47 protein-coding genes and 1 tRNA gene (2 of these 48 cut by a window edge) are annotated in these 57,671 nt (G+C 38.6%); 24 read left to right on the forward strand and 24 right to left on the reverse strand.

The window, feature by feature from the left end:
- The 3 genes from BMY50_RS18370 to BMY50_RS18380 all read left to right on the forward strand — a co-directional run.
- A protein-coding gene (locus BMY50_RS18370) for a RagB/SusD family nutrient uptake outer membrane protein (RefSeq protein WP_093327242.1) crosses the window boundary here: on the forward strand, window positions 1-284 show its final stretch. 997 nt of this gene lie to the left of the window's left edge; the window shows 284 of its 1,281 coding nt (coding positions 998-1,281); its start codon lies off the left edge, out of view; its stop codon occupies window positions 282-284.
- A gap of 21 nt (window positions 285-305) precedes the next feature.
- A complete protein-coding gene (locus BMY50_RS18375) occupies window positions 306-1,217 on the forward strand; it encodes a phosphodiester glycosidase family protein (protein ID WP_093327244.1) in 912 nt (303 codons plus the stop codon).
- Window positions 1,218-1,382: 165 nt separating this feature from the next.
- Window positions 1,383-1,592, forward strand: coding sequence for a hypothetical protein (locus BMY50_RS18380; protein WP_093327246.1), 210 nt, complete (start codon window positions 1,383-1,385; stop codon window positions 1,590-1,592).
- Here BMY50_RS18380 and BMY50_RS18385 read toward each other — a convergent pair whose 3' ends face one another.
- Window positions 1,593-2,072 (reverse strand): hypothetical protein, encoded by a 480-nt coding sequence (locus BMY50_RS18385; protein ID WP_093327249.1) that lies wholly within the window; start codon window positions 2,070-2,072, stop codon window positions 1,593-1,595.
- Between the two features lie 171 nt (window positions 2,073-2,243).
- On the opposite strand from BMY50_RS18385, the gene BMY50_RS18390 reads away from it, so the two are divergent.
- A tRNA-Ala gene (locus BMY50_RS18390) sits at window positions 2,244-2,317 on the forward strand.
- Window positions 2,318-2,486: 169 nt separating this feature from the next.
- Here BMY50_RS18390 and BMY50_RS18395 read toward each other — a convergent pair.
- The 4 genes from BMY50_RS18395 to BMY50_RS18410 all read right to left on the reverse strand — a co-directional run bounded on the left by BMY50_RS18395 (window position 2,487) and on the right by BMY50_RS18410 (window position 7,523).
- Window positions 2,487-2,963, reverse strand: a complete 477-nt coding sequence (locus BMY50_RS18395) for a hypothetical protein (RefSeq protein WP_093327252.1) — start codon at window positions 2,961-2,963, stop codon at window positions 2,487-2,489.
- 251 nt (window positions 2,964-3,214) lie between these two features.
- Window positions 3,215-4,399 (reverse strand): ROK family protein, encoded by a 1,185-nt coding sequence (locus BMY50_RS18400; RefSeq protein ID WP_093327255.1) that lies wholly within the window; start codon window positions 4,397-4,399, stop codon window positions 3,215-3,217.
- 266 nt (window positions 4,400-4,665) lie between these two features.
- Window positions 4,666-6,186, reverse strand: coding sequence for a malate:quinone oxidoreductase (locus BMY50_RS18405; RefSeq protein WP_093327257.1), 1,521 nt, complete (start codon window positions 6,184-6,186; stop codon window positions 4,666-4,668).
- Window positions 6,187-6,350: 164 nt separating this feature from the next.
- Entirely contained in the window at window positions 6,351-7,523 is a 1,173-nt protein-coding gene (locus BMY50_RS18410) for an acyl-CoA dehydrogenase (RefSeq protein WP_093327260.1), read from the reverse strand.
- A 294-nt stretch (window positions 7,524-7,817) separates the two neighbouring features.
- On the opposite strand from BMY50_RS18410, the gene BMY50_RS18415 reads away from it, so the two are divergent.
- Window positions 7,818-8,732 (forward strand): DUF6263 family protein, encoded by a 915-nt coding sequence (locus tag BMY50_RS18415; protein WP_093327263.1) that lies wholly within the window; start codon window positions 7,818-7,820, stop codon window positions 8,730-8,732.
- Window positions 8,733-8,767: 35 nt separating this feature from the next.
- On the opposite strand, the gene BMY50_RS18420 is transcribed toward BMY50_RS18415, so the two are convergent.
- From BMY50_RS18420 to BMY50_RS18430, 3 genes are read right to left on the reverse strand one after another with little or no spacing between them, the layout of a single operon-like run.
- Window positions 8,768-9,295 (reverse strand): adenine phosphoribosyltransferase, encoded by a 528-nt coding sequence (locus BMY50_RS18420; protein WP_093327265.1) that lies wholly within the window; start codon window positions 9,293-9,295, stop codon window positions 8,768-8,770.
- Window positions 9,288-10,178, reverse strand: a complete 891-nt coding sequence (locus BMY50_RS18425; protein WP_093327269.1) for a ComEA family DNA-binding protein — start codon at window positions 10,176-10,178, stop codon at window positions 9,288-9,290. Before BMY50_RS18425 ends, BMY50_RS18420 begins: the two co-directional genes overlap by 8 nt.
- A 9-nt stretch (window positions 10,179-10,187) precedes the next feature.
- Window positions 10,188-11,603: an APC family permease gene (locus tag BMY50_RS18430; RefSeq protein ID WP_093327271.1), complete on the reverse strand. Its 1,416-nt coding sequence runs from the start codon at window positions 11,601-11,603 to the stop codon at window positions 10,188-10,190.
- Window positions 11,604-11,814: 211 nt separating this feature from the next.
- Between BMY50_RS18430 and BMY50_RS18435 the strand changes: the two genes are divergently transcribed.
- The 4 genes from BMY50_RS18435 (at window position 11,815) to BMY50_RS18450 (ending at window position 17,805) form a co-directional block, all read left to right on the forward strand.
- Window positions 11,815-14,052 carry a sodium-translocating pyrophosphatase gene (locus BMY50_RS18435; RefSeq protein WP_093327273.1) on the forward strand — a complete coding sequence of 746 codons (2,238 nt, stop codon included), beginning with the start codon at window positions 11,815-11,817 and terminating at the stop codon, window positions 14,050-14,052.
- Window positions 14,053-14,172: 120 nt separating this feature from the next.
- On the forward strand, window positions 14,173-15,660 hold the full coding sequence (locus BMY50_RS18440) for an amino acid permease (protein ID WP_093327276.1): 1,488 nt from the start codon (window positions 14,173-14,175) through the stop codon (window positions 15,658-15,660).
- Between the two features lie 84 nt (window positions 15,661-15,744).
- Entirely contained in the window at window positions 15,745-16,311 is a 567-nt protein-coding gene (locus BMY50_RS18445) for a MarC family protein (RefSeq protein WP_093327278.1), read from the forward strand.
- Window positions 16,312-16,548: 237 nt separating this feature from the next.
- Complete coding sequence (locus tag BMY50_RS18450) at window positions 16,549-17,805, forward strand: cation:proton antiporter (protein WP_093327281.1); 1,257 nt, start codon at window positions 16,549-16,551, stop codon at window positions 17,803-17,805.
- A gap of 7 nt (window positions 17,806-17,812) precedes the next feature.
- On the opposite strand, the gene BMY50_RS18455 is transcribed toward BMY50_RS18450, so the two are convergent.
- From BMY50_RS18455 to BMY50_RS18470, 4 genes are read right to left on the reverse strand one after another with little or no spacing between them, the layout of a single operon-like run.
- Window positions 17,813-18,979: an RsmB/NOP family class I SAM-dependent RNA methyltransferase gene (locus BMY50_RS18455; RefSeq protein ID WP_093327283.1), complete on the reverse strand. Its 1,167-nt coding sequence runs from the start codon at window positions 18,977-18,979 to the stop codon at window positions 17,813-17,815.
- 8 nt (window positions 18,980-18,987) lie between these two features.
- Window positions 18,988-20,238 (reverse strand): ABC transporter substrate-binding protein, encoded by a 1,251-nt coding sequence (locus BMY50_RS18460; RefSeq protein ID WP_139202289.1) that lies wholly within the window; start codon window positions 20,236-20,238, stop codon window positions 18,988-18,990.
- The gene (gene guaA, locus BMY50_RS18465) at window positions 20,195-21,745 is read right to left on the reverse strand and encodes a glutamine-hydrolyzing GMP synthase (RefSeq protein WP_093327290.1); all 1,551 of its coding nucleotides are present in this window, start codon (window positions 21,743-21,745) and stop codon (window positions 20,195-20,197) included. The genes BMY50_RS18460 and guaA overlap by 44 nt, the downstream gene beginning before the upstream one ends.
- Window positions 21,746-21,778: 33 nt before the next feature.
- Complete coding sequence (locus tag BMY50_RS18470) at window positions 21,779-22,732, reverse strand: acetyl-CoA carboxylase carboxyltransferase subunit alpha (protein ID WP_093327294.1); 954 nt, start codon at window positions 22,730-22,732, stop codon at window positions 21,779-21,781.
- Between the two features lie 366 nt (window positions 22,733-23,098).
- On the opposite strand from BMY50_RS18470, the gene BMY50_RS18475 reads away from it, so the two are divergent.
- From BMY50_RS18475 to BMY50_RS18495, 5 genes are all read left to right on the forward strand, one after another.
- Window positions 23,099-25,372, forward strand: coding sequence for an aconitate hydratase (locus tag BMY50_RS18475; RefSeq protein ID WP_093327297.1), 2,274 nt, complete (start codon window positions 23,099-23,101; stop codon window positions 25,370-25,372).
- Window positions 25,373-25,868: 496 nt separating this feature from the next.
- Window positions 25,869-26,090 (forward strand): hypothetical protein, encoded by a 222-nt coding sequence (locus BMY50_RS18480; protein WP_139202290.1) that lies wholly within the window; start codon window positions 25,869-25,871, stop codon window positions 26,088-26,090.
- Between the two features lie 210 nt (window positions 26,091-26,300).
- The gene (locus tag BMY50_RS18485; protein ID WP_093327301.1) at window positions 26,301-26,627 is read left to right on the forward strand and encodes a DUF3276 family protein; all 327 of its coding nucleotides are present in this window, start codon (window positions 26,301-26,303) and stop codon (window positions 26,625-26,627) included.
- A 758-nt stretch (window positions 26,628-27,385) separates the two neighbouring features.
- Window positions 27,386-28,234 carry a KPN_02809 family neutral zinc metallopeptidase gene (ypfJ, locus tag BMY50_RS18490; RefSeq protein ID WP_093327304.1) on the forward strand — a complete coding sequence of 283 codons (849 nt, stop codon included), beginning with the start codon at window positions 27,386-27,388 and terminating at the stop codon, window positions 28,232-28,234.
- 79 nt (window positions 28,235-28,313) lie between these two features.
- On the forward strand, window positions 28,314-28,742 hold the full coding sequence (locus tag BMY50_RS18495; RefSeq protein ID WP_093327578.1) for a DUF983 domain-containing protein: 429 nt from the start codon (window positions 28,314-28,316) through the stop codon (window positions 28,740-28,742).
- Here the strand turns inward: BMY50_RS18495 and BMY50_RS27970 are convergent, their stop codons facing one another.
- Window positions 28,743-28,901, reverse strand: a complete 159-nt coding sequence (locus tag BMY50_RS27970; RefSeq protein ID WP_139202291.1) for a lmo0937 family membrane protein — start codon at window positions 28,899-28,901, stop codon at window positions 28,743-28,745. It abuts the gene before it with no gap.
- 195 nt (window positions 28,902-29,096) lie between these two features.
- On the opposite strand from BMY50_RS27970, the gene pyrR reads away from it, so the two are divergent.
- From pyrR to BMY50_RS18540, 9 genes are all read left to right on the forward strand, one after another.
- Window positions 29,097-29,648: a bifunctional pyr operon transcriptional regulator/uracil phosphoribosyltransferase PyrR gene (gene pyrR / locus BMY50_RS18500; RefSeq protein WP_093327307.1), complete on the forward strand. Its 552-nt coding sequence runs from the start codon at window positions 29,097-29,099 to the stop codon at window positions 29,646-29,648.
- A gap of 21 nt (window positions 29,649-29,669) precedes the next feature.
- The gene (locus BMY50_RS18505) at window positions 29,670-30,608 is read left to right on the forward strand and encodes an aspartate carbamoyltransferase catalytic subunit (RefSeq protein WP_093327310.1); all 939 of its coding nucleotides are present in this window, start codon (window positions 29,670-29,672) and stop codon (window positions 30,606-30,608) included.
- 159 nt (window positions 30,609-30,767) lie between these two features.
- Window positions 30,768-33,992, forward strand: coding sequence for a tetratricopeptide repeat protein (locus BMY50_RS18510; RefSeq protein WP_238383816.1), 3,225 nt, complete (start codon window positions 30,768-30,770; stop codon window positions 33,990-33,992).
- A gap of 78 nt (window positions 33,993-34,070) precedes the next feature.
- The gene (locus tag BMY50_RS18515) at window positions 34,071-35,789 is read left to right on the forward strand and encodes a TonB-dependent receptor (protein WP_238383817.1); all 1,719 of its coding nucleotides are present in this window, start codon (window positions 34,071-34,073) and stop codon (window positions 35,787-35,789) included.
- A gap of 46 nt (window positions 35,790-35,835) precedes the next feature.
- On the forward strand, window positions 35,836-36,831 hold the full coding sequence (locus BMY50_RS18520) for an HU domain-containing protein (protein WP_093327315.1): 996 nt from the start codon (window positions 35,836-35,838) through the stop codon (window positions 36,829-36,831).
- A gap of 77 nt (window positions 36,832-36,908) precedes the next feature.
- The gene (locus BMY50_RS18525; protein WP_093327317.1) at window positions 36,909-37,610 is read left to right on the forward strand and encodes a MotA/TolQ/ExbB proton channel family protein; all 702 of its coding nucleotides are present in this window, start codon (window positions 36,909-36,911) and stop codon (window positions 37,608-37,610) included.
- A gap of 31 nt (window positions 37,611-37,641) precedes the next feature.
- Window positions 37,642-38,052 (forward strand): ExbD/TolR family protein, encoded by a 411-nt coding sequence (locus BMY50_RS18530; RefSeq protein ID WP_093327319.1) that lies wholly within the window; start codon window positions 37,642-37,644, stop codon window positions 38,050-38,052.
- 26 nt (window positions 38,053-38,078) lie between these two features.
- The gene (locus BMY50_RS18535; protein WP_093327322.1) at window positions 38,079-38,897 is read left to right on the forward strand and encodes an energy transducer TonB family protein; all 819 of its coding nucleotides are present in this window, start codon (window positions 38,079-38,081) and stop codon (window positions 38,895-38,897) included.
- Between the two features lie 20 nt (window positions 38,898-38,917).
- Complete coding sequence (locus tag BMY50_RS18540; protein ID WP_093327325.1) at window positions 38,918-40,225, forward strand: bifunctional folylpolyglutamate synthase/dihydrofolate synthase; 1,308 nt, start codon at window positions 38,918-38,920, stop codon at window positions 40,223-40,225.
- 24 nt (window positions 40,226-40,249) lie between these two features.
- On the opposite strand, the gene BMY50_RS18545 is transcribed toward BMY50_RS18540, so the two are convergent.
- The 7 genes from BMY50_RS18545 to BMY50_RS18575 all read right to left on the reverse strand — a co-directional run bounded on the left by BMY50_RS18545 (window position 40,250) and on the right by BMY50_RS18575 (window position 50,386).
- Complete coding sequence (locus BMY50_RS18545) at window positions 40,250-42,535, reverse strand: GH92 family glycosyl hydrolase (protein ID WP_093327328.1); 2,286 nt, start codon at window positions 42,533-42,535, stop codon at window positions 40,250-40,252.
- Window positions 42,536-42,658: 123 nt separating this feature from the next.
- On the reverse strand, window positions 42,659-45,391 hold the full coding sequence (locus tag BMY50_RS18550; protein WP_093327331.1) for a TonB-dependent receptor: 2,733 nt from the start codon (window positions 45,389-45,391) through the stop codon (window positions 42,659-42,661).
- A 220-nt stretch (window positions 45,392-45,611) separates the two neighbouring features.
- Window positions 45,612-46,139 (reverse strand): ferritin, encoded by a 528-nt coding sequence (locus BMY50_RS18555; protein ID WP_093327581.1) that lies wholly within the window; start codon window positions 46,137-46,139, stop codon window positions 45,612-45,614.
- A 235-nt stretch (window positions 46,140-46,374) separates the two neighbouring features.
- Window positions 46,375-46,746 carry a hypothetical protein gene (locus BMY50_RS18560; protein ID WP_093327334.1) on the reverse strand — a complete coding sequence of 124 codons (372 nt, stop codon included), beginning with the start codon at window positions 46,744-46,746 and terminating at the stop codon, window positions 46,375-46,377.
- Between the two features lie 105 nt (window positions 46,747-46,851).
- Entirely contained in the window at window positions 46,852-48,690 is a 1,839-nt protein-coding gene (locus BMY50_RS18565) for a UbiD family decarboxylase (RefSeq protein WP_093327337.1), read from the reverse strand.
- A 63-nt stretch (window positions 48,691-48,753) separates the two neighbouring features.
- Complete coding sequence (locus tag BMY50_RS18570) at window positions 48,754-49,812, reverse strand: class I fructose-bisphosphate aldolase (protein WP_093327340.1); 1,059 nt, start codon at window positions 49,810-49,812, stop codon at window positions 48,754-48,756.
- Between the two features lie 115 nt (window positions 49,813-49,927).
- Entirely contained in the window at window positions 49,928-50,386 is a 459-nt protein-coding gene (locus BMY50_RS18575; protein WP_093327583.1) for a deoxycytidylate deaminase, read from the reverse strand.
- A 209-nt stretch (window positions 50,387-50,595) separates the two neighbouring features.
- On the opposite strand from BMY50_RS18575, the gene BMY50_RS18580 reads away from it, so the two are divergent.
- Window positions 50,596-51,225 carry a LysE family translocator gene (locus BMY50_RS18580; protein WP_093327342.1) on the forward strand — a complete coding sequence of 210 codons (630 nt, stop codon included), beginning with the start codon at window positions 50,596-50,598 and terminating at the stop codon, window positions 51,223-51,225.
- 615 nt (window positions 51,226-51,840) lie between these two features.
- Here the strand turns inward: BMY50_RS18580 and BMY50_RS18585 are convergent.
- The 4 genes from BMY50_RS18585 to BMY50_RS18600 all read right to left on the reverse strand — a co-directional run.
- The gene (locus BMY50_RS18585; protein ID WP_093327345.1) at window positions 51,841-53,751 is read right to left on the reverse strand and encodes an amidophosphoribosyltransferase; all 1,911 of its coding nucleotides are present in this window, start codon (window positions 53,749-53,751) and stop codon (window positions 51,841-51,843) included.
- Window positions 53,752-53,900: 149 nt separating this feature from the next.
- Entirely contained in the window at window positions 53,901-55,217 is a 1,317-nt protein-coding gene (locus BMY50_RS18590; protein WP_093327348.1) for an ammonium transporter, read from the reverse strand.
- Window positions 55,218-55,517: 300 nt separating this feature from the next.
- The gene (locus tag BMY50_RS18595; protein WP_093327351.1) at window positions 55,518-57,017 is read right to left on the reverse strand and encodes an NADH-quinone oxidoreductase subunit N; all 1,500 of its coding nucleotides are present in this window, start codon (window positions 57,015-57,017) and stop codon (window positions 55,518-55,520) included.
- 22 nt (window positions 57,018-57,039) lie between these two features.
- Window positions 57,040-57,671, reverse strand: the 3' portion of a protein-coding gene (locus BMY50_RS18600) for a complex I subunit 4 family protein (RefSeq protein ID WP_093327353.1). It continues 973 nt past the right edge of the window; the window shows 632 of its 1,605 coding nt (coding positions 974-1,605); its start codon lies beyond the right edge, outside the window — the gene reads right to left on this strand; it ends in the stop codon at window positions 57,040-57,042.

The following is a 57,671-nucleotide window of genomic DNA, read 5'->3' on the forward strand; positions in this document are numbered from 1 at the left end:
TCGCAGCCGAGGGGAAAGGTTTGGCGGGGCTTGCGCGATTGAACGAATTAAGAGCTGCAAGGAATCTCCCGGCAATTAACCCTTCGGGTGAAGCCGAATATCAGGCAGCTGTAGCGCTCGAACGACGTCGTGAGCTGCTGGCCGAGGGTTTTCGTTGGTTCGATTTAGTGCGTACAGGCAAAGCTGTAGAAGAACTCGGTATAGAGGAATATCGGACGAAGTTTCCGATACCTGACTACGAGCGGGAAGTTAATTCAAACCTCACACAAAATGAAGGTTACTAATCTATTATTAGCGTAAAAAACATGAAAAAAATAAAACAGTATCTTTTTTGGTTCATCCTAGGACTTACAGCACTCGTTGGCTGCGAAAAAGATTATACCGGAACTATAAAAATCTTAGACGATACCCGTAGCGAACTGACCGTTCGTTTGCAGCAGAATAGCGCATTGATCCATCATGTGTATACGGATACCACCCTTGAGCTACATCCGGGTGTAACAGAGACGGATATTCACTACCAAGATGCAAATGGCCATACGATGCGAATATTTATATTAGAGGCCGATATGAACCAACCTGATGTCAAGTTACGTCCCTTAACACCCAATGATGCCACAGCCTATGCCCGTCAATCAATTCCAGATATGGTAGAATACATCGCTCCGAGCACTAAAGTGCTTTTTGGCTGCAATGCCGACTTTTTCAATGCCACTACTGGTGAGCCGCGCGGCATTGTATACCTTTCAGGGCAAGCCGTTCGTACCACCATTCCCGCAGGCTGGACATTTTTCGGCCTGAGCAAGACCGGTCAATTGATGATCGGAGACGATTCGGACTATCAAGCACAAAAAGCCGATATTTTCCACGCCCTTGGTGGGCATCAGACCTTGGTAAAAGATGGTGAGCCGGTTAGCCATACAGACACTTCGGTAGAACCACGTACCGCAGTAGGGTTTACAAACGACAATAAGTTGTACTTCGTCGTCGTAGACGGGCGGAAGTATGACTACTCTTACGGTATTAACTTCACCGATCTGGGCCAGCTAATGCATGCCTTGGGCGTAAAGGAATCGGTTAACCTGGATGGAGGTGGTTCATCAACTTTTCTCATCAATAATTCTGTAGATATGACATATGAGGTAAGAAACCGTCCTTCAGATGGCACGCCACGAGCCGTGGCTAATGGATGGGCCATTACCGTTAGTGAAAATTAACTTATAAACCTCTAAAAAGCTTCCTCGTGCGAAGCTTTTTTAGAGGTTTGTAAATTTACGAAATCTATGACTAATAAAACTTCCTAATGATAACACTTTTTTATCTTTCAGTTGTTGATAGCGTAACGAAGTTGAACAACCGGAAATAATTAAACTATTAAAATTATGCTAGAAAGATTTGCAAAATGGGCTGACGAAATTGATCAGGAATGGGCTAGCTATTCAACCTCATATGATAAAGAAGTATTTATCGTATATGATCACTTAAAAAATGAAGTTGCCCGAATCGACTACAATAATGGACGGTACGATATATCTGGCGATGATTTACCCGCGGTTAAAAAATTAACAGATCTAACACAACATAGACATTGACTATCGCCTACTGATTTTAATCTTAAGCGTAAATGGCCCATTATAAGGGTTACCGGCCATCTGATTTTCACTCACGACAATTCTATACACGCCTGGTTCTTTCAGATTGTATTCCATCTCTTGACCGAAAGGTCCGTCTGCAGAATTATCGGGCATAAAGATCTGCGCAATTCTTACATTTCCATTAGGTTCGGCTGCCTTAACAGTAGCAGACAGCTTTCCTAGTATCTTCGTTTCAAAAGAAAACACTATCCGTTTTCCTTGCGCCATCAAAGCCTCTTGCTGTGCACTCCCGTCTATCAAATTAAGCGATATAGAATCTTTATTCGACTGCTCTACGTTTCTTAAAGAATCTGTAGACGAAATTTTTGAAGTATCTGTTATCGTTTCCTTCTTGTTTTTATTATCTGGTTGGTTACAAGCCGTTGTTAACACAACAAGACATAGCGGCAGCATAAAAAAATAGTTGGTAATCTTCATACAGCGTGTGCATTGATACACTCTTTTAACAAATAAACTTGTTATATGTTTTTTACCTATTAAAAGCGTGTGTATTTTCTTGCATATCATTTAATCTTAAACAGCGTTTCAATTTCAAACAAATAATTTGTAGATATTAGCCTAATTATTATCTTTGCCAACACAAATTAAGGGGGTTTAGCTCAGCTGGCTAGAGCGCTTGCCTGGCAGGCAAGAGGTCACCGGTTCGACTCCGGTAATCTCCACTGATTTCATCCCGCAATGCGGGATTTTTTTTTGCCCTGATCGAAAGTAAGCCATTAGCTGCTATTTTTTAAAAAAATCTAAAAGGGAAACAAAAAAATCCCCGCAGTTTTTGAGCGAGGATTTTTCGTTAAGGCTTTTTTAACGGCCTTCTTTTTTTAAGCTTTTCTATTAGTTAAAAGTATACTTAAATCCAATACTGAATCGAGAAGCTTCGAAATTGGACTCATCTGTTAAATTCCACCAAGGTTTCCAATCAAAATGAAAGGCCAGTGGTGCGGAAGGTACCTTATACTCCAAACCTAAAGCCGGCCGAATGGCAAAATAGGTTTTGTTGCCAAACGGTCCGTGATCAACAAAATTAAGCTGTGGCCCTACGCCAATGTACCAATTAAGTCCTCTAGCGCCACGAATTGCTTGGTTATACGAATAATCAGCTCCTAGTAAAACGTTATTATCCGCAAATAAGACTTGCACGTTACCCGCGTCATTTGCACTGAAAAAGTGTTTTAACTGCGGCCCCACTAACGTTCTTCCGTCGCCCAAATCAATACCTAAGCCCAACGCTGTGCGATATTGAGCTTTTGATTCTTGCGCTAAGAATACCAATAAAAAAACTGCCAATAAAGGTAAAAATCCTTTTCTCATAATATAATAATATTAAATTTCACAAAAAGCATCCTAAAGCAGATGCAATAATTGTACTTTTGTAGCAAATTTCTTGCCAAATACACATCACAATACCATTTAACGTATTAGGTCTAATTTCGGAGAAGCATACTGTTTTTCAAAATAGTGAATGGCAACCATTTATGGTAAAATGTAAGAAAAGGAAATTTCACAGTACGCACGTTGACGTATTCAAATAAGAACATGTCAGCATCGGCGTTATTTGTATGTTAAAACTCACAGTGCTCTACCACCAAAGCAGCCGCTCCTAGCAATTGTACTTCCTTTGATAAGTCTGAAACGGCAATCGTAGTTTGTTCTGATAGTCTAGGTATGCAAAATTCGTTAATAGCCTGATGTATGGGCGCAAGCCATATTTTACCAGCTGAAGCACCGCGACCACTTAACACAATCCTCTCTGGGTTCAAGATATGAATAAGCGTTGCCAAACCTTTTCCTATCATCAGCCCCCCTTCTGCCAATAAAGATACCGCTAAAGGATCACCATTCTTTGCTGCCGCTAGCAATTGCTCGCCAGCTAATATATTTTTATCTTTAAAAAGATGCTCTAAGCTTGATTTTGCTCCATTATTGATCTCCCGTTCTGCTTTATCTACCAGCACTGATAAGGATGAATCTACCTCTAAACAGCCCCTCTTACCACAAGAGCATAAATTGTTGGTGTTAGCTAAAGGGATATGACTAAACTCTCCAGCATAACCGTTATGTCCTTTAAATAAGTTACCATTTACGATCATCCCTAACCCAATGCCCCATCCGATATTCACGATCATTACATCTTTATACCCCTTAGCGGTTCCAAACTTCAATTCGGCCATTGCAACCGCCCTAGAATCATTATCAACAAAAACGGGTATATTTAGCTCCTTAGTTAAGTATTTCGGCAAATTTTCGATATCTGGAAAATAGGTGTGATTAACGCCTTTTTTCATATTATATACGCCTGGCATGGCCACACCAATACCGAGTATTTCATCCGTCTCAATATTACTTTTATCAAGTGTTTCTTTAATTAAGCGTATTAGCTCTTTTAACGCATCACTATTATTAGGATTCAAATTAAGACGAAACGACTCAATAGGCCTAACAGCCTGATTACCCAGATCATAAATAGCTAAACGAGACTCTAATTGATCCACTGCCACGGCCACCAAATAACATTTCTTTTCTCTATTAATATGATAGGTAGCTGGCCTTCTCCCTCCTGTTGACGGTGCAAAACCATGCTCTAAAATATACTTTTCTTCTAGGAGCGCTGTTACTGCTGAGGTAACAATAGGAAGGCTTTTATGTGTAAAGGCACATAAGTCAGCAAGGGATAAAGCTCCGCTATAGTATAAATGTCTTAATATAGTTTTTCTAAGATGTTGCTGTTTCAGTATTTTCGCTGTCAAAACTGGTTAGTTTAAAAATAAGTAACTAAATTAAACAATAAAGAGGAAAGCTCCTAATTACCTTTTTATGCTTAAACAAAAATTATATAAATATTCGCTCAATTGCATTGCCAAAAATAAAAACGACCTTTAACATGGCCCCAATGAATTCACAAGTAGTAGGTTGTTCGATATTGGACAGTGATTGTTCGATATTGGACAATAAAAAATGGGAAAGACCTGTAGTCCTCCCCATTTTCCTTAAATTTATATAATAATAATTAAACTTACGCTGTTTCTTCTACTAATTGGTCTAACTTCAGTATTTCACTACTTTGGCTGCGGGTTTTATAAGCCAACTCAGCATTGCTTGCTAGCGATTGACCATATGAAGGTATCATTTCTTTAAATTTGCTTTCCCATTGCTCCGTTTTTACGCGGTCAGGAAAACATTTCTGTAATAACTTAATCATGATGGAAACGGAAGTGGAAGCGCCTGGTGAGGCTCCTAATAATGCCGACAAAGATCCATCCCCGCTGCTCACTACCTCTGTTCCGAATTCCAACACACCTCCATGTACCGGATCTTTCTTTATCACCTGTACCCTTTGTCCAGCAATTTCCAATTCCCAATCTTCTTTGCGAGCAGATGGAACGTACTCCCTCAGCGCACCTATGCGATCATCAGGCGATTGCCTAACTTGGTCAATTAAATATTTAGTAAGCTTCAGGTTATCTAAGCCTGCCGCTAACATTGGGCGTATATTATTAATTTTAATAGACGAAGGTAAGTCAAACCAAGACCCATTTTTGAGAAACTTAGTGGAGAAGCCTGCGTATGGCCCGAATAACAGCGCTTTCTTACCATCAATAATGCGTGTATCCAAATGTGGAACAGACATCGGCGGAGAACCTACTGCCGCTTTCCCATAAACCTTCGCTTCGTGCTGCGCTATTACTTTTGGATTTGTACAACGCAACCATTGTCCGCTAACCGGAAAGCCTCCGAATCCTTTTCCCTCTTTAATATCAGATTTTTCCAACAGGTGTAACGCTCCTCCTCCTGCTCCGATAAATACAAATTTAGCTAAAATAGTGCGTTTACGTTTAGTCGTGCTATTTTTAACCTCGATTTTCCACCTTCCGTCAGGCATTCGCTCTAAGTCCTTCACTTCGTGTGCCAATCTTAATTTAAAATTAGCCTGTTTCCGTAAATAGTCAAATAAATAACGTGTTAAAGCACCAAAATTAACATCCGTTCCAATATCCATCTTTGTAGCGGCAACAGGCTGGTTCGCTGCTCTCCCTTCCATTATTAATGGAATCCATTTTTCAATGATATTTTTGTCTTCCGAATACTCCATCCCCTTAAAAAGATGGTGGTTGATCATTGCATCATACCTTTTTCGAAGGTAATCTACATTATCATTCCCCCATACGAAGCTCATATGCGGAATACTCTTTATAAACTGTGTAGGATCTTTTAATACTCCCTTTTCAACAAGATGAGCCCAAAATTCTTTGGAAACTTCAAATTGTTCAGCGATATTAATTGCTTTTTTTATTTCTACAGATCCGTCGGGTAATTGAGGGGTATAATTTAATTCACATAAGGCTGAGTGCCCCGTTCCTGCATTATTCCATGCATCTGAACTCTCTGCTGCTACTTCATCTAAACGTTCAAAAACTTCTATACTAGCCTCTGGTAGAATTTGATTAAGCATGATGCCCAAGGTGGCGCTCATTATACCCGCACCTATCAATACAGCATCCTTTTCTTGAATGGTGTTTTTATTACTTTTCGTCATTTCAATCTATGAGAATGCAAAAATAACACCAACAAATCATATTTTCTTAAAAAATTGACAAAAGAAACGAATATTTACATATAAAACACAATATTTATGCGGCTAAAAATGTAAATTTATTATAAATGGCCATTTTATTATCTTTTTTTACCACCCCTTCATCATCAGCTTGTTTTGCCTTCTTTCAAGACCTCCCTTGAAATAACCATTTTCTGTATTTCAGATGTTCCTTCTCCAATTGTACAAAGCTTAGCGTCTCGATAAAATTTCTCTACCGGAAAATCTTTTGTGTAACCATATCCACCGAAAATTTGAACGGCATCAGTTGCTACTCGAACGGCTACCTCAGATGCAAAATATTTAGCCATTGCTGAAGCTTTTGTTACCGGAAGGCCCTTGTTTTTCAAATCGGCAGCTTTTCTAATTAATAACTCCGCCGCCTCAACTTCTGTTGCCATGTCTGCAATCTTGAAGGAAATTCCTTGAAAATTAGCGATCGGCTGGCCAAACTGCTCACGTTCTTTGCTATATCTAATAGCGGCATCTAAAGCACCTTTGGCAATTCCTAGCGCAAGCGCTGCAATAGAAATACGTCCTCCGTCCAACACCTTCATTGCTTGCTTAAAACCTTCTCCTTCTACACCCAGTAAATTCTCTTTCGGCACTTTTACATTCTCAAAAATCAGCTCTGTGGTTTCTGAAGCACGCATTCCTAATTTATTCTCTTTTTTGCCGTGACTAAATCCTGGCGTACCTTTTTCAATTACGAAAGCAGAAATGCCACCCGACTCGCCTTTCTTTCCTGTTCGGGCCATTATCACCGCAATATTTCCGCTTTTCCCATGGGTGATCCAATTTTTTGTCCCATTGATTACATAACAGTCTCCTTCGAGCACAGCAGTCGTTTGCATACGCAAGGCATCAGATCCTGTATTCGCTTCCGTAAGTCCCCATGCCCCGATCCATTCCCCACTAGCTAATTTCGGTAGCCATTTATTTTTTTGGTCATCGTTACCGAAGGCTAAGATATGACCCGTACAAAGCGAATTGTGAGCGGCTAACGATAAGCCAATTCCGCCACAAACGCGAGCAACTTCCACTATTACATCGACATATTCTTGGTAACCCAGACCAGCCCCTCCGAAATTTTCCGGCACTAAAATGCCTAAAAGCCCCAGCTCTCCCATCCGTTTAAAAAGATCTATGGGAAATAACTGCTCTTCATCCCATTCATTTACATGGGGAAGTATATTTTTTGCTGCAAAATCCCTAACCATCTCCTTGATTAGGGCTTCATGTTCTTCATCTAAATGAGATGTTTCTCTATCTGAAATCATATCTATTCATAATATGGCCTTATGCAATTATAACCAAATTTTATGTTAAAAAAGAAGTAAAAAACAATATTTATATATAACAAAACAGTTTTTGGTATAAAACATTTACCTATTGATTTTAAACCGATCACTAAAACAGATTATTCGCTATTTTCCTTGTAACATTTTTTACGGGTTGCCGTCAGAACTAAATACAAAACACGCTTATATGAAACCATCATGATTTATTCAAACCACACAGGGGAATGAATAAATCTGATAGCTTCATCACCGCTAAAAAACAAATTTAAAAAGATGAAAAAGATCACCACATTATTGGTTTTTATATTCCTTTACTCTTATGCCTCCTCCTTCGGAAAAGAAAAGCCTAGCGATAATTTTGCTCAGCAATCGGTCCTTTTAAAAATGAACCTAAAAAAAGGGTTAAAATATATTTTCACCACAAATACATCTCAGCTTATTGCTCAGGAAGTAATGGGAAATAAAATGGACATTAAACAACACACAGATATTGACTATATATATGAAGTAATAGAGAGTAATGCGCAGGGCATGCTTATAAAAACCACTTATCAAAATATATTAATCGATACACAAACACCTCAAGGCAACATTTCTTACGACTCTAAAAAGAAGGATAATGCAGACAGTCCATTGAAAAACATAGGCAATATGGTTGGCAAGAGTTTCACGATGCATGCAAGCGCCGAAGGAGAAGTAACACAGATAAAAGGCATGCAAGAAATTGTAAACTCGATTGGGGGAGACGCCACCACCAAGCAATTACTTAAACAACAGTTTAGTGATTCTGCTTTCATTAACATGATGAATATGGCTTTAAATATTTATCCAAATAAGGAGATGAAAATAGGTGAGAGTTGGCAAAAAATTTCGACCGCGGAAATGGCGGGAATGATGAAAATGAACACACAGAACACCTATACCTTAAAAAGCTTGGAGAAAGACAATGCCATTATAGCTGTACAGTCTAATATAGATCTATTGCCATTACCTAATAAAGGCGTACTTGGAAATATTGAATTTAATTTAAAAGGTACACAAAGTGGTACTATCAAATCGCACCTTCAATCAGGTATGATTACAAGCAGTGTAATCCATCAGGAAATAAAAGGGAATGTAAGTGCCCAAGGGATAAAAATCCCTATGACCATTACATCTGACATTACATTAACCGGACGGGAAATGTAATGCGTTCTGAACCGAAAATAATAATCGAATTCAGGTTAATAATGTACAAGAGAGATAAGTTTCTTACTAAAAGGCATTAACCGCTCACGTCCTTTTAGAAAATCCAAACTTATTACGAAGCTAAATCCCGCGACTTGTCCACCGAGTTGCTCAATAAGCTTACTAGCAGCAACCAATGTGCCACCTGTGGCTAATAGATCATCATGTAAGAGTACTTTTGCACCGGGTGCGAATGCATCCGTATGTATTTCAATAGTTGCCGTTCCATATTCCAAATCGTATGATTGTTTGGTCGTTTTGGAAGGAAGCTTCCCTTCTTTTCGTATCGGTATAAATGGTATTCCCAAACGGTTTGCCAGCATCAGACCAAATAAAAAGCCCCTGCTTTCTATACCGGCTATCATATCGAAATCAAGCCCTTCCAGACGCTCAATAAATGATTCAACCACGGCGTCACAAAGTTTAGCATCTTTTAATATGGGTGTTATATCCTTAAACACGATGCCTGGTCTAGGAAAATCAGCAATATCTCTTACTGCAGCCTTCAATAACGTATCAATCATTATTAAAATTTAAATATGGCTCAATTTTACGCAAATAATCTTTATCAAATAACACAATATTCGTTAAATCTTCTATGTTGTTAAATGCCCCATGTTGCATTCGGTATTGCACAATAACTTTTGCATAATTTGCATTGATATAGGGATGTTTTCTAAGATCCTGATAATTAGCTTTATTAATCGGTATCTGCCGAACGTGTTTTCGATCTACCAGCAGAAACGGTTTGATCGTTTCAAATCTTAAAGAGTCCATTCCATATACCTCCTGCAACTGCTCCAATAGATAATACCCCCCCAACAGATTACGATATTTAAGAATACGTTTTGCATATACGGCCCCTATACCTGGAAGCTGCATTAAATCTAGGGTATCTACTAAGTTGATATCTAGAACCGTTGGTTTTTTTATGCTATTTAATGAATGCGCACGCCCGTATTTCGGTAAATTCGTACTGTCTTTCAATGTAATCGCTGTATGCTTAATTGCTGTTGTTTTTATATGAATATAGGGTTCTAATTTTTGATAGTCTGCTTCTGATAATGTGTAAATCTTTTTTAAATCACCCTTCTTATGGAACACCCCACCTTTAGTCTTGTAATTTGTAATTGTCTTTATCTGACTGGGTGATAAACCGAGCTTTCTCCATTCTTCCGCATCAATCCTATTTGGATCAAAATTGAAATAGGAAACCGCCTCTTTAGTGATTTCACCCTGCTGAAGATCGCTTTTTTGTATGATCTCTTCATAGTACTCAGATTCCGGAGCAGCGGTAAGGTCATATAAAACGGGGATGCACCACATACCAAGTGTAATAACCAATAATACCATTATACCATTAAGTTCCCGCTTACTTAAGTTAAAGTATTTCTGGATAAAATACATCGTAGTAAATTATTGCTCTTTGTTTCCAATTAAATAATAAATAGGTATTCCCACTAATACTATTATAAGGCCAGGCCATGTAAAAGTTGGTTGGTAAATCAACAAGCCTATACAAATAGAAATTGCAGCAATTATATATACTGCTGGCAAAAAAGGGTATCCAAAAGCTTTATAAGAGCGTTCTATATCTGGTCGCTTTTTACGTAAAATAAAAACACCCAGAATGGTCAACGCATAAAAAATCAACACTACAAAAACGACATAATTTAACAGATCACCATATTTCCCCGTAAGACAAAGGGCCGATGCCCAAAAACATTGCACCCACAAACCCCAACCGGGTACTTCGTATTTATTCAAAATGGCTGCTTGTTTGAGAAAGACACCGTCATTCGCCATCGTGTAATAAACTCTCGCCCCCGAAAGAATCAATCCATTATTACAGCCAAAGGTTGATATCATAATCATAACAGCAATAATGACAGTTCCAATCTCTCCAAAAATCGCATGAGAGGCGACGACGGCCACCCGATCGGCAGGTGCAAAAGCAATTTCCTGCATCGTTGTTGTAGCCAAGTACATAATATTTGTAGAAACGTAAATAACAGTTACAATCAGTGTTCCCAAAAACAAACTTAAACCGATATTTCGTTTTGGATTTCTAATTTCACCCGCAATAAATGTAACGTTATTCCAGGCATCACTGGAAAAGAGGGAGCCAACCATGGCCGATACAATCCCTGCAAATAGTGCCGCACCGCTTATTTCTAAAAAGGCATTTTCTTGCGCATCCCAAGTTTTTGGAATCCATCCTTCAGACCAATTGGCATGCCATATCTCTGTATTAAACGCACTTATCAATCCCAGAACAATTAGTCCTGCTAAGGATAATATTTTTACGATGGTAAATACCGTTTGTAATATCTTGCCATTTTTTACGCCACGTGTATTAAGCCAAGTTAATACAACTATAACAGCAATGGCCAAAAGCTGTGCTGCATTTAATTGGAAATAGGTAGTTTCCCAAATAATATTTTCATCGCTAACAACTGGAAATAAATAAGCTGCAAACTTGGCGAATGCGACCCCTACCGCAGCAATGGTACCCGTCTGTACAACCGCAAATAATGCCCAGCCATATAAAAAGGCAACTAACTTATTGTATGCTTCTCTCAAATAAACATATTGCCCGCCAGCCTTGGGGTACATAGCAGAAAGCTCCCCATAGCTAAGTGCCGCGGTAAGTGTTATAAGACCTGTTAATACCCAAATAACAATTAACCAACCCGCACTTCCAACCTGGCGTACTATATCTGCACTCACAATGAAAATTCCTGAACCAATCATAGAACCTACCACTAGCATGGTGGCATCTAATAAGGTTAATTCTTTTTTCATTTGGTCTTCTGGCTGCGTGTTTTCCATATAAAGGCGTGCTAATGTTTACCACGAATGTATATAAAATATTTAATGTAACCATAAAAGTATCTGCGCCTTAAACCTAGGCCCTTTTTTACACGACTAATATTGTATGTATCCAATTTTAAAAAAATAAATTTGATTATATCAAGAACCCTCGCTATTTTCGGTGCAAACCATTTATAGACAAGTAATAAACTATTAACTCATTTAAATTATGAATTATTTACAAAGTAATTTAGTATACTTCATACCGGTGCTGGGCCTTATTGGCATATTAATCATGATTATCAAATCTCGCTGGGTCGCGAAACAGGATGCCGGAGATGCGAATATGCAAGAATTAGCCGGGCATATTGCAAGTGGAGCGATGGCATTTTTGAAAGCGGAGTGGAAAATACTATCTTATTTTGTTGTAATTGCAGCCATTATACTGGCCTGGTCGGGCACACTCAGCCCCTACTCCAGCTGGGTCATTGCTATTTCTTTTATAATAGGTGCTGTCACCTCGGCTTTTGCAGGGTATATTGGAATGAACATTGCTACCAAAGCAAATGTACGTACCACACAAGCAGCACGTACCAGCCTTGCTAAAGCATTAAAAGTCTCATTTACCGGCGGAACCGTTATGGGGCTCGGAGTGGCCGGTTTAGCTGTTTTAGGTTTAGGTTCTCTTTTTATTGTTTTTTATAATATATATGTAGTTAACATAAACGGACAGATAAACGGTTTGGAAATGGAAAGAGCGCTGGAAATATTAGCAGGCTTTTCCCTGGGTGCTGAATCTATCGCTTTGTTTGCACGCGTAGGTGGTGGTATTTACACAAAAGCAGCTGATGTGGGAGCTGATTTAGTTGGAAAAGTTGAAGCAGGAATTCCTGAAGACGATGTAAGAAATCCTGCCACTATTGCTGATAATGTGGGCGACAATGTGGGTGACGTTGCAGGGATGGGAGCAGATTTATTTGGTTCATACGTAGCTACCATATTAGCAACCATGGTGCTGGGCAGAGAAATTGTCTCAGCAGATAACTTTGGCGGAATAGCACCGATTCTCTTACCTATGCTTATTGCCGGACTTGGGCTCATTTTTTCAATCATCGGCGCTTCACTTGTAAAGATCAGCAATGAAAAGGGAAATGTGCAAAATGCACTTAATGTTGGCAATTGGACTGCCATTATTTTAACGGCTGTTGCATCTTTCTTTGCTGTCCGCTGGCTGCTTCCCGAAACAATGGAAATAAGAGGCGTTCAATTCACCAAAACGGATACCTATTTATCAATTATTGTCGGGTTAATTGTAGGTGCGCTCATGAGTATCATTACCGAATATTACACCTCCATGTCGAAAAAACCTGTTCGTTCTATAGTAGAACAATCGATAACCGGCCATGCCACAAATATTATAGCAGGCTTAGCTGTTGGTATGCAATCTACCGTACTTCCAATATTGGTGCTTGCTGCCGGTATTTATGGTTCTTATCATTTTGCCGGACTATATGGTGTAGCGATAGCAGCGGCAGGTATGATGGCAACCACGGCCATGCAATTAGCCATTGACGCTTTTGGCCCAATTGCTGATAATGCGGGAGGAATTGCCGAAATGAGTCAGCTACCTGCCGAAGTTAGGGAAAGAACCGATAACTTGGATGCAGTAGGAAATACAACTGCCGCTACAGGGAAAGGATTTGCCATCGCATCAGCTGCTTTGACCTCTCTTGCTCTTTTTGCTGCTTTTGTTGGTATTGCGGGCATTGATCGGATTGATATTTACAAAGCCGATGTGCTCGCTGGATTATTTATTGGCGGCATGATCCCTTTTATATTTTCGGCACTTTGTATTGCTGCCGTGGGTAGAGCGGCGATGGATATGGTGCAGGAAGTTAGGCGACAATTCCGTGAAATACCCGGTATAATGGAGTATAAAGCGAAACCAGAATATAGTCGATGCGTTGAAATTTCCACTAAAGCCTCCATAAGGGAAATGATGTTACCGGGAGCTATTGCACTCGTGGTACCAATAATTGTTGGATTTTTATTTGGTCCGGAAGTGCTTGGGGGGTTGTTAGCTGGCGTAACCGTTTCCGGTGTACTCATGGGAATGTTTCAGTCGAATGCCGGTGGCGCTTGGGACAATGCCAAAAAATCTTTCGAAAAGGGAGCCCCTATCAACGGTGAAATTTACTATAAAAAATCCGAACCACATAAAGCTTCTGTTACTGGCGATACAGTTGGCGACCCCTTTAAAGATACATCAGGCCCATCTATGAATATCCTAATTAAATTGATGTCAATTGTATCCTTAATCATTGCCCCACATATTAACATTAATCAACACAAGACGGTTTTGAGTCAAAACAGCCAAATAATTCACACACAGACAGCAAAAAACATAGAAAAAACGATTTTAGACAAAAAAGAGATACGTTTTCAACAAAAGAAGCTGCTAAAATAATAGTAGCTTCTTTATTTTTAAATAAAAATTGTAGGTTTGAGTCCTGTAAATATCCATATTTTAAAAACATAGGCAAAATTCAACTATAATCACAAACCACAATAACAAAAACAACATTCGATGTTCTATAAGAAATCCATTCCTTCCCTTATTAAAGAAGCTCATGAAAGTGGCGAAGGTACGTTAAAGCGTACATTAACAAGTTATCATCTAGTTGCCTTAGGTGTTGGTGCTATTATTGGCGCAGGTTTATTTTCACTTACCGGGATTGCAGCGGCAGATAATGCGGGGCCTGCAGTAATTCTTTCATTCATTATAGCAGCCATTGGCTGTGGTTTCGCCGGTTTGTGCTATGCAGAATTTGCTTCCATGATTCCAGTAGCAGGGAGTGCTTATACCTACTCCTATGCCACAATGGGTGAATTTATTGCCTGGATTATTGGCTGGGATCTTGTACTGGAATATGCCTTGGCCGCAGCTACGGTTTCTGTAAGTTGGTCACAATATTTTTCTCAGTTTTTACTAGAGATAGGCATTGACCTTCCTGCCAATCTTCTTCATGGCCCTTGGGAAGGTGGTGTGATTAATATACCCGCCATTATGATCGTTTGCTTATTATCTCTTTTGTTAATAAGAGGAACGCAAGAATCGTCTTTCGTTAATAATGTATTAGTCATTGTTAAGATTGCCGTGGTTCTTATTTTTATAGCATTAGGCTGGGGCTTTATAAATCCAGCGAATCATACCCCTTTTATACCACCGAATGCGGGTGAAGTAGCCTTAAAAGCTGGTAAAATTGGCTTCTTTGATTTTTTTAATAGTCCCGATTTTGGACATTTTGGAATTAGTGGAGTTTTGAGGGGTGCGGGTGTAGTTTTCTTTGCCTTTATTGGTTTCGATGCCGTTAGCACGGCAGCTCAAGAAGCGAAGAACCCTCAAAAGGGAATGCCAATAGGCATCATCGGGTCGCTGCTAGTCTGTACTTTATTATATGTTGCCTTTTCATATGTCATGACAGGTCTCGAAAATTATACTGCTTTTGAAGGCGACGCCAAACCTGTTGCTACAGCTTTTGCTAAAACAGGTTATACTTTTCTCAACTTGGCCATGATGATTGCTATATTAGCGGGTTATACCTCTGTTATCCTAGTGATGCTTTTAGGACAGAGCAGAGTATTTTATAGTATGAGTAAAGACGGATTGCTACCAAAATTCTTTTCGGATCTTTCTAAAAATCAAACACCTTGGAAATCGAACATTTTGTTCATGGTCTTTGTGAGTATTTTTGCTGGGTTTGTTCCCGTATCAGATCTAGGTCACATGGTAAGCATTGGCACCTTATTTGCATTCACCTTAGTTTGTATCGGTGTAATTATACTAAGAAAGAAACAACCGGGTCTTGACCGTCCCTTTAAGACTCCTTTAGTTCCTTTAGTTCCTATTTTAGGAATTGTTATATGCGTTGCCTTGATGGCTGGATTGCCAATTGAAAGTTGGGAAAGACTTGCCATATGGATGGCTATTGGCGTTGCTATTTATTTCGGTTATAGTAGACACCATAGCTTAGCTAAGCTTAAAGCAGAACAAGGCTCGGCAGCTGCTGAGTAAGATTGTTGTAAGCAAGGATGATGAAGCCCTTTTTGTAAGAGAAACAATAGGGATATTATCTATTTTCTATTAAACATATTGATCATGTTTTTCAATTTTAAAGAAATTGCATCGATTACCATGATTCTGTTTGCCATAATAGATATACTAGGTTCTATCCCTATTATTATTGATTTACGTCAAAAGGCGGGCAAAATTGAATCCGGAAAAGCAAGTATTGTTGCCATGATATTAATGATTGCTTTCCTCTTCGTAGGAGAAAGCATGTTGAAATTAATAGGCATAGATGTAGCTTCGTTTGCAATAGCGGGTTCTCTTGTTATCTTTTTTATTGCTATGGAAATGGTTTTGGGCATGGCTTTCTTCAAGGAAGATTCTTTCGAAACGGCATCGATCGTCCCCCTAGCCTTCCCGCTGATTGCAGGAGCGGGAACAATGACAACTATCCTTTCTTTAAAATCAGAATACGAGACACAAAACATAATTGTTGGTATATTAATCAACATTGGAATCATCTACATCGTACTCAAAAACACCTATCGATTAGAGAAATTATTAGGCCGTACGGGTCTGGCTGTACTGCGTAAGGCATTTGGCGTTATCTTACTCGCTATTGCCATTAAACTCTTCAGAAGTAATACAGGATTATAACTGAGTAAATGGGGAATTGTTAATTAGTTTAATAGTTAGGTCATTCGATAAGAAATAGATCATGAGCTATTAGTCAGCCACACACAAATTTAAGCTCTACAACCTCACTATCAGCAAGTTTTTATGTTTACATATAAAACCGCTGCCTGATAACTCATTATTGTCCACTATCAAATTAAAAGTTAGACTTGCCAAACAAAAGAAAAATTCATATATTAGGGGAAAACCGAATTTTATATGGAATTATATTACTCTTTTTCAGTACTTATTGTTTTATCAGCTATTTTTTCTTACATAAACGAACGTTTTTTAAAATTGCCGTCAACCATAGGTGTAATGGTGATTGCCTTACTCGTTTCGTTGGGACTAATCCTTACCGATAAAATTTTCCCACATACCTTTCAAGAATTTTCAACCTTTATTTCATCAGTAGATTTTACTGAAGTTTTAATGGGAGCCATGTTAAACTTTCTATTATTTGCTGGAGCGATTCATATACGGTTAAGCGACCTTAAAGAACAAAAGGCTCCTGTCATGATATTCTCAACCGTAAGTGTCATTATCTCAACTTTTGCGGTAGGTTTTATGCTTTTCTATATACTCCAATGGCTGCATATGGGGATTCCGCTAATTCAATGCTTATTATTTGGCGCTTTAATCTCCCCTACAGACCCAATAGCCGTGTTAGGTATACTTAAGCAAGCTGGGGTACCAAAATCGTTAGAAACGAAGGTAGCGGGCGAATCTTTATTTAATGATGGCATTGCAGTAGTTGTATTTATTATTATGCTTAAACTCGCGCAGGGAGAGGATGTAGATTTGTCCTTTAGTAGCATTTCCATGCTGCTTGCGAAAGAGGCTTTAGGGGGTGTCGCGTTGGGCCTTTTACTTGGCTATATTGCTTCGAAGACAATTGGAAAAATTGATAATTATAAATTAGAAGTCCTTATAACCTTAGCTGTTGTAATGGGTGGACACCTGGTAGCAAGCGCCATGCACATGTCGGGTCCTCTAGCTATGGTTGCTGCCGGTTTGGTAGTTGGTAACTATGGACGACAATTCTCCCTAAGTGAAGTATCAAAAGACTATTTGGATAAGTTCTGGGAACTTATAGATGAAATCCTGAACGCAATTCTGTTTCTAATCATTGGCTTTGAGTTAATTATTATTACCAATATAGCTGATTATTGGCTTATTGGTATTATCTGTATTGCCATGGTGCTATTTGCGCGGTTAATCTCCATATGGCTACCGGTCAAAATCATCCCAATGAAAACTAAATTTAATAAGGCAACTATTACGATTTTAGTTTGGGGTGGATTGCGAGGAGGGGTATCTGTTGCATTAGCGCTCTCTATAGATAACGATCTAAACAAAGATTTGCTATTGTCTATCACTTATTATGTAGTGCTCTTTTCTATATTAGTGCAGGGATTAACAATAGGTAAACTTACAAGCAAAGCGCGGCAAATAGCAGGTACTGAAACAATTTAAAAATTATCTATAGATCTTTAATTAACCGGGCAACAAACATTGTATCTGCCCGGTTTTCATATCCTTTCAATAACTCGGTCTCTTCTACTCTTAGTCCCTTTTGCTCGAAAAATTTCAGCTGATTTTCATTTTCATCGGCATACACAGAACAGGTGATATAGATCAGTGGAGCCTTTGGTTTTAAGTGCTTAACCGCCTGCAAAACAATTGTTCTTTGTAAGGTAACAAAATAGTCCAGCCGTTCCTTATTAAAGGAAGCCATCATTTCAGGTGTTCTTCCCCATGTTCCTGAACCTGTGCAGGGTGCATCTACAATAATGCCATCAAATTGCTCATTCCCTAAAACGGGGGAACTGTCTTTTGTAAGGTCAATAATTTTTCTCCTATAGTTCTTTATTTTCGCCTGGTCGAATCTTTCATCTAAATTTCTGAGAATGCTCGGTCGCACATCACTCACCAACAGCTTTATATCAGGATAATGATGTAATAGCAAAAGTGATTTTCCACCAGATGCAGCACAAGCATCCCACCATTGTTCGCCACTCTTAGCTTTAAAATAGCGCGCTGTGCGCTGCGAGGATAGATCTTGCACCTGATATTTACCCTCCAGCTCTCGATATTGATTTAGCTTGGTGCCATTCGGCAGGGCAAGACAATTCTCACCAACTTCTTCATAAATAACTTCCCTATGAATTAAACGATCTACCACAAAGGTTTTTTCGCCGGGGTGAATACGGATAAAAAGAAGTGGTTGCATGAATAAGCTATCAACAAAGCGTTCTTTATCAATCGATGTGGATAGCAATGATATCAATGGAAAAATATCAGCCTGATGAAATCCAAACAAATCCGATAGTAATACCTTTTTTTCTTGAATTGTTTGGTGAATGGATTCATTTAATATCGGATCTAAATGAGCCACCAAATCACTCTCTTTGTTACACAGATATTCGGCAAATAGCAATCTTTCTGTAACAGTATGCTCAGCAAATGATTTTCCTAAACGAAAGTAATTGTAAATCCACCTAGAGGCAATGCGTCTATCGGTAGACCCCATTTGCTTATTTTCTTTAAAAAAAGTCGTCAAAAACCTCGCTAAAGGTTCTTTCTTATCATAAGCGGTCAGTAACTTCTCGAAGGTGCGTAATTGCTGAGGTATGCGCATGTTACTCATGTAGAAGGCTACAATGGCTTGTATGTAGTACCATTAAAACGTAACAATCTGACAAAATTATTAACATACCCCGCACTAGCGCTATGCTTAAAGTCAAATCCCAATGATAGGCCTTTATGCTTTTCTTTGGCAACTCGGTTCACATAATCTTCAGGATATTGAGCAAGCAATCTGCCAAAAAAAACACCTGTATCAAATCCCTTAAAGGCAAACTCCGATGGTATTACCCTGTATAAGTCAAAATAACTTACCCTAAATTTACGCGTTCCGTCATTGGCTTCATCAACAAAATAAGAAGAGCTGATACACGTATTAAGCGTTTTAAGATATTCAGCATTAAAATCAAGTTTACTCCAATTTGGGTGTCCAATGAGTGATAGGTCATAGGCCTGCTCCGTCTTTAATCGATATAGATCAGCTATGAGTGGAGATACAAAATATTGATTGCCCGAGCCATTTATAACTAAATTTTTGCCGGTAACAGCTAAGTTGACTTCTATTTCACTAAGTTCCGCTACTTCTGTATAGTGTACATCCAAAGCATCCAAAGCAATTTTTAAAGGATCGATAAATTTTCTGCTATCTTCATCGTTCGTATTAACGATAATCACCTTACCATCTGTTCCAAATTTATCTGCAATATATTTACTAATTACTTGCGCATGTATTTCAATGGGTGGCGTAACAGTTACTAAATTCTCTACCTGATATCTGGACGGATTACTAGCAGCCAGCGGGGATATTTGTAATTTACCTTTTAAGTTGGCAGCGCTGCTAAATGCATTAATTTCAGTTGGAAAGATAGGGCCTATTACCAATTGCGCTTCTACGATGTCCTTACCTACTGCCAGCTTCTGAACTTCTCCGGTATTGTCTCTAGTATCCAGCACATGCAGCTTGAAATTATCCCCTTCTTTTGCCAGCATATCCAATCCGAGTTTAAATCCCTGATAAAAATCAAGTGCTAAACTAGATCGATCTACGTCCCGTTTATTAGGAAGAGAATCAATTACTTTATCAAGTTGAAAAGGTAAAAGCAGGGCAATATTGTTAAAGCTGATTTCCTTTTTCGCACCGGTCTTCACCTCTTCCTTTTTTTCGGCCTCTTCCGTTTTCTTTGATGGACTTTTTGTCCCTTTTCCCCCACCCGGGCGAAGCACTTTAGGGGCACATGCTCCAAAAAGCATCCCCATAAGTAGTATAACGGCTAATATTTTACTCCCATTCAATGGTAGCCGGTGGTTTTGAACTAATATCATAAACAACTCGGTTTATCCCCTTAACGTGATTAATAATTTCATTTGATATTTTTGCCAATAATTCATATGGTAAATGAATCCAATCTGCTGTCATGCCATCTAATGAACCAACAGCCCTTAATGCAATAACATATTCGTAAGTTCGTTCATCTCCCATCACTCCAACAGATTGAACAGGTAAAAATATTGCTCCCGCTTGCCATACTTTATTATACCAACCGGATTCTCGAAGGTTACGGATATAAATATCATCCGCTTGTTGCAAAATACTTACTTTCTCTGCCGTTACATCTCCTAGAATCCTAATACCCAAGCCTGGTCCTGGAAACGGATGTCGGCCCAATATTAACGGATCGATACCCAATGCAGCCCCTACCCTACGCACTTCATCCTTAAATAATGTATTTAAAGGTTCCACTACCTTTAGTTTCATAAAGTCGGGTAATCCACCAACGTTATGGTGAGACTTGATCGTAGCCGACGGACCCTTAACCGAAATTGATTCAATGACATCCGGATAGATCGTACCCTGCCCTAACCATTTTACTTCTATCCCTTCAGGCAGTTCTTTTTGAACTTCATGCGCAGCTTCATCAAACACTTCAATAAAAGCGCCACCTATAATCTTTCTTTTACGTTCTGGATCGGCGATTCCTGCTAACTGACCATAAAATCTTTCTCTAGCATCGATTCCTTTAATATTCAAGCCCATGTGCTTATAAGAATCCAACACCTGCTCAAACTCATTTTTTCTTAGCAAGCCATTGTCAACAAAAATACAATGAAGATTTTTCCCAATAGCCTGGTGTAGTAGTATGGCAGCAACCGATGAATCAACGCCTCCCGACAAAGCGAGTATTACGTGATCATTTTGAAGCTTCGTACGTAGCTCATTAATAGTTGTTTCGATAAAGGTATCAGGCGTCCAATCTTGTGAACACCCACAAATATTCAGCACAAAATTTTCTATTAACGCTTTCCCATCAAGGCTATGCGTTACCTCGGGATGGAATTGGATACCATACGTTTGGGATCCCTTTATATGATAAGCTGCTACTTGAACTTTATCTGTACTTGCTATAATTTCGAATCCTTCAGGAACATGCTTTATTGTATCTCCATGCGACATCCACACTTGAGAATCAAGTGGTATTCCTTTCAGTAAAGCACTTTCTTGATTAACAAATAATAGATTTGCTCTTCCGTACTCTCGAATTTCAGAAGGTGTTACTTCTCCGCCAGAATGTTGTGCTATATATTGCGCACCGTAACAAACGCCTAAGAGAGGCAATTTTCCATGAAATTGTTGAAAATCTATTTGAGGGGCATCTGCTTGACGTACAGATGATGGACTACCAGAAAGAATAAACCCTTTAACATACTCGTCAATCTCAGGAAGGTGATTAAAAGGGTGTATCTCACAGTAAACATTTAACTCTCTGACACGGCGCGCAATCAATTGTGTATATTGTGATCCGAAATCAAGAATAATAATCTTCTCTTGCATGGGCCAAAGTTAGGTATTTGATTTGAAAAAAACCTACTCTATCACTACTCCCATTGCACAGAATTTTTCAATTCGATCGTTCACTAACTTATCTACTTGCTTTTTATTGAGATCTGTAATATCTTTCAAGATTTGTTCTTTGATAGTTTCAGCTATCTTTGATGGATCACGGTGAGCTCCTCCAAGAGGTTCAGGTATAATTCCATCAATTAAACCATTGCTATACATATTTTCTGCCGTCAGCTTCAAACATTCTGCAGCCTTCTCCTTATAATCCCAGCTACGCCACAAGATAGAGGAACAAGATTCAGGAGAGATTACGGAGTACCAAGAATGCTCTAACATATATACTTTGTCACCGATTCCAATACCAATGGCACCACCAGATGCACCTTCTCCTATGATAATGCAAATGATCGGAACTTTAAGAACAGACATTTCCAACAGATTACGGGCAATTGCTTCCGCCTGCCCTCTTTCTTCCGCCTCAATTCCTGGAAAGGCGCCCATTGTATCTACAAAGGTCACTACAGGTTTACCGAATTTTTCGGCAATTCTCATCAAGCGCAATGCCTTTCTATAACCTTCTGGATTAGCCATTCCAAAATTACGAAACTGCCTTTCCTTGGTATTTTTCCCTTTCTGATGACCGATAACCATCACAGAATACCCACTTATAGTGGCCAAACCACCAACAATGGCTTTATCATCTCCAACATTCCGATCGCCATGAAGCTCTACAAAGTCTTCACAGATCATGCTAATATAATCTAAGGTCTGCGGACGATCAGGATGACGGGCCATCTGCACTTTCTGCCAACCATTTAGATTACTATAAATTTCTTTCCTCGCTTCGTCCAGCTTCCCCTGCAATTCGGCAAGAGTGGCAGACATATCTACCTTTGTCTTCTCCGCCACTTGGTTCACCTTCTCCATTTGCAATACTAAATCAGCAATTGGCTTTTCAAAATCAAATGTTGTTTCCATAAAGAAAATTTGGGGTCGCTAAGGTACGTATTTTTTTTATAGAGTAAAAACTATCCACTTCATCGCAGCGTCCCATTTTCATAGCCTGTCGCAAACCATTGGCATCTAGTTCAGATCGTTAAGTATAATTTAAAATCATTTGATGAAAAACGTCGATCATTCAGCTAACGGTCTATAAAAGAAACAGTTTAGAATATTTCCAAATAACAGCTTACCCAACAAAGATATGCAAATCCTTTCTTTTTTTCGTAAATTCGTCACGCTTTAATAGCTGATAAATGAGTGCAGCAAAATAAGAAAAGCTAGGTTTGTTGCTCCAGAACAGCCCTATAAAGCATATATCATCCATATTTAAAATATATAAAAATGGCATTTGACATAGAAATGATTAAAGCGGTTTACAGTCGTTATGAAAGTCGGATTAGTGCGGCTCGCAAGGTTGTCGGTAAACCTCTTACGTTAACAGAAAAAATCTTATATGCCCATTTATGGGACGGAGAAGCTGGAGAAGCTTATGGTAGAGGAAAATCATATGTCGATTTTGCACCTGATCGCGTGGCCATGCAAGATGCAACTGCCCAGATGGCTCTTCTTCAATTTATGCAGGCAGGCCGTCCTCAAGTCGCTGTACCCTCAACGGTACATTGTGACCACCTGATACAAGCAAAGGTAGGAGCCGAAGCTGATTTAGCGATTGCTAACGACCAAAACAAGGAAGTTTATGATTTTCTTGCTTCGGTATCAAATAAATATGGTATTGGTTTTTGGAAACCAGGTGCAGGTATTATTCACCAAGTGGTTTTGGAGAATTATGCATTCCCTGGAGGTATGATGATCGGTACAGATTCACACACCCCGAATGCCGGTGGTTTAGGTATGATAGCGATTGGAGTCGGCGGAGCGGATGCCTGCGATGTAATGGCAGGCCTACCTTGGGAGCTGAAATTCCCTAAACTTATTGGTGTTAAATTAACTGGTAAATTAAGTGGATGGACGGCAGCAAAAGATGTTATCTTAAAAGTTGCAGGTATCTTAACCGTTAAGGGGGGTACAGGTGCCATTGTAGAATATTTTGGTGAAGGTGCCCGTTCGCTATCTGCAACTGGAAAGGGAACGATCTGCAACATGGGAGCAGAAATTGGCGCCACCACATCAATCTTTGGCTATGATGAAAAATCTGAAGCTTATTTACGTGGAACCGAGCGTGCCGACATTGCAGATTTAGCCAACACCATTAAAGAACATTTAACCGGTGATGAAGCTGTTTATGCTAATCCGGAACAATATTTCGATCAAGTTATCGAAATCAATCTTTCAGAACTTGAACCACATATCAATGGCCCTTTTACGCCAGATTTAGCATGGCCAATATCTAAATTTGCTACTGCCGTGAAAGAAAACGGTTGGCCTGAAAAATTAGAAGTGGGATTAATTGGATCTTGCACCAACTCTTCTTATGAAGATATCAGTCGTGCAGCTTCTTTGGCGGAACAGGCTGTGGAAAAACATTTAATTGCAAAATCCGAATATACGGTAACCCCAGGATCTGAACAAGTACGCTATACCGTAGAGCGTGATGGTTTCTTAGATATTTTTGGCAAGATAGGGGGCGTAGTGTTAGCCAATGCTTGTGGTCCTTGTATAGGCCAATGGGCTCGTCATGGTGCGGAGAAAAAGGAAAAAAATTCGATCATTACTTCTTTCAACCGTAACTTCGCAAAACGGGCCGACGGCAACCCAAATACACATTCATTTGTAGCTTCGCCTGAAATTGTGACCGCATTAGCCATTTCCGGATCACTCTTGTTTAACCCATTAATAGACACGCTTACTAACGAAAAAGGCGAACAGGTGAGGCTAGATGAACCACAAGGTTTAGAACTACCTATTAAAGATTTTGCTGTGGAGGATGCTGGTTATCAAGCGCCCGCAGAAGATGGCAGTAAGGTACAGGTGCTAGTAAGTCCAAGCTCCGATCGTTTACAATTACTAGAACCCTTTAAACCATGGGAGGGAACTGATCTTCTCGGTTTGAAACTATTAATTAAAGCAAAAGGTAAATGTACCACCGATCATATCTCGATGGCAGGACCTTGGTTGAAGTATCGTGGACATTTGGATAATATTTCAAATAATATGCTAATTGGTGCTATCAACTTTGCAAACGACTCGGCGGATACCGTTAAAAATCAATTAACAGGTGAATATGGTCCGGTTCCTGCTACCCAAAGAGCATACAAGGCAGCTGGCATCGATACAGTAGTGATTGGCGATGAAAACTACGGCGAAGGTTCATCAAGAGAACATGCAGCTATGGAGCCCCGTCATTTAGGTGTCCGTGTTATCCTAGTTAAGTCTTTCGCACGAATTCACGAAACGAACCTTAAAAAACAAGGTATGTTGGCCCTTACCTTCCAAAATCCTGCGGATTACGACCTCGTACAAGAAGATGACGTCATTGACATCACCGGCCTCACTTCATTTGCTCCAGAAAAGCAGTTGACGGTTGTATTGCATCATGCTGATGGATCTGAAAACAGCTTTCAGGTAAATCATACTTATAATGCACAGCAGATCGAATGGTTTAAAGCTGGTGGAGCACTAAACATTATACGCAAAAATCAAGCTAAAAATACTTAAAATACAAAGAGGCACTTCACAAGAGTGCCTCTTCTTTCTTTACTTTTGAATCTAATTCAATAGCGGGTATCACTCTGAGATACCAGATTTTCAACAAAACAAAGGAGTGTAGATGACAATTAGTTGTATTCCCTTGGTATGGTCTTCAAGGAATAGCCATTCGCCAGCAAAAAACTGACCTCCAAATCTTCGGGGTAGTAAAAGCTAAGTAACTGTAGATACTTTGAAAGAAGATTTTCATTGTCGTGTCAGTTCTAATAGGCAATGAAGCTTGCTTCGCAGGTTGAAGCCAGGAGCTTTTGGTTACTTTTTGCGAAAACCTCGAGCCTATTGGCGAGAAGCTTGAATGCCTTAAAAAAACAAACAGATGATGAAAAAAAGTAACACGTCATTGATAGCCATTCTAGGCAAACCCGATAATATTAACTAAAACTTCATGCTACCTTAACATGTAAATCATAAGTGATTTCAAACTTTGATAAAAACACATATGGCCATGGAAAGCTTGAATATAGAAATTACCGAAAATCAATATCTAATTAGATTAAAAAAATCTGATTTCGATTTAAATTATTTATATGGCCTTTTGAGAAGTCTTGGAGCGGATACTCCTATTTCTAAAACAGATTTTTTCAAACAAGAGGATGATGACATGATAAAGAGTTGGAAAAACAGTGTGGAACTTGGCGAAAGATTTGATCATCTCTTAGATAAATAATCGTTTGAACATCTTATTTTTTTAAAAAAAAATAGTTTATTCTATTTTTTCCAAAATCATCGAAAATAAGCCTCAAAGTCATCTTTTTCACAACAAACACCTCAACCAGAATCATTTTTCTTTAACTATTATTCAAATCCATTTGCATTATTAAAAAATATTGGTTTATATTTATGCCGAATCAGGGAACTTAAACTTAAAGTTTTGACAATGGGAGATTTTGACAACAAAGAACGGGAAGAAGTTTTTTCAAAAAAGGTAAGAGCAGGAAAGCGCACCTATTTTTTTGATGTAAAAGCCACGAGATCTAATGATTACTATGTAACCATTACGGAAAGTAAGAAAAGATTAGAAGATGGTGTTTTTGTGAAGCATAAGATTTTCTTATATAAAGAAGATTTTGAAAAGTTTGCAGAAGGTCTTAATGATACTGTAGAGTATATTAAGGCACATCAAGAAGTAGTAGAAAAGCGTTATGAATTTAGTGAGAATGGAGTAACCGCTGATTCTAAAAAAGATGATGATTATTCATTCTAACAGACTGCTTAATTGAAATTCAATTAAGAGCCTCAACCATTTGAGGCTTTTTTTATTTTAGCTCATCACTAAATTATGCACAGATCGCTTTTGCATAGTTTAAGAGAAAAGAGATATCAGTCGTAAAAGTTAAAGGAACGTTTAATTATTCACCATGTTGTTCCCTTTAAAAGTGTTCATGAGCTCGCAAAGCTCGGTTTAAGCGCTGATCGCGCATATTCTTCTACTTTGTCCGCAACAAAGTAGAGCAAAATGCCTGGCTGGCTTGTTCCGTTGCAATTCGTGGCTTTCATGCCGGCCGCAAAAGAAGCACCCTCCCGATAAGGCTGGGCTTCGTTCGTCTTTTGCTCTTTTCTCGCTTGCTTCGCCTGAAAAGCACATTATTAGGCATGACAGCTTCCGATTGCTGCCTACACAAACCCATGCCATTTTCGTCCTTCGGGACGTTTATGCCTGCTCGGCAATAGCTCTCCGTTCTACTTTAAATCCGCCTTAGTCAGCTGCGACTTGCAGGTGGATGCACTGCCATTGTAGCAGCTGTCTACAGCGGGAGTCTTTGCTACTTTCTTCGGAAGAAAGTAGATGAAAGTAAACATTCTTTTTGCCCGGTAAAGGAAATAAATAAAACCAGCTATGCAACGGAATCTCCCCAAAATTTGCTTAAAAAAAGAAAGCTACATGTACTTTTACATGCTGCTATTTCTTTGTTGCATTTGAAGAGCAATTTATTTAAGTTTGTTTTAAAAAAAACTAAAATTATGCGCTGGAAAGGCAGAAGAGAAAGTGACAACTTTGAGGACCGCAGGGGCATGTCCGGAAAAGGGCTGGCAGTAGGCGGTGGTATTGGAGCAATAGTAATTGCTTTAATTGTAAGCTTTCTAGGCGGGGACCCTCAAGAGGTTCTTCAACAACTGCAAAATCAAGCGCCTCAGCAACAAGAACAACCCATTGAAATTAGCGAAGAGGAAAAGGAATTAACTTCTTTTGTGAGAGTAGTGCTCGCAAGTACTGAAGACATTTGGAGTCAACTATACAAACAAAACGGTGAGGTCTATCAAAAACCCTCTTTAGTAGTATATAGAGATCAGACATCAACTGAATGCGGGGCAGGCATGACCGCTATGGGCCCCTTTTATTGCCCCGCAGATCAGAAGCTTTTTATAGATCTTAGTTTTAATGACGAACTGAAAAACAGATTTGGAGCCCCAGGAGAATTTGCTATGGCATACGTTGTAGCACATGAAGTTGGCCATCATATTCAACATCTAAATGGTACGATGGCCAAGGTACAACAAATGCGTGGCCAGCTGAGTGAGAAAGAATACAATAAGCTCTCTGTAAAGCTTGAATTGCAAGCAGATTTTCTTGCTGGAGTTTGGGCTCATCATGCTAACGAAGTGGAAAAACTTTTAGAGGAAGGGGATATTGAAGCGGGGTTAAAAGCTGCTAACGCTATCGGTGACGATAAACTACAAATGCAGGCACAAGGGCATATCGTACCAGACGCTTTCACTCATGGAACCTCCGAACAGCGGGTATATTGGTTTAAAAAGGGTTATTCAACTGGTGACCTTAGCCAGGGCGATACTTTTAACAATGATAGATAATGGTATGTAGCTGTTACTAATGCTCATCAAGATGTTTTTCATTCAACAGAAATTCCTCCTATCATCCTATATTAAATACATGAAACAAAACACACATCCTCATAAATCCATCCCTACACTACCCGCTATGCTAAAAGGTAAATGTGCTCGATGTAGAAAAGGGAATATGTTTAAAGGTCCTTTTTCCAATGTCATGTATGAACAATGTGATCACTGTGGCCTCACATTTGAACGCAATCCAGGATACTTTTACACCGCCATGTACGTTACCTATGTTTTTAATGTAGCAGAAATAATTACACTAGGCGTTGCAACGTCTGTTTTATCGGGAGGTTCAGACAATCCTTGGCTATATGTTGGTATCATTATACCAAGCATCTTACTTCTCGCCCCGCTCAATTACCGATACTCTAGGATTATACAAATGTATTGGTTAGACCCTAATTTAAAATATAAGCCCGAATTGTCGACCCGCGAACGGGACACGCCCCCTGCAAAAAATGACTAATTATACATTTCTTGAATTTCTCTTGGCCATGCCCAACACAAGCGCAACAATACCCAGCACCAGCAAAATATAAATTAAATTGCCAACCGCATATACAAAGGTTCCTAGCGCCCAACCGACTAAAAGAATAACTGCTATTATATAAAATAATGTTCTCATAACGCTGTCTATTTAATGTATTATGAGAACCATCAAATAAATATTTTGTTTGAATACATGCCCTGCAATATTCTGATAAATTGCATATCAGAGCAAATTTATCTAAGTTTGCAGATGGAATAAAAATGTTCCTTAACCTTGAAGCATTTATATAATAGAAGACAAGATTTTAACGGTTCAAGCAAATAAACCCCAATGCAGCAGTCAATCTTATTAAGTGGCCAAAAATTTCAAATAACCATACAACGCTTATGTCGGCAGTTGATTGAAAACCATCATGATTTCGAAAATTCGGTAATCATTGGTATTCAACCAAGGGGCATCTACCTAGCCAAACGTATTAAGGAAGAACTTCAAAATATAATAGGTATTGATAACATCTTGTTTGGCGAATTGGACATTACATTTTATAGAGATGACTTCCGTCGCAAAGAAAGCGGCCCACTAGTTCCTAATAGCACATCTATCGAGTTTGTAATTGAAAACAAAAAAGTTATTTTAATTGATGATGTGCTGTGGACAGGAAGAACCATACGCTCCGCCCTTGATGCTATTCAAGCATTTGGTCGGCCGGAGAAAGTAGAGTTATTAGTATTGGTAGATCGTCGTTTCTCCCGCCATTTACCGATAGAGCCTGATTATATCGGCATACAAGTTGATTCCATCAACTCTCAAAGGGTTACTGTTAATTGGCAAGAAACCGACCAACAAGATCAAATAATTTTGTTAACTGAAGATAACAATTAAAACATTTTGATTGCATAAATAATGGCAGACACAGCACAGCAGCTAAGCACCAAACATCTTTTAGGCATTAAGGATCTCTCCACTGACGACATCCATCTCTTACTGGATACCGCACATACTTTTAAGGACGTTATCAATAGGCCAATAAAAAAAGTACCCTCCTTGAGAGATATCACCATTGCCAATGTATTTTTTGAAAATTCAACACGTACACGGCTTTCTTTTGAACTTGCTGAGAAGCGCCTATCTGCAGATGTGGTTAATTTTGCAGCTTCCTCCTCCTCTGTTAGTAAAGGTGAAACACTTATTGATACTGTCAATAATATCTTGGCGATGAAAGTGGACATGATTGTTATGCGACATCCATATCCTGGAGCTGGTGTATTTTTAAGTAAACATGTGAATGCCCAAATCATCAATGCAGGTGACGGTGCTCATGAACATCCAACACAGGCTTTACTAGACGCTTTTTCCATCAGAGAAAAGTATGGGCAGGTGGAAGGGAAAAAGATTGCCATTATTGGCGATATATTACATTCCAGAGTGGCACTTTCCAATATATTATGCTTACAAAAACTTGGTGCCGAAGTAATGGTATGTGGACCAACTACTTTAATTCCTAAATACATTACCTCGTTAGGTGTTAAAGTCGAACATGATTTATTAAAGGCCCTCAATTGGTGCGATGTGGCTAATATGTTGCGTATACAACTTGAACGCCAAGATATCAGTTATTTTCCTTCATTGCGAGAGTATTCAATGCTGTATGGCTTGAATAAAAAGATCTTGGACTCCCTCGATAAAGAAATTACGATCATGCATCCAGGCCCTATAAACCGAGGTGTAGAAATTACCAGTGATGTTGCAGATAGCAAACATTCCATTATATTAGATCAAGTGCAAAATGGGGTTGCAGTTCGCATGGCGGTTCTTTATTTGTTGGCTGGAAAACGTATTTAGTACGTGCGTATGAAGGATTTATTGAACCAATAAAATATATTAAACACATTATTTAACAATAATTGCCGTTATATAAACAGGTTATTAACAATTGTTAGCTAATAGTACACAAAACTTTACATCATCCCATTAATTTAGCATAAAAAGGATTTGAACAATATGTTTAAAAAATTCACCCGTATCAGTTTATTACTTAGCCTTTTATCAAGCACAGCCATTGCGCAACAAAGCGCTTGGCAATCGTTGAACCAAGCCTATAAAACAGGAATGGAATTATATGAAAAAGGTAAATATGCCTCAGCATATAATCAACTAGGCAAAGTAGAAGAGATCAGAACAACTACCACTATACAAGAAGATGAAAGTGATCAAGTTTCTCTTTTAAAAGAGAATGCACGATTCTACCAAGCAGTATGCGCATTAGAGCTCGGCAACCATGATGCTGAAGGTCTTTTTCTTAAATTCATCAAAGACCACCCTACTAGCTCTAATACGAAAGCAGCTTATTTTCAGGTGGGCAGATCTTATTTTGCTCAAAAAAATTATGAGAAGGCGATTGAGTGGTTCAAAAAATTAGATGGAGGAAATTTAAGTGGGGCAGAAAATACTGAATACCGATTTAAACTTGCTTATTCGCAATTTATGACGGAAGATTATAAAGCTGCCAAGCCCCTATTTGAGCGTTTGAAAGATGAAAATGGACAATACCAAGAAGCCTCCGTTTATTATTATGCCTATTTAGCCTATCTCGATGGGGAATACAAAACAGCATTACGTGAATTTGAAAGACTAAAAGGTTCCAAAACTTATGAAAACAGTTACCCATATTACATTTCGGCACTTTACTTCTTAGATAAACGCTACGATGATGTTTTGGCATATATACTTCCAATACTGAACAAAACAAAACAGGAAAACGAAACGGAAATATTTAGAATCGTTGGAGCCACTTATTTTGCAAAGAACGATCTGGTAAAGTCCAAAGAGTATTATGATAAATTCCAGGCACAGGACCAAGGAAAGACACAGAATAATCAGGATGACTATCAAATAGGCTATATTGCCTATAAGAATGGCAATTATGAAAAAGCAGTAAAAGAACTCGAAAAATTGACAGAACCCGATGCCTATTTTCAAAGCGGGATGATTATTTTGGGAGATTCTTTCGTAAAACTGGGGAATAAGGAAAGTGCTAGAAATGCATTTTTTAGAGCTTCTAAATTAGATTTCGACCCTTCGATGAAAGAACAGGGCCTACTCAATTATGCAAAACTTTCCTACGAATTGGAATTTCATCAGGTGGCTTTAGAAGCTACCCAGGAATATTTGAAAACGTATCCACGTTCGAAAAATCTTGACGAAGCGAAGACCTTACTTGCAGAAGTATTACTGAGTACCAAGAATTATAGAGCAGCAGTTGATATTTTGGAATCTATACCAAAACGCAATAGAGATGCGGATGCAGCATATCAAAAAGTTACCTACTATAGAGGACTCGAATATTACAATGAAAGAGCTTTTGAAAATGCCATCTCAATTTTTATGCGCTCTGAGAGCAACCCTATCGAACCTGAATTACTTGCCTTAGCTACCTACTGGAAGGCAGAGGCTATGTATGAAGTGAGAAAATATGGTGAAGCTACTACTAACTTTAGCCGATTCCTACAGTCGCCTGCTGCAAAAAACACAGATGTGTACAATTATGCGAATTATGCGCTAGCATATGCCGCCTTCCGAAATGATAATTTCCGAGTTTCTGCCAATTATTTTGCCAAATTTCTTAATAGTGGTGACCCTATTGAACTGAATACCAGAAATGATGCTATTGCCCGATTAGGAGATTCTTATTTTATGCTGAAAGATTACGGTAGAGCAATGGATCAGTATAATCACTTGATGAGCTCAAAAGCAAAGACACAAGATTATGCACTATTCCAAAGTGGAATCATCAGGGGACTTCAAGGCGATACTGATGGAAAGATTGGCGTGATGACAGATTTATTAGCGAGATATCCAAATTCCAATTACGCAGACGATGCCAGCTTTGAGATTCCTTATACCTTCTTTTTAAAAGGAGAAAATGAAATCGCCATTCAGGGCCTTCAAGATATGATCGAGAAATATCCGCGTAGTAGTTACGTACCAAGAGCATTGGTTACGATCGGGCTAGTACAGTATAATAGTGATAATAATGATGCTGCTGTAAAAACCTTCCAAAGAGTTGTAGAGCAATATCCTACTACTCAAGAAGCTAAACAAGCCTTAAAATCTATTCAAAATGTTTACATAGATAAGGGTGATGCACAGGGCTTTTTAGACTATGCAGGTACCACTGCAATTGGCGACTTATCTACAGCAGAACAAGATAACATTACTTTCCAGGTAGCAAATAATTACTTCTCACGTGGTGATTATCAAGCGGCAATAGATGCCGTAAATGCTTATTTCGATAAATTCCCGAAACCGATACAAGAAAAATTTGCCCGCTTTATCCGAGCGGAAAGTTTGTATAAGACCGGACATCCTCAAGAAGCACTGCATGATTTCAATATTATCTTAAATGATTGGACCAGTGCATACACTGAGCGTACATTATTAAGTGTTTCTAATTTGTATCTTGACCAGAAGAAATATAATGATGCCATTGCGCCACTTAAAAAACTTGAATTAACAGCAGAATACAAATCACATTATAGCTTTGCTATCAATAATTTAATGGTAGCCTATTTCAATATCCATGATTTCGACAATACGCTCATGTATTCCCGCTATGTAAAAGAATATGAAAAATCTTCTGCGGAAGACCGAGCCAAAGCAAATTTATATGCAGGAAAGGCACATATGCTGAAAGGAGATCTAAAAACTGCAAGAAAAGAATTCGACGAGGCGGTTAAAAATAGTCAAACGATCGTTGGAGCGGAAGCTAAATACAGCGTTGGTAAATTGCAGTATGAAGCTGGGGAATATAAAGTAGCACAGGAAACAGCCTTTGATTTAATTAAAAATATGCCCTCTTATGATTATTGGGTTGCGAAGAGCTTTATTTTGTTAGCCGACTGCTACACAAAATTAAAAGACGAATTCCAAGCGAAAAATACCTTGCAGAGTATTATCGAAAACTATGAAGGAGACGATGATATACTTCCGGCAGCCAAAGAACGTTTAGAAAAAATAACTGGTAAAAAAAGTGATACTAAAAAAGTAGACGACAAGAAGAAAAAAAGCGATTCAACTAACGTTGACAGCTTAGAAACCGACAGTATAAAGACAGATTCTATCAGCACAGATTCAACTAAGGTTGATAGTTTAGAAACAGATAGTTTACAAAATGATGCTGTAGCCTTAGATTCAACTGCTACTATTGATAATGATCAACACAATTAATTACTGCGTTAAATATTGAATAGGGTGTTAGTACCGATTAAAATAACAAAGAACAAAACCATGATATTGAAGCCTTCAATGTTTAAATATACATTACTGATTGGTCTTGGATTTTACTCCTTGACAGCTTTTTCGCAAGAAGAAGAACAAATACCCACGGAGGAAACCCAGGGAAAGTTAGGTGAGATTGAAGTAATACGGGATTATAAACCCATTCTGGCCGATGCTGTCAAGATCAGACAAAGCCCGGATTTAACGAATAATCGCAAATACTTTTCGAAACCTAATTATAATATTTTCGATAAAAAACTCGATATTAATACAGGTACACATCGTTTAGAAATACAACAAGTTCCACCAAGCCGACCAGATATATTAACCAACAACTATGCAAAGATTGGTGTTGGTAATTTTAACACCCTATTAGGTGAAGTATACATCAGCAATGGGGAAGATGAAGCTCTTCAAGTTGGTGGATTTATAAAACACTTGAGTCAAAAAGGATCCGATTTCGAAGGACAAAATTTTGGAGAACAAAAGATAGGCCTATTTGGAAGGAGTATACTCGAAAAAATTACGCTTAATGGTGAGGTTGGTTTTAACAGATATGCTACCCGCTATTATGGATTTGTCCCTACCCTTCCAGATCTAAATCCAGATCCGATAAAGCAGCACTACAATGACATCTACATTAAAGGTGAATTAAATAGCAATCACGAGGATAATGAGGAACTATTAAGCTACTCGTTAAAAGCTGATGGCTATCTCTTTGGAAATGCTTTTTCAGCTAAAGAAAATTCTTTTGCACTGAGCGGAAACATTAACAAAAAAGTTAATGCCTTTAATGTGGGAGCAAACATATCAGGAGATTTCACCAATGTGAAAAGCCAGGATTTAAGTTTGGGAAACCATATTGCTCGTGTTAATCCTTATATACGTTTCCAAGGCAAAAATTACAAAATTACGCTAGGTGCTGCATTGGTTAGTGAGTTTGGTGGAGATGAAACCAGAAATAATATTTTCCCTGCCGTTGATGTAGATTTTGCCTTAGTCCCAGAATATGCCAGTTTATATGCCGGTGTTAAAGGAGACGCAGTAAAAACTTCTTATAGATCATTAGCAAACGAAAATCCATTTTTAAGCGAAACACCTTTTATTGATACCACCAACAATACACTTGTTGTTCGTAACATGCTTGAAAAATTGAATGTTTTTGGGGGTATCAAAGGAAATGCCGGTGCAACGCTCGGTTATAAAATTGGTGTATTCTACAAACAGCTTAGTGATGTGCCTCTTTATGCCATTAATCCCAACAACCCTACCCGCTACGATATAATCTATGATAGAGACGAAAAGAATACCGTTTTTGGTTTTGAAGGAGATATTAATTTGAGAATATCGGAAGCATTTAGCTTGGGAGGAAATCTTCTATTCAACGAATATGATATGAAGAATGAGGCCGAAGCATGGTTTATTCCAAAACTACGGGTAGCCGCTAATACCAGAATTAATATTAGTAAGAAAGTTTATATTGACGGCGAATTATTTTTCAACGACGCCATGAAAGCGAAGTCTTACAACAAGTTCGTAGGAATTACAACAGGTGATCCAAATGCGCCAGTTACCGTTTCGATGCCCGCATTTGTTGATATAAGTGCAGGTATCGAATATAGAGCAACAAAACAAATTGGGGTGTATGTAAGGGGAAATAATCTTCTTAGCAACAACTATGAACGATTCCTCTACTATCCGCGCTTAGGATTTAATGTAATAGGTGGCGTAAATGTTTCTTTTTAATGTTTAACATTTTTAATTTTGCCAGCCGGAACTAAAGAAAATAAGAATGCTTAACATTGGCCAGTATCTTCATAAACTATTACTTGTCCATCAAGAGGTGGGAGTTCCTGGCATCGGCATCTTTAAAAGCGAGCGTGTTCCTGCCCGCTTTGACGAGATCAAAGGAACATTTCTTCCACCATCAAACCGTTATTCGTTCATTCAGCATGAACCTGTTGATCATTATTTAGTAAACTATATTAGTAAAACAGCTGGGCTAAACCTTGAAGATGCAAACGAAGCGCTTGAAAAAGCAACGGTAAGCCTTGTAACAGAGATCGGTAATAAAGGTGAAATCAAAATTGATGAAATTGGTTACCTTAAAGAACAAGAAGGTGCATATGTGCTTGTTCCCTTTGCTCCTGATAGCTTTTGGGGACTACAGCCGGTAAAAGAACTTATTTCAACGCCTAGCACAACAAGTGAGTCAGAAGTGGTTATTAACGCTGATGAACTAACAGCTGAAAAAGGCGTCGCTATACAAGCGGAAGAAACACAGGAAGCACAAAACACGTTCGAAGAGAAATCGAACAACGGCAAAATATGGGGATGGAGTATTGCAGCTCTTTTGTTAATAGCTGTTTCATCATTTTGGTGGTATACTAAAAACCAGTCGAAGACAAGTGTTCAATCGCTTCCGATAGCGCAGCATGATGGTAAAGAAACTAAACCATTGATCGCTACTGATACAGTCGCCATTCAAAATGATACTATAAAAAAGGTGATTGATACCGTCCCGGCTAAAAAGAAACCACTGATACAAAAAGCTTCTAAGACATTGCCGTATAGCATCGTACTAGGTTCATTTAAAACGATGGACCTCGCTATTAAGCAAGCAGAATATTTTAGAACTATCGGTATTGACGCCTTTGTATTAGAAAGCAATATGCCCTATAATAGAAAGAAAATCTGCTATGGATTATATGCGACCAAAGAAGAGGCTAAAAAACAGTTGGAGAAAGTAAGAAATGACATAAATCCAGAGGCCTACATATTTCCATAAAGAAGGTACATTATTAAGCATTGACAACAAAAATTTAAAGCAAACAGAATACATCAAAATTATTATTTTATAAAAACATGTTTTTATTACAAGTAACAGACACCCCAGCAGCATTGGATACGATGCTTACGCAAGCTGGACCATCTACAGCACCAATCGACGAATTAAGTTTACTGGACTTACTCATTAAAGGGGGATGGGTAATGCTACCAATTGCTCTCTTAGCTTTTTTAGGCTTAGTTATATTTATAGAAAGGTATTTAACAATTAAAAAAGCTTCCCGATACGACTCTAATCTCATGATTCAGGTAAAACAGAACATCATGTCGGGAAGACTAGAGGCCGCTTTGGCACTATGCCGTAACAGTAACGGTCCTTTAGGCAGAATGCTTCAAAAAGGACTTACCCGTATTGGAAGACCCATCAAAGATATAGAGGGTGCTATAGAGAACGTAGGTAAGTTAGAAGTTTCTAAGCTGGAAAAAAACATTAATGTGTTAGGCATTATTGCAGGTATAGCACCGATGTTAGGGTTTGTTGGTACAATCATTGGGGTTATTACAATTTTCCATGAGGTGTCTTTAAAGGGAGTGATAGAAATAGGCACTGTTTCGGGAGGTTTATACACAAAGATGGTTACTTCAGCATCAGGTTTGATTATTGGTATTATAGCCTACGTCGGGTATCATATTCTTAATATGATGGTAGATCGACTCATATTACGTATGGAGACAGATGCAATAGAGTTTATTGATCTTTTAGAAGAGCCTGGCAGCTAGTTATCAATAGCATCGTATAAATGATTTTCAAATGAATTTAAGAAAAAAACATAATAGACCAGCAGCAGAGGTTCACACTTCTGCCCTGAATGACATCATGTTCTTCTTGCTGTTGTTTTTCTTATTGGCTTCTGCTGTTGCAAATCCTCAAGTAGTGAAATTATTACTTCCAAGATCCCAGTCAGGAGAACAATCAGTAGCGAAACGTACAATAAGCTTGTCAATTAACAAAGATTTGCAGTACTTTGTAGAAAAACAGCAAGTACCTCTAGACCAGTTAATGCCCACTTTACAGACTTATGTACAAGAAGGGCAGGAGTTAACAGTTCTTTTATACGTAGATAGAACTGTTGCCATAGAAGATGTAATTGAAGTGATGGACGTTGCCAATAAGTTAAAGATTAAACTGGTATTGGCTACGGAACCAAAGGAGAAGAATTAGAAATTAATAATCGGAGAGAGAGATAAATGAATCATCAGCATAAGCAAGAAAACAACTACCCGAAGGCGTTTGCCATTTCAGGGGGAGTATTTGCAGCACTCCTACTGATGAGTTTTTTCTGGATGTTGAGCCAGCCCGTAACAGAATTTGGAATGGGAGGACTAATCGTAAACTATGGCACAACAGATGAAGGGATGGGCGACGATTATATGAGCTTAGATGAGCCATCAATGGACCCAAATGCCAATAAAACCCGTCCAGATAAGGTTATTCCAAATGAAGAACCTACACCGGTTGTTTCACAGCAAACAAGTGACAAAACAGTCGTTACGCAAGATGTTGAGGATGCGCCGGAAGTGGTGACGAAAGAAAAAGTAAAGCCTAGCTCAAATACTCCAACGGTTACACCTGAAAAAAAAGAAAGTAAACCAACCGTTAATCCGAATGCCCTTTATACGGGAAAAAAAAATAAGGGTGCAGGTATTGGTGATGGCACCGGAACAAAACCAGGAAATCAAGGAAGCGAATTAGGTAATAATATGGCTGCCAATTATGGCGAAGGTGGTTCAGGTAATGGCTTGGTAGGCTTACCTAATAGAACCTTTGCTGTGCGACCGCAGATAGAAGACAAGGGCCAACTTTCAGGCCGTGTAGCAGTAGAAATTACCGTGGATAAAAATGGTGTTGTAACCCGGGCTAGAGCCGGAGCAAAAGGCACAACCTTATCAGATGCTACACTATGGGAAAAATGTGAAGCTGCGGTAAGAAATGCCCGCTTAAATGCTACCGACGGTGGGCCAGATCTTCAATCGGGTATCGTCGTATTTAACTTTAAAGTGAAGTAAACAGCTGAGCATTAAACTTCATGAATTACATCGAGGTAATTGATTATTTATATAGCCGTTTGCCAATGTTTACGCGCGACGGCTCTTCTGCTTTCAAAAAAGATCTAACGAATATCCGAAAATTTTGCGAAGCCTTAGAGAACCCTCAACAAGACTTTAAGGCTATTCACATTGCTGGGACAAATGGAAAAGGAAGTACGTCGCATATGCTAGCAGCCGTATTACAATCCGCCGGCTATAAAACAGGCTTATATACCTCACCTCACCTGCTCGATTTCCGCGAACGGATAAAAGTAAATGGTGAAATGATTCCCCAGCAAGTTGTGGTAGATTTTGTAAAGCGGCATAAATCATTGATAGAAGAAATAAGACCCTCGTTTTTTGAAGTCACCGTAGCAATTGCCTTTTATTATTTCTCTGTCTCAAAAGTAGATGTCGCGATTATTGAGACTGGACTGGGAGGTCGTCTTGATTCCACGAATATCATCCAGCCTGTACTGTCGGTCATTACAAATATTGGCTTCGATCATATGAATATGCTAGGTAATACGCTCACTGAAATCGCTCATGAGAAAGCCGGTATTATTAAAGCAAACACACCTATCATTATAAGCGAACGCCAATCTAAAATAGATACTGTTTTTACAGAATACGCACACCGACTACATGCACCTATAACCTTTGCTAGCGATCAATGGTCTATACGCTCAGTCGAACTTCATCCAGCAAATCAGCAAATAGAGGTCTTATCCAATACGAACTTGAATGATCAACTTGTTCTATCATTGGATCTCAAAGGAAGCTATCAGCAAAAAAATGTTTTAGGCGTACTCACCGCAATACATCAACTGAATCAATTAGGTTTTAACGTCGACCAACAGACACTTATCAAAAGTTTAGCTTCCGTTCAGCAACTTACAGGTTTAATGGGGCGCTGGCAAACATTATCTTCCAATCCACTTACCATTTGTGATACCGGGCACAATGAAGATGGCTGGCAGGAAGTCCTTAACAACATTCAATTAACAGCATTTAACAACCTACATATGGTAATCGGTGTGATGCGGGATAAGGATCTTGATCATATGCTTACATTACTGCCTAAAAATGCCACATATTATTACTGTAGCCCACCCTTTGAAAGAGCTTTACCTGCTGATGAATTACAGGTTGCTGCACGCAATTTCGGCTTAACTGGTAGTGCTTATGACAATGTAATACAAGCCATAAAAGACGCACAAATGAATGCAGCTCATCATGACCTAATCTTTATTGGCGGTAGTACATTTGTAGTAGCAGAAGCTTTACCTTTATTTATAACAAAGTAAAGGTAGAGCTTCTGTTATTTATTTTTATTTCTCTCTAGATAAAGAATAAGGTAAGTCATTCTCCGTTACTCCACGAGTTTTGTTAGGCTGGTTGTTCATATCAAAGTCAACCACTACACCGTTAATTAATTCGCTGTGTTTAAAATAACTTCTGCTGTAAGATTGGCCGTTCAACTTCACCTGATTAACATAACGATTATCCGCGCTGTTATTCGAAGCATTTAAAACGATCTCCTTCCCATTTTCCAGTTTAATTTTGGCGTATTTAAATAGTGGAGCCCCTAAGACATACTCATTGATGGCAGGAGTTACTGGGTAAAAGCCAAGGGCAGAAAACACGTACCAAGCAGACGTCTGCCCGTTGTCCTCGTCCCCACAATAACCATCAGGTGTAGGAAGATACATTCTATTCATGGTCTCGCGTACCCAATATTGAGTTTTCCAAGGTTCATTAGCATAATTATATAAATAAATCATGTGCTGAATAGGTTGATTCCCATGCGCATATTGCCCCATATTGGCAATCTGCATTTCACGTATCTCATGGATTACTTGTCCATAGTAACTATCATCAAAAACTGGCGCAAGTGTAAATACTGAATCCAATTTAGTTACAAATGATTCTTTACCTCCCATTAGGTCCATGAGTCCTTGTACATCATGAAAGACAGACCAAGTATAATGCCAGCTATTTCCTTCCGTAAAGGCATCTCCCCATTTAAACGGATTAAAAGGTTTTTGGAAGTTTCCATCCTTGTTTTTGCCTCGCATTAACCCCGTCTCTTTATCAAAAAGATGCTTGTAATTCATGCTCCGCTTACGGTATAATTCAATTTCTTTTTTAGGCTTATTTAGTTTTTTAGCTAATTGATAAATAGCAAAATCATCGTAAGCATATTCTAGTGTTCTTGCCGCATTTTCATTTATGTCGACATCGTATGGCACATAACCCAGTTTCTTATAAAACTCTGCTCCTGCCCTACCAACAGCGGTTAATGGCCCGGCATTATTGGCTCCATGCAATAATGCTTCGTACAGTGTCTCGATATCGTATCCTCTAAGCCCCTTCATATATGCATCTGCAACGACAGATGCTGAGTTATTTCCCACCATTACACTGCGCAAGCCCGGACTTGCCCATTCAGGCAACCATCCGCTTTCTTTATAGGCATTTGCAAGCCCCTCCTGCATCTGAACATTTACCTCTGGATAAACAAGGTTAAGAAAAGGAAACAAACATCTAAATGTATCCCAAAATCCTGTATCAGTAAACATATAGCCCGGTAGCACTTTTCCGTTATAAGGACTATAGTGAACCACTTTTCCGTTTGCATCGTATTCAAAAAACATTCTTGGGAAAAGTAATGTTCGATATAAATTGGAGTAAAATGTCCGAACCTGATCAATAGATCCACCACCTACTTCCACTTTACTCAATGCTTTATTCCAAACTGCTTTCCCCTCATTCTTCAAAGCATCAAAGTCTTTGTTGCCAATCTCATTCAAATTAAGCAACGCTTGTTCGTGACTGATAAAGGAAGAAGAAACCCTAATATTAACCTGCTCTCCAGCTTTTGTGAGCTTAAAACCCACAACAGCACCAACATGATCATCAGTTAATTCCAACGCATTATCTTTCAATTGATCTCCGCTAAAGCCCGCCACACTGCTAAAGGGTTTATCAAATTCTAAAACGAAATAGTTTTTAAAATTTTCAGGTACACCTCCACTATTTTTTGTAGAATATCCAATAATTTTATTTTCGTTAGGAAGAATTTTTACATAAGAACCTTTATCAAAAGCGTCGATTACGATATAGGCGCTGTCTGTTTTTGGGAAAGACACGCGGAATCGCGCGGCTCGCTCAGTAGGTGTGATCTCTGTCTTTACATCATGATCGGCCAGGTAAACGCTGTAATAATACGGTGTTGCAATTTCCGCCTTGTGAGAAAACCAGCTGGCCCTATCATCTTCTTTAAATTTAACGGCTCCCGTAATGGGCATAATGGAAAATTGTCCGTAGTCATTCATCCACGGCGAGGGTTGATGTGTCTGTTTAAAGCCACGTATTTTATCGGCATCATAACGGTACATCCAACCATCGCCCATCTTACCCGTTTGTGGCGACCAAAAATTCATGCCCCAAGGTAATGCGATCGCTGGATAAGTATTTCCCGTTGAGAGACTTGGTTTAGACAAGGTGCCTACCAAGGTATTTACATAGTCGACCGGACTGGATACGTTTTTAATTTCCTGTCCACAAAGCGTGGTAAAAAGAAAGAAAGAACATAAAGAAAGTAGCGTCTTCATCAGATTGTAGTTTTTTTAAGAAGGTTCACAATGTATATAAAATGCTAATATATAGAAAAGAAATGAATTGCTAAAACGTTAAAGCAATTCTAATAAATGAATTTAAAATGTTCGAAAGTCCTTTTAAATTTTCGATGAGAATTTTTGTAATCTAATATTGAGTGAAATTAAAAAGTATCTTGCCAATCGATTATTTCTCATATCGAAAATATCGTTTCCAACGATCTCTCTTCGTACACCGGTATTTTTATTGAACAAATCAAAGCCCTGCAACCTGATTGCCATCATGTCATTTTGTAGAAAAGATTTTTCGACATAAACATTCAATATAGTTGGATTCGCATTTATATAATTGCTATAACCAGCATTAATCCGTTGGGAAAAATCTACACTTAATATCCATTTTTTGGGCAGATAGCCCTTCCCTCCAAAACCCAAGCTGAAGGTATTTGCGCTCGCGTCGATAAACGAAGGGATGTTGTATTTTATTTTATTAACCGTATAACTACTTCTCAAATCTGCTTCTAAAAGATCTTCGATTTGAAAATTCATCTGTACATTTTGCGTAAAAACCATGTTTCTCCCTACATTTCTTACACTATTAATATAGGTCAAATTATTAGTGTAGTCTGCAGATCCGTTAAGATTAAGTGTAAGAATTCGTCCTGCCACTGGCGTACTATAATGGTAAAAACCTCTTAAATCGTAGAACCCATTGGCGTTTAAAAACTCTGTTGCCTGTATTGTGCTGTTTGGTGTACTTATTCTGTTTGTTACAACCTTATCCTGTACATGCGTAAAAGAAAAATTGGTAAATAATGAGCTTCCGCTTTGAATACTAAAATGTCTGTATTGCAGGCTCAGCATATTCATAAATTCCGGCTTTAAATTTGCATTACCCACTACAACGTATTGTGGATTAGACACATCTCTTACAGGTTGTATTTGCGTAAATGCCGGTTGATTGTTTTGACCTCGATAATTTAAAGAAAGGCTGCTCGTCTTATTTATATTATATTGCATTTTAGCACTTGGTACAAAATTTAAATTATTTATATGCGTAACCACATCTCTTGAGGGTGTTTTACCATCCAACTTTGTAGGCTGTAATGCAAAACCAAGTGTATATTTCAGTTTATTAATATCCCCCTGATAATTTATACCAAATTGATGTGTTTGAAATAAATAGTCATAATCAATACTCAAAGAATCGATAAGCGTCTCGTTGAGAGAAAGTGTATCTACATCAAAAGTGTTTCTTGCATTTGCGATAGAATTTGTTTCGTATTGATAATTAAACTCAAGGTAACTCCGTTTAGTTACAGGTTCTGTATAAGACATTCCAAATAAAAATGTTCGATTATAGCTAAAGTTGTTTACCTTTTGCTTAAATACATCGTAATTTTTGTTCGGAGAATTGGCATTGGAATCCAAACTCGCAGTTAAATCCATTACATCATCGTTACGATTTCGCTTAAAATATTCTATTCTCGATGTCACATTAAAATTCCTTCCACGTTTAGGGAAACGATGATTGTAAAATAAATCTATGTCAAAATTTGGATCGGAGGTACGACCGTTTGTATTATAGATTCTATCAGTGAATGCACTTCTGCTGCTAATCGTGCTATGGCTTTCAGATAGAAGGTCACTAGAGAGATAGGAAGCAGTAGGCGTAACCTTTAAATAATTGGCCGTGTCAATATTCGCCTCAATTGTCCAAGTTAACCTATGTTTAATATTATCGGCTTTAGATGTCACCTCATCGAGCGAGTTTATGGTGCTATTTTCATAAATACTTTGCAGTTTTGTTGTTCCCTGGGTTTGGTTTAATCGCTGCGTGTACGTATATCCACCGTAAACGGTTACACCTTTTGCAATATCGTCTCTATAATTAATGCCTATAGAGTTCGCTGTATTAATACCATCTTCAGCATCTACCATGCTATTGAGATCTGTTCCACCTCTACCACCCGCCCCGCTCACATCACCAAAGCTAAAGAGGCTGGTATTTGTATTATTCGCAGATCCAAGCACGGAGATCTGTTTACTTCCGTTAAACTTGTTAGCAGAAAAGCTCCCAATGTATCGATTGTTTACCTTATTATCATTCATGTCCATACCACCTCCAGCCGTAAGTTGCCCAAAAGCACCGTGATTTCGATCTTCTTTTATGGTTACATTCAGTACTTTTTCAGGTTCCGTGTTTCTAATTCCAGTGATGTTGGCTTGATCTCCATAATCATCTATTATTTGTACATTTTCAACAATTTCGGCTGGAAGATTGCGAGTAGCTGTCAAGACATCACCATCAAAGAAGTCCTTCCCGTTTACCCTCACCCTCGTAACACGTTGTCCTTGCGCATCAATATTACCGCTTCGATCTACCTGTATACCCGGCATGAGCCTAATCATTTCTTCTAATAAAGCATTCGCCCTGACTTGATAAGCCTTTGCATTGTATTGAATAGTGTCCTGTTTTATTACGACAGGTACCACGCCGTAAATGGCAATCTCCTGGAGTTCTTGTGGTTGTTCTTTCAAATTTACTGTCACCAACTCGGTTATAGGCAAAAGCACATTCGAGGTATAATGTCTTTCGAATAGCTGAAAACCAATTAGACTAAAGCTTAATTTAAAATCATTTGCCGCTACTGTACTGAATACAAACCGCCCATGTTCATTCGTGCTAACCATCATTGTGTCTTGCTTAGCATACAATCTTACAGTAACACCGATAAGCGGCCTGCCCGTTGAATCCTGTACAACTCCACGCACTTCTCTTGTTTGTATCTGTCCTTTTGCTGCAACAAAAAAGAACAAAATCACTACTATACTTAACAAGATTCTGTGCATATTCAATACAACCCTATTTTTGGCTTTAAATAAGTAACGACCAACAACCCCAAATCTTATTTAAATTATTGATTAAGTTGATTTAAAGTCTATTTTTAGTGAAATATAGCAATTAATTATGTTTAAGCAACAAAAAAAGGGTTATCAATTTTAAAAATTGATAACCCTTTTTTATCTGTAAATCCAGATCTATCTCGCCTTCTAAGCAAATACGGTACGACTATTCTGCGTTATAAGTAACTTTTGGAATATGCTTGTCGATTTCCCAACGGCCAGTACCTTCTTCACCAATTACATCAAACATCTCCAAAATTCTCCTTGCTACATATTCTTCCTCAATTTGTTCCGCTAAGAACCACTGGATGAACTGAAAAGTAACAAAATCTTTCACTTTAAAGCACTTTTCAGCTATATTATTAAATTGAGCTGTCACATGCATCTCTTGCTCTAAAGCCGTCTCAAATACACTGCGGAAAGATTCAAAATCATTTGGTACATTGATTATTTCAGGAGATATAGCTTTGCCACCACGGTCATTGATATAATTAAAAAGTTTAAGCATGTGCCCGCGCTCTTCTTCTGCTTGTTTTGCAAAATAGCCTGCGCTAAAGTCAAAGCCTTGATCATCACACCAAGAAGACATTGCTAGATAAATAGCAGAGGAATGTGCCTCAACCTTCACCTGATCATTTAATATTTTTTCTATTTCTTCGTTTAACGAAGTTTTTAATCTTAGTAAGTCTTTCATTTGTTTATTTTTTATTTTTTTGTCCGTTGGAGCCTTTGATGTGAAAATAATCATATCCTTAAATGGTCAATGATTTCTTCATCATGTCAGGTTCACATCAAATAGCAAAAATCAATTCCATTCGATTTTTAAACCATGTACAAAGATAACAGAATAAGATCTTAACTTGCTTAAAATAAAAGCAATACGGATTCAGTCTAAATTAGATATTTAGAAAAGTAGGGAAACAATACAATTATCCAATTATAAGGGGAGATGTTGGAGCAGCTTTTAAACAATCCTTTATAATGCCTGGAAGCTCCATCATAAATTTTGCACCCTGCATTAACTCCTTAAGATTGAGTACATCTGAAACGCTTAATACAAAACAACGTTGTGATCGAAATGGCATTATAATGGTAAAATCGGCTCGTGGAGACGGGTCGAATAAAAGCTCGCTAAGGTTTATTTCTTCAATTTTCCTTCGTAGATGTAAAAAGTCTGTAACCTTGAAAGGCGTACAATCTCCAGCAAATTCTAACCAATAGCAATTTTTATTACTGCACTGCAAAACAGCTCCAAATTCAGTTCTAAAAACTTCTTCTAAACTCGCAAAACCACAAAGCATATTCTATAAACTCTTATTTCCAATCTACGAATGCGAATATAGCAACTATATATAATCAGTCCAAATTAATTTACCAAAAATTACAGAATATATTTAACTCTTTTATTAAATGATACCATAAAGTACTTCTCCTTTTACACCTAATGCATCTACCCTTTTTTCAACAGTTGGATCTTTATCAAGAGAAGGTGCATGATGCGGTTTGCTTCTTGCATCAATAATAACAGGCCCATTGCAACCCCAGTGCTTAAATTCCACGAAACTTCCTACACCATAAATATCATGCGAAGGGTTACTTCTAGTAAATGTAACCCACAGAAAGTTGTTTACGTTCGCTGCAGTAAACCCTGCGTCATCACACAAAACGATGAGTGCAATTCCCCCAAAATGCATATCGGCCATTTCTTTAGCTCCTTGTTTCACTAATTTATCGGTCTCTTGATAATCAATGAATGCAGGAGCATCTACAGCCAGCACACCAGGCATTACTAATTTAAAGTGATCAAAAGGACGAGGCAAAACCATATTTCCCGGCAAACTGCTCCAAAGCTCCCTTTTCTTTTCACCGGCGGCAGCAAATACCACTTTAGAGCCTGCATTAAGATCTTCACCTGTATAATCCAAGGTGTCGATTGTCGTCTTTGTATGAAAATGTAAATCTCTAGTTGGATCAAACCTTTCGAAGATATGTTTTAAGAAGTTTACTTCGTCATGAATATCTAAATCAGGATCATCTTCCTGCGCTGCGATGAAGAGATATTTAGCCAAGCTTAACTGATTCTTACCCAGTATTTGATTAGCTATTGTTAAAATTTCCTGTGGGCGTTTTAATTTTAGATAGGGTGTGTATCGCTCTGAACCAATAGCAAACAAAAGTGGATGCACGCCCGCAGCATCTACTGCATGAACGGCATGTAAGCCGTTAATTTCCTGCGGGATCGCTGGGCCACTAATCTCATGGATTAATTGCCCAAAACTGGTATCTTCCTGAGGCGGTCGTCCTACTACGGTAAAAGACCAAATGGCATCTCGGCGATGGTAAACCTTATGCACCTTCATCAGTGGGAAAGGATGTGTTAAACTATAATAACCTATATGATCACCAAAAGGGCCTTCAGGTTTATTTTCATTAGGATAAACGGTGCCGGTAATTACGAAATCTGCATCTGCAGAAATACAGAAACCCTCTTCATCATAAAAATATCTAAACCTTCTATTACCTAAGGCTCCTGCAAAGATTGTTTCTGAGAGCCCTTCCGGTAAGGGCATAACCGCTGATAGCGGATGCGAAGGTGGGCCACCAACAAAAACACTTACCTTCAAGGGCTTACCTTGTCTATTAGCTTTTGATTGATGCACTCCGATGCCCCTATGAAGTTGATAATGTAGTCCAACCTCTTCATTCAATTTATATTCATTACCTGCTAATTGAATTCGATACATACCCAAATTTGCGTTCATTATCCCCGGTTTATCAATATCCTCTGTATATACCTGCGGCATCGTAATAAACGGCCCGCCATCTAAAGGCCAATTGACAATTTGAGGCAGGTTGCTTATTTTTGTTTTCCCGTAAAGTATTGGAGCGGCATATCTAGTTTTCATGGGTAAGGCCGACAAAGCATTCATAGAAACACCTGCATATTTGAACGGATGCTTTAGTGCACGCATCGGGTCCATTTTTAAATCAACCATCAACTTCATTTTGTTTAGTGTATCTCTAAACATGAAGCGCGACCTCTCGATGGTGCCAAAAAGGTTAGAAATGGCCGGAAATTTACTTCCTTTTACATTCTCAAACAAAATGGCAGGCCCCTGGTGTTCATACACCCTTAAGTGTATAGCGGCCATTTCGAGGTAGGGGTCAACTTCTTTCTTAATACGAATTAAATGGCCATTGTGTTCCAAATCTTTTACACATTCCGCCAAACTTTTATATCCCATGAATCTGTGAGTTTCTCAAAGGCCCAAAATAGATAAAATGCATTTGATATGCAATTAACGACGCTATGCGATGGTGATTTCTGACGATAGGTAAACATCCTGAACCAAATTCAACAGTTCTACTCCTTCTTCAAATGGTCTTTGAAAAGCTTTTCTCCCCAATATTAGTCCGGTACCTCCCGCTCTTTTATTTATGACTGCACTTTTTACCGCCTCAGCTAAATCTGTTGCTCCTTTAGATTCACCTCCTGAATTAATTAATCCGGCCCTTCCCATATAGCCATTAATTACCTGATATCTACACAAATCGATCGGATGAGAAGAGCTCAGTTCTGTATACATCCTAGGATCGCTCTTAGAAAAGCCTATTGCAGTGAATCCGCCATTTGTTTCCGGCAGCTTTTGCTTCAAAATATCGGCTTGTATAGTTGCTCCTAAGTGGTTCGCCTGACCAGTTATATCGGCAGCAGTTTCGTAATTCACTTGATCTTTCTTATACCCATTATTACGGGTATAGCACCATAAAACGCAGGCCATACCTAATTCATGGGCTCTTTCAAAAGCTTCAGACACCTCTATTATCTGTCTACTCGATTCTTCCGATCCAAAATATATAGTTGCTCCCACGGCCGTTGCTCCTAAATTCCAGGCGCCTTCAACAGACCCAAACATGATCTGATTATACTTTGTAGGATATGTTAGTAACTCATTATGGTTTAATTTAACTAAGAACGGGATCTTGTGGGCATATTTACGAGAAAGCATCGCTAAATTCCCAAATGTACTAGCCACCGCATTACATCCGCCTTCGAGGGCTAATTTTATAATATTTTCAGGATCAAAATACATTGGATTAGGAGCAAAAGATGCACCTGCAGTATGTTCAATTCCCTGATCAATCGGTAGAATTGAAATGTAACCTGTATCTTTTAGTCTACCATGCCTATAAATAGCGGCTAGCGACCGTAAAACTTGTACATTCCGATTGGAGGGAAGGAAAACACCTTCTATAAATGTTGGGGAAGGCAAATGTAGCTGGTCTCTCTTAACAGTACGGCATTTATGTTTCAACAAATCATCTGCATCTGTTCCTAACAACTTGTATATCTTTTCGAAACTCATGTTTATTTCTTTTGCTTGCTTAGCATAACAAACAAAAATCACTATAGTTCTGATAATTTCTAGAGATATACTTAATAATCAATTTCCCATTACGCGGAGTAACTTAGAAAAGATTTTAATTTCCAGCAAATTGAACAGCTTCAACACCAAATTTATTTAGAAAGTCAACTCCTTCGTCAGACGAAAGCCCCTTATATGAAGCGTAAGAATACTTATAAAAGACCTTAATAATTCCGGCAGAATAGATTAAACGTGCGCATGGTAAACATGGAGATAAAGTAGTATATAAAGTAGCACCCAGCAAACCAGCTCCATTTTTTACTGCATATAAGATCGCGTTTTCTTCTGCATGTAGCGCCAAAGAGCAGCTCCCCTTTGAATCGCGCGCACATCCTTCTATAGGCCACTCCTGGTCACAGTTATGCGTTCCCGAGGGTGGTCCGTTATAACCAATTGATATTATACGTGTATCTTTTGCCAGCACTGCGCCTACATGTGCTTTAACGCAGTGAGAACGTTCAGCCAGCTCTAAAGCCAAATTCATAAAGATCTCATCAAAACTAGGTTTCGCCATATTAATCATTGTTACGTTTCAAAAGTGTTACACGGAACGGTATCTGTGAACAGATTCAGTATAAAAGAGTCTTTTATCTTACGATAAAACGCTACAAAAATAAAGAATCCTCCATTCACTTAACTCAAAACAACGTGAGATTTTTCTGTTAAAACTTTCATTTAGTATTTTTTTTGTATTATTGCACCTCAACCAAGTAATGGAAAAACATGATTGAAGTTATCGTTTCTGGTGTTGGTTTGGGGATTATTTTATCATTCTTAACTGGCCCAGCATTCTTCGCATTACTAAAGACAAGTATAGAAAAGGGCTTTTACGGAGGTATATCCTTTGCTTTTGGTGTATTTGTTGCAGATATTCTTTATGTTGCATTATCACTGTATGGCTCTTCATATATAGCAAGGGAAAGGGAGATATTGTTTCCTCTTGGAATAATAGGCAGTGTGGTTCTGCTGGGTGTTGGCATACATTATATCTTAAAGAAAGTCACCATTAAACGAAGCAAATGCCTTTCTAAACGGGAACACAGCGGTTACTTTATTAAAGGATTCGCTATGTGTATTTTCAATCCTACGTTGTTGTTATATTGGATAAGCGTTACGAGTGGTGTAGTATCTATTAGCAACGATTTTGACTTAAAAAGAATTATTCCATTCTTTGCTTGTGTATTACTTACGCAATTGGGTATCGACTCAGTGAAAGCCTTTTATGCTGACAAATTGAGTCACAAAATCGAAGAGTGCACGTTAAATAAGATAAATAAATTTGCAGGGGCACTCATCATCGTATTTGCCCTGCGGCTGATGTACGAATTAGTCTTCACCCATACCATTATTTAATTCATAACTCTTTTCTCTCTCCCCTCAACATTACTTTTTCTGTGCAGAAAGAATGTTTATTTTATTTGAATTTATCAAGGTTTATTGTTCGTCCTACAACACGATTGCTTTCCGTTGCTGATAGCAACGAGGTCTTCCACTTTTGGTCGCAAAAGTGACAAAACTCGCCGCTGTACCCAGTAGCTACAATGCTAGTGCCTCCACCTGCAAACCGCTACTGACTAAGGCGGCATTTCGAGCAGAACGGAGAGTAGTTGCGAACAAGCACTAACCGTTGCGAAGGACAAAAATGGCATAGGTTTGTGAAGGAAGCAATCGGCAGTCAAACATGCTAATATGAATTTCCTAGCGAAGCTATCTCAAATAGAGCAATAGATAAATGAAGGGTAGTGTTGTGTGAGGGGATGTCTTCTATTGCGGCCGAGCATGTTGCCACGGATTGCAACGGAGCAAGCCCGCCAGGCACTTTGCTATACTTTGTTGCGGACAAAGTAGAAGAATATGCGCGATCAGCGCTTAAAATAAACGTTCCTTTATTAAAGACAATATGTATCTATATTATAAAAGAAAAGGTCGGAATAAAATCCCGACCTGATACATCTAAATTTTTATTTATTATGCCGAGTAATAGGCTCTCACATTCTTTCCTTCTACCCAATTCATAAAAGCTCTATTTACTACTTTGTTTCCTCCAGGAGTTGGATAATTACCAGAGAAATACCAATCGCCCTTATTCTTTGGACAAGCAATATGTAAATCTTCCAGCGTCTGATAGATAACCTCTACCTTAGCATTAATACCAATAGGTGTTACAATACGTGCAATTTCCTCAGAGATCTCCTGATAGGTGAATGGTTCATAAATTGCTTTGACATGGTTTTCAACCACTTCTTTATCCATATCTAAAGACTCAACGCACTTTTGGTACACATCATCTATAATATAGTTCATACCATTTTTACGTAAGAGCGAAATGGCCGCTTCAAAGGCTACAAACTCACCCATACGAGACATGTCGATCCCATAACAATCCGGGTAACGGATTTGTGGAGCTGAAGAAACAATGATGATCTTCACAGGGTTTAAGCGGTCTAATATCTTCAATATACTTTGTTTCAAAGTTGTACCTCTTACAATGGAGTCATCTATTGCGACAATAGTGTCTTCTCCTCCCTTTACAACACCGTAGGTAGTATCATAAATATGAGCGACCATATCCTGCCTGTCAGCATCTTGCGTAATGAAGGTTCTAAGTTTTGCGTCTTTAATGTTTAATTTTTCAAAGCGCGGACTTATATTGAGCATGTCCTCTAATTCACCATCTGATATTTTATCCGCCCTTTTTAATAAAGTATCCTTTTGAAGTTTACGCACAAAGGCATTAATACCATCCATAACGCCATAAAAGGCCACTTCTGCTGTATTAGGAATAAAAGAAAATACGGTGTTTTTAATATTTTTGCTAACAGCATTCAATATCGCTGGACACAATAAACGACCTAGCTCCTTTCTCTCCTTATATATTTCGGTATCACTACCCCGTGAAAAGTAAATACGTTCAAAGGAGCAAGCTTTTTTCTCGACAGGCTCACGAAACATTTCTTCGGTGATCGTCCCATCTTTCTTGATGATCAGTGCATGTCCGGGCTTAATTTCCTTAATCGCATCAAACTTCACATTAAAGGCTGTTTGAATAGCAGGACGCTCAGAGGTTACCACCATTACTTCATCATCTTGATAATAATAGGCAGGCCTTATTCCGGCAGGATCTCTCATAACGAAAGCATCACCATGGCCAAAAATCCCACTGATGGTATACCCCCCATCCCAAGTTTTTGCAGACCGTCTAAGAATCTTTGCAACATCCAGATTCTTCGCAATTAAAGCACTAATTTCAACGTTTGAATAATTTTCCTTTTTAAATTTATCAAAGAGCTCCTGGTTTTCAGTATCCAAAAAATGTCCGATTTTTTCAAGTACTGTGATGGTATCTGCCTGCTCTTTTGGATGTTGTCCAAGTTCGAATAATTGCTCTAGTAGTTCGTCTACATTGGTCATATTAAAATTACCTGCAATTACGAGATTACGGCTCATCCAATTGTTTTGCCTTAAAAAGGGGTGGCAGTTTTCAATGCTATTCTTTCCATGTGTTCCATAACGCAAATGCCCTAACAGTACCTCTCCGACAAAACTCATGTTTTCTTTTAGCCAATGAGAATCTTGGAACAACTCCGGATCAGATTGCTGTACGGCAGCAAACTTGCGCTGTACATATTCAAAAATTTCAGAAACAGCACTAGCCCCCATCGCACGATATCTGCTGATATAACGGTTCCCGGGCTTTACGTCAAACTTAATGGTTGCAATACCCGCGCCATCTTGCCCGCGGTTATGCTGTTTTTCCATCAATAAATAGAGTTTGTTAATACCATAGAGAGCCGTACCATACTTCTCTTGGTAATAAGAAAGAGGTTTAAGCAAGCGAATTAATGCTATACCGCACTCGTGTTTAATTGAGTCACTCATAGTTGGGATTGAGCACGCAAAATTACGTATTTATACAATTAAGCAAAAGGAAAGCTCCTAAAAAATAAACAGTACACTGTAAAATTAATCATAAGCCCATTCCCAGGGCATAAAAGAATATACCGGCCAATGAATCGGCCGGTAAAAAATTATAATTTTTCGCCATGCTGGCTTATATCCAAGCCCAACTCCTCCTCTTCTGGAGAAACCCGTAATTTACTAATTGCATTGGTAATACGTAATAGAATAAATGCAACAATGAAAGTATAAGCAACCGAACCTATTAAACCTATCACCTGTGCCCAAAACAAGGAACTTTCACCAAAAAAAAGTCCATTCGTACTAATGGCAGGGTTTACAGCTTTAGAAGCAAACACACCCGTTAGAATCATTCCTATCATACCACCTACACCGTGACTTGGAAATACATCCAGCGTATCATCTACGTTGGAACGCGTAGTTCGCCACTCAACAAGTAGATTACATATAATAGACGTCACTACACCAATAATCATAGAGTGAGGTATTGTAACAAAACCCGCCCCTGGTGTGATGGCTACCAAGCCTACAACAACACCAATGGAAACACCCATTGCAGTCGGTTTTTTTCCACGAGCAGCATCGAAAAAGATCCAAGCTAAAGCAGCAGCGGCGGAAGCAGTAGTAGTAGTGGCCAGTGCAGAAGCAGCTAATTCATTGGCTCCAAAAGCAGAACCCGCATTAAAGCCAAACCATCCAAACCATAGAAGTCCCATTCCTATAAGCACGTAAGTTACCCTTGCCGGGTCATGGCCATTACTATTTCCTTTTTTCAGAAAAATGGCAGAAACAAATGCTGTAACACCTGCAGACATATGCACTACTGTTCCTCCCGCAAAATCCAGCACTCCCATGCTCGCCAGTAAACCCTCAGGATGCCAAGTTGCATGCGCCAAGGGCGCATAAATAAAAATAAAGAATAAGCAAACGAACAATATATAAGAAGTAAAACGTATCCGCTCTGCGAAAGCCCCGGTAATGAGTGCTGGCGTTATAATTGCAAACTTTAATTGATACATTGCAAACAGCGCAAAAGGTATAGTGGGTGCAGCTGGCCAGTTCGGTCCATCAATAACGCCATTGAACATAAAATATGTTAAGGGGTTTCCTATAAGGCCGTGCCATGATTCACCAAAAACTAAACTAAACCCAAAGACCACCCATATAACAGCTACCAAACACATACATATAAAACTCTGCAGCATAGTAGATATTACATTTTTCTTTTTTACCATCCCCCCATAGAAAAAAGCTAATCCCGGAGTCATAATTAACACCAAAGCAGTTGAAGTCAACATCCAAGCCACATCGGCTCCATTATACTCGATCTTACCTACGTCATTGACAGGAACACAAGGGTAAAACAAACAGATTAACACTAATAACAATAAAAGAATAAAAGGAATAGTAGATTTTTTAGTATTCATAATAAATTATTTTCATCAAACAAACCATTTCTCAAACAATACTACCACCATTGGTTATTATTTTCACATTTTGCAATGGATAACTCATAACGGCTTCATATTTTGGCCAAATATAGGTAATATGAAATAAAATTTTCAAACAAAATTCACAAAAAACCAAAAAAATTATTAAAAAAATCTATAAATATTATAAATTTAACAAATAATCGAATATTTTGTTATCTCATTGCTATTACCAACAAGCATTTCCATTCAAATAGAAAAGAAAAAGATCTCGACAGTGTTTGTTCAACGAACAATTTAAATATTTAAGAGAATAGCGGGAGAAAGCCCTAGCAACAAGCTTAAAAAGGATAGAATAAGAGCAATTACAAACAAACCGTTTAGAGGAAGTTTATTTGGCAAAGAGCTATCTTCTTTGCTGCTACTTCGTAAAAAAGCATTTAAAGGAATTTTAAAATAGAAGAAAAGTGCTATAACCGTGGTAATAGCGCCTGTTATCACTAATACCAGCCATATATACTGTCCATCGCTCTGGAAGGCCGTTAATGCTGCCGAAAAAGCCAATAGTTTAGCTACAAAACCAGCAGTAGGCGGTAAGCCAGTCAAAGAAACCATCAATAGGGTCATAGCAACCATTGTTGAAGGATAATTACGTCCTAAACCCTTATAAGCAGACACATCTGTTAAGCCAAGCCCCTCTTCTAGCCGATCTGCCAGCATAAATACCCCCATGTTCATTACCACATAGGCTGCTAAATAAAAAAATAATATTTCGAAGGATCGCGATGGGTTTGTTAGGATAATCATTAACAAAAAACCGGTATGCCCAATAGAAGAGTATGCCATCATACGCTTTACATTACTTTGCCATAGGGCGGCAAAATTACCCAATATCATACTCGCAATAGCAGCAAGCGCTAAAAGAATAAAAACGACCCGTGGAAGTGTTTCATAACCATTTGCGGGCCAAGTCAACACAAATCTCCCTAGCAGCGTAACAGCTCCTATTTTAGGTGCTGTGGATAAAAAAGCTGTTACCGGTGTTGGCGCTCCCTGATAAACATCCGGACTCCAAAAATGGAAAGGCACGAAAGAAAGCTTGAAACCAATACCTGTTAAAACCAGAAGCATGGAGATCATAAAGGCAGCTGGAGGCATATTAGTCAGCCCTATTAAATGAGATTTATCGGTAAATGTCAGCGTACCCGTATATCCATAAACTAAAGATAGCCCATAAAGCATTATTGCGGAACAAATAGTACCAAATAAAACATATTTCAAGGCAGCCTCACTTTGTTTTTTATCCTTCGATAGATAACCAACCATAATATAAGAGCCAATAGATACCATCTCTATCGAAATATATGTCATCAGCCAATTTACCGCCATCGTCATCATGTTAAGACCGATATGCACGGCTAATAAAATACTTAATAGGTCGTCCACCTTTTTATAGTGTGAACGGATTGCCTGGTTATAATGTATAAAAACAACAAAGAGTAAACTAGTAATCGTGATCAGTAATTTCAATTGCGCTCCATTACTATCAGGCAGGATCATCCCAAAAAAGACAGGTGTTTTTGCAGGCCAAAAAATCTGATTAACCGTAAAAAGGGCCGTAAATAGCAACCCAACAACAACTATCCACCATGATATTATATACCCCTTTTTTAAAAACACACCAGATAGAATGCTCAATAAAAAGGTAAGCGTCAATAGTAATTCAGGTAAAAGAAAGGGCAAACCTTCTATTACCTTGTTTAATAAACTACTTATATGTGGTGTATATTCCTGCATAAACTCTTTCCCTTTAGGCTATTTACTGATGATAGGTATTTACCAGGTTGATTAGAGAAAGTACAGAAGCGTTAATTTTATCAAAAGCAAGCGAAGGTATAATGCCTAATACAAGCGCCAATCCGACCATTGGCACCAGCGCGATCGCTTCGCGTCTATTCACGTCATATAGCAATCGTTGCCACTCTTCTCCGCCTTTTAACCTGGTATTTCCAAAAAACATGCGCTGTAAGGTCCACAAAAAATAAGCAGCACTTAATAGAATGCCAACAGCCCCGCCTATTGCCATCCATCTTGGTATCAAACCATTAACACTTTGCGCATTAAAGGCACCTATTATAGTGAATGCTTCCGCAATAAAAGCAGAAAAACCCGGAAGACCTAAAGAGGCAAAAAAGCCAATAGCAACAAACGCTGTATATGTTGGCATAAGCGTAGCTAATCCCCTAAAATTGTAAATCATTCGGTCATGCACCCTGTCATACAACATGCCCACCAGGAAAAATAACATGGCTGATAAAAAACCATGGCTGACCATCTGAAACATAGCGCCACTTAATCCCTCTGGAGTCAAAGACGCTACACCCAACAACACAAAACCCATATGTGACACAGATGAATAGGCCACAAGCCTTTTTAGATCTTGTTGTGCTA

Origin of the sequence: Olivibacter domesticus, from assembly GCF_900109575.1 — a bacterium.
In the GTDB taxonomy this organism is placed as follows: domain Bacteria; phylum Bacteroidota; class Bacteroidia; order Sphingobacteriales; family Sphingobacteriaceae; genus Olivibacter; species Olivibacter domesticus.

What these genes read in the sequence shown, in the direction of transcription:
- BMY50_RS18565 (WP_093327337.1), bottom strand. Translation starts at nt 48,690, where the DNA reads ATGGGATATAAAAGTTTGGCGGAATGTGTAAAAGATTTGGAACACAAT.
- BMY50_RS18445 (WP_093327278.1), top strand. Translation starts at nt 15,745, where the DNA reads ATGTTTTTCAATTTTAAAGAAATTGCATCGATTACCATGATTCTGTTT.
- BMY50_RS18440 (WP_093327276.1), top strand. Translation starts at nt 14,173, where the DNA reads ATGTTCTATAAGAAATCCATTCCTTCCCTTATTAAAGAAGCTCATGAA.
- BMY50_RS18470 (WP_093327294.1), bottom strand. Translation starts at nt 22,732, where the DNA reads ATGGAAACAACATTTGATTTTGAAAAGCCAATTGCTGATTTAGTATTG.
- BMY50_RS18570 (WP_093327340.1), bottom strand. Translation starts at nt 49,812, where the DNA reads ATGAGTTTCGAAAAGATATACAAGTTGTTAGGAACAGATGCAGATGAT.
- BMY50_RS18560 (WP_093327334.1), bottom strand. Translation starts at nt 46,746, where the DNA reads ATGCTTTGTGGTTTTGCGAGTTTAGAAGAAGTTTTTAGAACTGAATTT.
- BMY50_RS18420 (WP_093327265.1), bottom strand. Translation starts at nt 9,295, where the DNA reads ATGATTGATACGTTATTGAAGGCTGCAGTAAGAGATATTGCTGATTTT.
- BMY50_RS18585 (WP_093327345.1), bottom strand. Translation starts at nt 53,751, where the DNA reads ATGAGTGACTCAATTAAACACGAGTGCGGTATAGCATTAATTCGCTTG.
- BMY50_RS18375 (WP_093327244.1), top strand. Translation starts at nt 306, where the DNA reads ATGAAAAAAATAAAACAGTATCTTTTTTGGTTCATCCTAGGACTTACA.
- BMY50_RS18425 (WP_093327269.1), bottom strand. Translation starts at nt 10,178, where the DNA reads ATGTATTTTATCCAGAAATACTTTAACTTAAGTAAGCGGGAACTTAAT.
- BMY50_RS18395 (WP_093327252.1), bottom strand. Translation starts at nt 2,963, where the DNA reads ATGAGAAAAGGATTTTTACCTTTATTGGCAGTTTTTTTATTGGTATTC.
- BMY50_RS18550 (WP_093327331.1), bottom strand. Translation starts at nt 45,391, where the DNA reads ATGCACAGAATCTTGTTAAGTATAGTAGTGATTTTGTTCTTTTTTGTT.
- pyrR (WP_093327307.1), top strand. Translation starts at nt 29,097, where the DNA reads ATGCAGCAGTCAATCTTATTAAGTGGCCAAAAATTTCAAATAACCATA.
- BMY50_RS18590 (WP_093327348.1), bottom strand. Translation starts at nt 55,217, where the DNA reads ATGAATACTAAAAAATCTACTATTCCTTTTATTCTTTTATTGTTATTA.
- BMY50_RS18450 (WP_093327281.1), top strand. Translation starts at nt 16,549, where the DNA reads ATGGAATTATATTACTCTTTTTCAGTACTTATTGTTTTATCAGCTATT.
- BMY50_RS18460 (WP_139202289.1), bottom strand. Translation starts at nt 20,238, where the DNA reads ATGATATTAGTTCAAAACCACCGGCTACCATTGAATGGGAGTAAAATA.
- BMY50_RS18405 (WP_093327257.1), bottom strand. Translation starts at nt 6,186, where the DNA reads ATGACGAAAAGTAATAAAAACACCATTCAAGAAAAGGATGCTGTATTG.
- BMY50_RS18435 (WP_093327273.1), top strand. Translation starts at nt 11,815, where the DNA reads ATGAATTATTTACAAAGTAATTTAGTATACTTCATACCGGTGCTGGGC.
- BMY50_RS18520 (WP_093327315.1), top strand. Translation starts at nt 35,836, where the DNA reads ATGCTTAACATTGGCCAGTATCTTCATAAACTATTACTTGTCCATCAA.
- BMY50_RS18475 (WP_093327297.1), top strand. Translation starts at nt 23,099, where the DNA reads ATGGCATTTGACATAGAAATGATTAAAGCGGTTTACAGTCGTTATGAA.
- BMY50_RS18430 (WP_093327271.1), bottom strand. Translation starts at nt 11,603, where the DNA reads ATGGAAAACACGCAGCCAGAAGACCAAATGAAAAAAGAATTAACCTTA.
- BMY50_RS18515 (WP_238383817.1), top strand. Translation starts at nt 34,071, where the DNA reads ATGTTTAAATATACATTACTGATTGGTCTTGGATTTTACTCCTTGACA.
- BMY50_RS18530 (WP_093327319.1), top strand. Translation starts at nt 37,642, where the DNA reads ATGAATTTAAGAAAAAAACATAATAGACCAGCAGCAGAGGTTCACACT.
- BMY50_RS18380 (WP_093327246.1), top strand. Translation starts at nt 1,383, where the DNA reads ATGCTAGAAAGATTTGCAAAATGGGCTGACGAAATTGATCAGGAATGG.
- BMY50_RS18525 (WP_093327317.1), top strand. Translation starts at nt 36,909, where the DNA reads ATGTTTTTATTACAAGTAACAGACACCCCAGCAGCATTGGATACGATG.
- guaA (WP_093327290.1), bottom strand. Translation starts at nt 21,745, where the DNA reads ATGCAAGAGAAGATTATTATTCTTGATTTCGGATCACAATATACACAA.
- BMY50_RS27970 (WP_139202291.1), bottom strand. Translation starts at nt 28,901, where the DNA reads ATGAGAACATTATTTTATATAATAGCAGTTATTCTTTTAGTCGGTTGG.
- BMY50_RS18495 (WP_093327578.1), top strand. Translation starts at nt 28,314, where the DNA reads ATGAAACAAAACACACATCCTCATAAATCCATCCCTACACTACCCGCT.
- BMY50_RS18545 (WP_093327328.1), bottom strand. Translation starts at nt 42,535, where the DNA reads ATGAAGACGCTACTTTCTTTATGTTCTTTCTTTCTTTTTACCACGCTT.
- BMY50_RS18385 (WP_093327249.1), bottom strand. Translation starts at nt 2,072, where the DNA reads ATGAAGATTACCAACTATTTTTTTATGCTGCCGCTATGTCTTGTTGTG.
- BMY50_RS18575 (WP_093327583.1), bottom strand. Translation starts at nt 50,386, where the DNA reads ATGGCGAAACCTAGTTTTGATGAGATCTTTATGAATTTGGCTTTAGAG.
- BMY50_RS18410 (WP_093327260.1), bottom strand. Translation starts at nt 7,523, where the DNA reads ATGATTTCAGATAGAGAAACATCTCATTTAGATGAAGAACATGAAGCC.
- ypfJ (WP_093327304.1), top strand. Translation starts at nt 27,386, where the DNA reads ATGCGCTGGAAAGGCAGAAGAGAAAGTGACAACTTTGAGGACCGCAGG.
- BMY50_RS18535 (WP_093327322.1), top strand. Translation starts at nt 38,079, where the DNA reads ATGAATCATCAGCATAAGCAAGAAAACAACTACCCGAAGGCGTTTGCC.
- BMY50_RS18480 (WP_139202290.1), top strand. Translation starts at nt 25,869, where the DNA reads ATGGAAAGCTTGAATATAGAAATTACCGAAAATCAATATCTAATTAGA.
- BMY50_RS18595 (WP_093327351.1), bottom strand. Translation starts at nt 57,017, where the DNA reads ATGCAGGAATATACACCACATATAAGTAGTTTATTAAACAAGGTAATA.
- BMY50_RS18455 (WP_093327283.1), bottom strand. Translation starts at nt 18,979, where the DNA reads ATGAGTAACATGCGCATACCTCAGCAATTACGCACCTTCGAGAAGTTA.
- BMY50_RS18505 (WP_093327310.1), top strand. Translation starts at nt 29,670, where the DNA reads ATGGCAGACACAGCACAGCAGCTAAGCACCAAACATCTTTTAGGCATT.
- BMY50_RS18415 (WP_093327263.1), top strand. Translation starts at nt 7,818, where the DNA reads ATGAAAAAGATCACCACATTATTGGTTTTTATATTCCTTTACTCTTAT.
- BMY50_RS18540 (WP_093327325.1), top strand. Translation starts at nt 38,918, where the DNA reads ATGAATTACATCGAGGTAATTGATTATTTATATAGCCGTTTGCCAATG.
- BMY50_RS18580 (WP_093327342.1), top strand. Translation starts at nt 50,596, where the DNA reads ATGATTGAAGTTATCGTTTCTGGTGTTGGTTTGGGGATTATTTTATCA.
- BMY50_RS18485 (WP_093327301.1), top strand. Translation starts at nt 26,301, where the DNA reads ATGGGAGATTTTGACAACAAAGAACGGGAAGAAGTTTTTTCAAAAAAG.
- BMY50_RS18510 (WP_238383816.1), top strand. Translation starts at nt 30,768, where the DNA reads ATGTTTAAAAAATTCACCCGTATCAGTTTATTACTTAGCCTTTTATCA.
- BMY50_RS18555 (WP_093327581.1), bottom strand. Translation starts at nt 46,139, where the DNA reads ATGAAAGACTTACTAAGATTAAAAACTTCGTTAAACGAAGAAATAGAA.